Origin of the sequence: Pseudomonas sp. 06C 126 (genome assembly GCF_001855215.1) — a bacterium.
Taxonomy (GTDB): domain Bacteria; phylum Pseudomonadota; class Gammaproteobacteria; order Pseudomonadales; family Pseudomonadaceae; genus Aquipseudomonas; species Aquipseudomonas proteolytica.
On record NZ_MIFU01000077.1, the window covers coordinates 1 to 56297 of the forward strand.

Annotated in this window: 52 protein-coding genes (1 of these 52 running past the window's edge); 15 read left to right on the plus strand and 37 right to left on the minus strand. The window is 61.3% G+C overall.

Translation table 11 applies throughout. The annotated features are described in order from the left end of the window. The first annotated feature begins 307 nt into the window (after nt 1-307). Nucleotides 308-2536, plus strand: a complete 2229-nt coding sequence (locus tag BHC62_RS10660) for a glycoside hydrolase (protein WP_070995007.1) — start codon at nt 308-310, stop codon at nt 2534-2536. An 84-nt stretch (nt 2537-2620) separates the two neighbouring features. Here BHC62_RS10660 and BHC62_RS10665 read toward each other — a convergent pair whose 3' ends face one another. The 14 genes from BHC62_RS10665 to BHC62_RS10725 form a co-directional block, all read right to left on the minus strand. Continuing rightward, the gene (locus BHC62_RS10665; RefSeq protein WP_070995008.1) at nt 2621-2887 is read right to left on the minus strand and encodes an acyl carrier protein; all 267 of its coding nucleotides are present in this window, start codon (nt 2885-2887) and stop codon (nt 2621-2623) included. Next, nucleotides 2877-3443, minus strand: a complete 567-nt coding sequence (locus tag BHC62_RS27360) for a hypothetical protein (protein WP_071610024.1) — start codon at nt 3441-3443, stop codon at nt 2877-2879. Before BHC62_RS27360 ends, BHC62_RS10665 begins: the two co-directional genes overlap by 11 nt. Nucleotides 3444-3609: 166 nt before the next feature. Beyond that, complete coding sequence (locus tag BHC62_RS10670) at nt 3610-4245, minus strand: bifunctional 2-polyprenyl-6-hydroxyphenol methylase/3-demethylubiquinol 3-O-methyltransferase UbiG (RefSeq protein ID WP_070995009.1); 636 nt, start codon at nt 4243-4245, stop codon at nt 3610-3612. 40 nt (nt 4246-4285) lie between these two features. Next, the gene (locus BHC62_RS10675) at nt 4286-4930 is read right to left on the minus strand and encodes a methionine ABC transporter permease (RefSeq protein WP_029299545.1); all 645 of its coding nucleotides are present in this window, start codon (nt 4928-4930) and stop codon (nt 4286-4288) included. Then, the gene (locus BHC62_RS10680; protein WP_070995010.1) at nt 4920-6035 is read right to left on the minus strand and encodes a methionine ABC transporter ATP-binding protein; all 1116 of its coding nucleotides are present in this window, start codon (nt 6033-6035) and stop codon (nt 4920-4922) included. Before BHC62_RS10680 ends, BHC62_RS10675 begins: the two co-directional genes overlap by 11 nt. 2 nt (nt 6036-6037) lie before the next feature. After that, a complete protein-coding gene (locus BHC62_RS10685; RefSeq protein WP_029299550.1) occupies nt 6038-6847 on the minus strand; it encodes a MetQ/NlpA family ABC transporter substrate-binding protein in 810 nt (269 codons plus the stop codon). Nucleotides 6848-6966: 119 nt separating this feature from the next. Next, nucleotides 6967-8319 (minus strand): LLM class flavin-dependent oxidoreductase, encoded by a 1353-nt coding sequence (locus tag BHC62_RS10690; protein ID WP_070995011.1) that lies wholly within the window; start codon nt 8317-8319, stop codon nt 6967-6969. Beyond that, complete coding sequence (locus BHC62_RS10695) at nt 8319-9512, minus strand: SfnB family sulfur acquisition oxidoreductase (RefSeq protein WP_070995012.1); 1194 nt, start codon at nt 9510-9512, stop codon at nt 8319-8321. Before BHC62_RS10695 ends, BHC62_RS10690 begins: the two co-directional genes overlap by 1 nt. A 23-nt stretch (nt 9513-9535) precedes the next feature. Beyond that, on the minus strand, nt 9536-10777 hold the full coding sequence (locus BHC62_RS10700; RefSeq protein WP_070995013.1) for an SfnB family sulfur acquisition oxidoreductase: 1242 nt from the start codon (nt 10775-10777) through the stop codon (nt 9536-9538). Between the two features lie 184 nt (nt 10778-10961). Beyond that, nucleotides 10962-11738, minus strand: a complete 777-nt coding sequence (locus BHC62_RS10705; RefSeq protein WP_029299557.1) for a hypothetical protein — start codon at nt 11736-11738, stop codon at nt 10962-10964. 363 nt (nt 11739-12101) lie between these two features. Continuing rightward, on the minus strand, nt 12102-12848 hold the full coding sequence (tcyN, locus tag BHC62_RS10710) for an L-cystine ABC transporter ATP-binding protein TcyN (protein WP_029299559.1): 747 nt from the start codon (nt 12846-12848) through the stop codon (nt 12102-12104). A gap of 3 nt (nt 12849-12851) precedes the next feature. Then, nucleotides 12852-13517, minus strand: coding sequence for a cystine ABC transporter permease (tcyL, locus tag BHC62_RS10715; protein WP_029299561.1), 666 nt, complete (start codon nt 13515-13517; stop codon nt 12852-12854). Continuing rightward, on the minus strand, nt 13517-14311 hold the full coding sequence (gene tcyJ, locus BHC62_RS10720) for a cystine ABC transporter substrate-binding protein (RefSeq protein WP_070995014.1): 795 nt from the start codon (nt 14309-14311) through the stop codon (nt 13517-13519). The genes tcyL and tcyJ overlap by 1 nt, the downstream gene beginning before the upstream one ends. A 282-nt stretch (nt 14312-14593) precedes the next feature. Beyond that, the gene (locus BHC62_RS10725; protein ID WP_029299760.1) at nt 14594-15586 is read right to left on the minus strand and encodes a D-cysteine desulfhydrase; all 993 of its coding nucleotides are present in this window, start codon (nt 15584-15586) and stop codon (nt 14594-14596) included. Nucleotides 15587-15753: 167 nt separating this feature from the next. Here BHC62_RS10725 and epsC point away from each other — a divergent pair, with 167 nt between their 5' ends. Both epsC and betT read left to right on the plus strand, forming a co-directional pair. Next, a complete protein-coding gene (gene epsC / locus BHC62_RS10730; RefSeq protein ID WP_029299762.1) occupies nt 15754-16680 on the plus strand; it encodes a serine O-acetyltransferase EpsC in 927 nt (308 codons plus the stop codon). Between the two features lie 410 nt (nt 16681-17090). After that, nucleotides 17091-19052, plus strand: a complete 1962-nt coding sequence (gene betT / locus BHC62_RS10735; protein WP_166647830.1) for a choline transporter BetT — start codon at nt 17091-17093, stop codon at nt 19050-19052. Nucleotides 19053-19166: 114 nt separating this feature from the next. Here the strand turns inward: betT and tauD are convergent, their stop codons facing one another. From tauD to BHC62_RS10770, 7 genes are all read right to left on the minus strand, one after another. Continuing rightward, nucleotides 19167-20003 (minus strand): taurine dioxygenase, encoded by an 837-nt coding sequence (tauD, locus tag BHC62_RS10740; protein WP_070995048.1) that lies wholly within the window; start codon nt 20001-20003, stop codon nt 19167-19169. 56 nt (nt 20004-20059) lie between these two features. Further along, a complete protein-coding gene (tauC, locus tag BHC62_RS10745) occupies nt 20060-20887 on the minus strand; it encodes a taurine ABC transporter permease TauC (protein ID WP_029299766.1) in 828 nt (275 codons plus the stop codon). Further along, a complete protein-coding gene (tauB, locus tag BHC62_RS10750; RefSeq protein WP_029299767.1) occupies nt 20884-21663 on the minus strand; it encodes a taurine ABC transporter ATP-binding subunit in 780 nt (259 codons plus the stop codon). Before tauB ends, tauC begins: the two co-directional genes overlap by 4 nt. A 16-nt stretch (nt 21664-21679) precedes the next feature. Beyond that, nucleotides 21680-22657, minus strand: a complete 978-nt coding sequence (gene tauA / locus BHC62_RS10755; protein WP_029299768.1) for a taurine ABC transporter substrate-binding protein — start codon at nt 22655-22657, stop codon at nt 21680-21682. Nucleotides 22658-22860: 203 nt separating this feature from the next. Continuing rightward, nucleotides 22861-24444 carry a glutamate--cysteine ligase gene (gshA, locus tag BHC62_RS10760; protein WP_070995015.1) on the minus strand — a complete coding sequence of 528 codons (1584 nt, stop codon included), beginning with the start codon at nt 24442-24444 and terminating at the stop codon, nt 22861-22863. 215 nt (nt 24445-24659) lie between these two features. Beyond that, a complete protein-coding gene (locus BHC62_RS10765) occupies nt 24660-25043 on the minus strand; it encodes a PaaI family thioesterase (protein ID WP_050493039.1) in 384 nt (127 codons plus the stop codon). Beyond that, nucleotides 25043-27379: a Tex family protein gene (locus BHC62_RS10770; RefSeq protein ID WP_070995016.1), complete on the minus strand. Its 2337-nt coding sequence runs from the start codon at nt 27377-27379 to the stop codon at nt 25043-25045. The genes BHC62_RS10765 and BHC62_RS10770 overlap by 1 nt, the downstream gene beginning before the upstream one ends. A gap of 334 nt (nt 27380-27713) precedes the next feature. Between BHC62_RS10770 and ompR the strand changes: the two genes are divergently transcribed. Together ompR and BHC62_RS10780 are read left to right on the plus strand one after the other, a co-directional pair. After that, nucleotides 27714-28454 (plus strand): two-component system response regulator OmpR, encoded by a 741-nt coding sequence (gene ompR, locus BHC62_RS10775; protein ID WP_029299776.1) that lies wholly within the window; start codon nt 27714-27716, stop codon nt 28452-28454. 116 nt (nt 28455-28570) lie between these two features. Then, nucleotides 28571-29884, plus strand: coding sequence for an ATP-binding protein (locus tag BHC62_RS10780; RefSeq protein ID WP_029299778.1), 1314 nt, complete (start codon nt 28571-28573; stop codon nt 29882-29884). 114 nt (nt 29885-29998) lie between these two features. Here BHC62_RS10780 and rimK read toward each other — a convergent pair whose 3' ends face one another. Beyond that, on the minus strand, nt 29999-30904 hold the full coding sequence (gene rimK / locus BHC62_RS10785; protein ID WP_029299780.1) for a 30S ribosomal protein S6--L-glutamate ligase: 906 nt from the start codon (nt 30902-30904) through the stop codon (nt 29999-30001). Then, complete coding sequence (locus BHC62_RS10790; RefSeq protein ID WP_286675716.1) at nt 30901-31365, minus strand: ATP-dependent zinc protease; 465 nt, start codon at nt 31363-31365, stop codon at nt 30901-30903. Before BHC62_RS10790 ends, rimK begins: the two co-directional genes overlap by 4 nt. Nucleotides 31366-31665: 300 nt before the next feature. Here BHC62_RS10790 and BHC62_RS10795 point away from each other — a divergent pair, with 300 nt between their 5' ends. Continuing rightward, nucleotides 31666-32073 (plus strand): RNA-binding S4 domain-containing protein, encoded by a 408-nt coding sequence (locus tag BHC62_RS10795; RefSeq protein WP_029299784.1) that lies wholly within the window; start codon nt 31666-31668, stop codon nt 32071-32073. Nucleotides 32074-32114: 41 nt separating this feature from the next. Here the strand turns inward: BHC62_RS10795 and BHC62_RS10800 are convergent, their stop codons facing one another. Continuing rightward, entirely contained in the window at nt 32115-32915 is an 801-nt protein-coding gene (locus BHC62_RS10800; protein ID WP_070995017.1) for a phosphatase PAP2 family protein, read from the minus strand. Between the two features lie 125 nt (nt 32916-33040). On the opposite strand from BHC62_RS10800, the gene hslO reads away from it, so the two are divergent. Continuing rightward, nucleotides 33041-33943 (plus strand): Hsp33 family molecular chaperone HslO, encoded by a 903-nt coding sequence (gene hslO / locus BHC62_RS10805; protein WP_029299788.1) that lies wholly within the window; start codon nt 33041-33043, stop codon nt 33941-33943. 179 nt (nt 33944-34122) lie between these two features. Continuing rightward, a complete protein-coding gene (locus tag BHC62_RS10810) occupies nt 34123-35664 on the plus strand; it encodes a phosphoenolpyruvate carboxykinase (protein ID WP_029299789.1) in 1542 nt (513 codons plus the stop codon). Between the two features lie 199 nt (nt 35665-35863). Here the strand turns inward: BHC62_RS10810 and BHC62_RS29315 are convergent, their stop codons facing one another. Beyond that, on the minus strand, nt 35864-36220 hold the full coding sequence (locus BHC62_RS29315) for a DUF1493 family protein (RefSeq protein WP_029299791.1): 357 nt from the start codon (nt 36218-36220) through the stop codon (nt 35864-35866). A gap of 274 nt (nt 36221-36494) precedes the next feature. Further along, nucleotides 36495-36926: a hypothetical protein gene (locus BHC62_RS10820; RefSeq protein ID WP_186351788.1), complete on the minus strand. Its 432-nt coding sequence runs from the start codon at nt 36924-36926 to the stop codon at nt 36495-36497. Nucleotides 36927-37269: 343 nt separating this feature from the next. On the opposite strand from BHC62_RS10820, the gene BHC62_RS10825 reads away from it, so the two are divergent. The 3 genes from BHC62_RS10825 to BHC62_RS10835 all read left to right on the plus strand — a co-directional run bounded on the left by BHC62_RS10825 (nt 37270) and on the right by BHC62_RS10835 (nt 41100). Continuing rightward, nucleotides 37270-38445, plus strand: a complete 1176-nt coding sequence (locus tag BHC62_RS10825) for a tetratricopeptide repeat protein (protein ID WP_029299795.1) — start codon at nt 37270-37272, stop codon at nt 38443-38445. 262 nt (nt 38446-38707) lie between these two features. Further along, a complete protein-coding gene (locus tag BHC62_RS10830) occupies nt 38708-40645 on the plus strand; it encodes an ATP-dependent DNA helicase RecQ (protein ID WP_070995018.1) in 1938 nt (645 codons plus the stop codon). Between the two features lie 23 nt (nt 40646-40668). Next, nucleotides 40669-41100, plus strand: coding sequence for a thioesterase family protein (locus tag BHC62_RS10835; RefSeq protein ID WP_070995019.1), 432 nt, complete (start codon nt 40669-40671; stop codon nt 41098-41100). A gap of 144 nt (nt 41101-41244) precedes the next feature. Here the strand turns inward: BHC62_RS10835 and BHC62_RS10840 are convergent, their stop codons facing one another. The 4 genes from BHC62_RS10840 to BHC62_RS10855 all read right to left on the minus strand — a co-directional run bounded on the left by BHC62_RS10840 (nt 41245) and on the right by BHC62_RS10855 (nt 46117). Next, nucleotides 41245-41724, minus strand: a complete 480-nt coding sequence (locus BHC62_RS10840) for a glycine zipper domain-containing protein (RefSeq protein WP_029299799.1) — start codon at nt 41722-41724, stop codon at nt 41245-41247. Between the two features lie 223 nt (nt 41725-41947). After that, nucleotides 41948-44296 carry an FdhF/YdeP family oxidoreductase gene (locus BHC62_RS10845; RefSeq protein WP_070995020.1) on the minus strand — a complete coding sequence of 783 codons (2349 nt, stop codon included), beginning with the start codon at nt 44294-44296 and terminating at the stop codon, nt 41948-41950. After that, on the minus strand, nt 44293-45132 hold the full coding sequence (fdhD, locus tag BHC62_RS10850) for a formate dehydrogenase accessory sulfurtransferase FdhD (RefSeq protein ID WP_070995021.1): 840 nt from the start codon (nt 45130-45132) through the stop codon (nt 44293-44295). Before fdhD ends, BHC62_RS10845 begins: the two co-directional genes overlap by 4 nt. Before the next feature lie 115 nt (nt 45133-45247). Further along, on the minus strand, nt 45248-46117 hold the full coding sequence (locus tag BHC62_RS10855; RefSeq protein ID WP_029299805.1) for a LysR family transcriptional regulator: 870 nt from the start codon (nt 46115-46117) through the stop codon (nt 45248-45250). Nucleotides 46118-46251: 134 nt separating this feature from the next. Here BHC62_RS10855 and lysM point away from each other — a divergent pair, with 134 nt between their 5' ends. Continuing rightward, nucleotides 46252-46692: a peptidoglycan-binding protein LysM gene (gene lysM, locus BHC62_RS10860; RefSeq protein WP_070995022.1), complete on the plus strand. Its 441-nt coding sequence runs from the start codon at nt 46252-46254 to the stop codon at nt 46690-46692. 106 nt (nt 46693-46798) lie between these two features. On the opposite strand, the gene yrfG is transcribed toward lysM, so the two are convergent. Beyond that, nucleotides 46799-47467, minus strand: a complete 669-nt coding sequence (yrfG, locus tag BHC62_RS10865; protein WP_070995023.1) for a GMP/IMP nucleotidase — start codon at nt 47465-47467, stop codon at nt 46799-46801. Nucleotides 47468-47558: 91 nt separating this feature from the next. Here yrfG and nudE point away from each other — a divergent pair, with 91 nt between their 5' ends. Together nudE and cysQ are read left to right on the plus strand one after the other, a co-directional pair. Then, entirely contained in the window at nt 47559-48125 is a 567-nt protein-coding gene (gene nudE / locus BHC62_RS10870) for an ADP compounds hydrolase NudE (RefSeq protein ID WP_029299809.1), read from the plus strand. After that, a complete protein-coding gene (cysQ, locus tag BHC62_RS10875; protein ID WP_029299811.1) occupies nt 48122-48958 on the plus strand; it encodes a 3'(2'),5'-bisphosphate nucleotidase CysQ in 837 nt (278 codons plus the stop codon). Before nudE ends, cysQ begins: the two co-directional genes overlap by 4 nt. A 150-nt stretch (nt 48959-49108) precedes the next feature. Here the strand turns inward: cysQ and BHC62_RS10880 are convergent, their stop codons facing one another. The 6 genes from BHC62_RS10880 to rfbB are packed head-to-tail and all read right to left on the minus strand — an operon-like array spanning nt 49109 to nt 55655. After that, complete coding sequence (locus tag BHC62_RS10880; protein WP_029299813.1) at nt 49109-49564, minus strand: YiiD C-terminal domain-containing protein; 456 nt, start codon at nt 49562-49564, stop codon at nt 49109-49111. A gap of 26 nt (nt 49565-49590) precedes the next feature. Then, entirely contained in the window at nt 49591-50973 is a 1383-nt protein-coding gene (locus BHC62_RS10885; RefSeq protein WP_070995024.1) for a sigma-54 dependent transcriptional regulator, read from the minus strand. After that, nucleotides 50970-52778: an ATP-binding protein gene (locus BHC62_RS10890; RefSeq protein WP_070995049.1), complete on the minus strand. Its 1809-nt coding sequence runs from the start codon at nt 52776-52778 to the stop codon at nt 50970-50972. The genes BHC62_RS10885 and BHC62_RS10890 overlap by 4 nt, the downstream gene beginning before the upstream one ends. Nucleotides 52779-52813: 35 nt before the next feature. Then, nucleotides 52814-53704 carry a dTDP-4-dehydrorhamnose reductase gene (gene rfbD, locus BHC62_RS10895; protein ID WP_070995025.1) on the minus strand — a complete coding sequence of 297 codons (891 nt, stop codon included), beginning with the start codon at nt 53702-53704 and terminating at the stop codon, nt 52814-52816. Then, nucleotides 53701-54576, minus strand: coding sequence for a glucose-1-phosphate thymidylyltransferase RfbA (gene rfbA / locus BHC62_RS10900; RefSeq protein ID WP_070995026.1), 876 nt, complete (start codon nt 54574-54576; stop codon nt 53701-53703). Before rfbA ends, rfbD begins: the two co-directional genes overlap by 4 nt. Beyond that, the gene (rfbB, locus tag BHC62_RS10905) at nt 54573-55655 is read right to left on the minus strand and encodes a dTDP-glucose 4,6-dehydratase (RefSeq protein ID WP_070995027.1); all 1083 of its coding nucleotides are present in this window, start codon (nt 55653-55655) and stop codon (nt 54573-54575) included. Before rfbB ends, rfbA begins: the two co-directional genes overlap by 4 nt. A gap of 196 nt (nt 55656-55851) precedes the next feature. Here rfbB and BHC62_RS10910 point away from each other — a divergent pair, with 196 nt between their 5' ends. After that, nucleotides 55852-56297, plus strand: partial view of an aminotransferase gene (locus BHC62_RS10910; RefSeq protein ID WP_070995028.1) — the start only. It continues 2458 nt past the right edge of the window; the window shows 446 of its 2904 coding nt (coding positions 1-446); its start codon is at nt 55852-55854; its stop codon lies off the right edge, out of view.

Here is a 56297-nt window from a genome sequence, read left to right on the forward strand (position 1 = left end):
GGCAGACTTGGACGCGGCAAGAGCCGCATCCAAGCTTCAAATGTGTAAACGATGTCCCCGGTTTCAGATGTAAAGGATGTCTACGGTTCTACACCCCCGTTGGGCTGCGAAGCAGCCCCAAAACCTGCTATCTCGGTCTATCTGATAGACCTGGGTGAGGCTTACTGGGGCTGCTTCGCAACCCAGCGGGACAAGCCCCCTCCCCACAGGGGCAGGCAGTGGGAAAAATCTTTAAATGGGCTTTGGAAAAGTTCCGATCCCCGAATTGTTTTACCCTCGGGCTTTCGCTCCTGTGAAGGCCAACGTCATGACCCGTAACCTGCGCCGTGTCCTGTGCATCAGCCTGCTGCTGCTGCTCTCGCCCCTGGCAGTGGCCAGCACCGTTCTGGAAAACCCCCACTGGCGCGTCGAACTCGACGCGGCGACCCTGGCCGTGCGCGTGACCCCGGCGGGCGGCGAACCGGTGCAAGCCGCCAGTGGCGTGGCGGCCCATCAGGTCAGCCGGTTGAAACAGTCCAAGCAACAGGCCAATTGGCAATGGGACAACGGCGCCTATCGCCTGAGCGCGACACTGGATCAGCGCGACCTGATTCTCACCGTCACCGCACGCGAGGCCGCGGAGCTTGAGCTTATCCGCCAGCCCGCCAGTGCCATGGGCAATGGCTTGATCTGGCCGTTGGCCGAGGGGCATTACATCCCTGCTGGCAATCGTCTCTGGCAGGACTTCCTGCTTGAGCAGGGCGACGTGAACAGCACCCAGGACCTGAGCCTGCCGTTATGGGGCGTCGACCATGGCCGCTTTACCCTCAACTGGCTTTTGACCAACCCCTACAACAATCGCTTGCAGTGGCAGGCCGAGGGCTCGCGCCTGGGCTTGTCGCTGCGCCATGAATTCACCGCCCTGGACCCCACCGCGCCCATGACCTTGCGTCTGAACCTGGGCGAGGCCGACTTGCTGGCCGGCGCCAAACGCTATCGCCAATGGCTGATAGAGCAGGGGCGCTACGAGCCTTTGGCAGACAAGCTGCAACAGATCCCCGCCGGCAAAAAACTGTTGGGCGCCAGCCATGTGTACCTGTGGGGCAATGACCTGCTGGGCCTGGGCGATGTGCGCGATTGGGCGCAGTTACGCACATTGCTGCGCGCCCCTGACGGGCTGGGCGCGCAACTCAATGGCCTGCTGGACCCGCAAGCGGCGCAGGTGGTGCAAGTCACCCTGCCGTTTCTGGACCGCTATCAGCAAGGCGTGCTGCTCAGAGGGCTTAACGCGGCGCTGAACAAAAAGGCGCGGCTGAACTGGCAGGCCCAGGTGCAGCCCGATATGCAGGCACTCGTCGCCGGCTACGGCGCAGTCCGTGAGGAACTGGCGTTGGCGTTTGCCAGCGCCTTGAACTCCCCCCCTCAAGCCTGGGGCAGCACGTTGTCGACAGCCACGATAAAGACCCTGCAGGACAGCGGCCTGCAACGCCTGCTGTTGACCCTGGGGGAGGGCTGGGAAGGCGGGCTCTGGCATCCCGAGGCGGTGCGCAAGGGGGTCGAGGCCGGATACTTGATGGCGCCCTATGACTCTTATGAAACCGCGCTGGCGGATAGCGAAAACCCCGATTGGATCACCGCGCACCTGGGCAGCCGCGCCTACCGAGACTGCGCGATCATGCTCAAGAACGGCCAGCTCAAGACGGGTTTCCAGAAATCCGGGCACTACACCGACCCGCGCTGCGTGCGCCCGTTGCTGCAGGCACGGGTGACAGCGGTGCAGGCCGCGGCCGGTTTCAATGCCTGGTTTCTCGATGCCTATGCCACCGGCATGCTGTTTGACAGCTACCGCTCAGTGCTGGGTATGACCCAGGCGCAGAACGCTGAAGGCAATGTCGATGCGGCACGCTGGATCGGCAGCCACCTCCAGGTGCCGGTGGGCTCCGAAGACGGCAACGCCACCACCGCCCGGGGTGTGTTGTTCGCCCATGGCATGCAGACGCCGGTCATGGGCTGGGGCGACCGCGAGATGACCCAGGACAAACAATCGCCTTACTACGTTGGGGCCTGGTACCCACCGGAACAGCCAGCGGTATTCTTCAAGCGTGTGCCACTCAAAGAGCCGCTGCGCACCGTGTACTTCGCCCCGGCGATGCGCCTGCCGTTGTATCAGGCGGTCTTCCATGGCTCGGTCATCACCACCCATCACTGGCTGTTCGACAGCCTGAAACTGAGCAATGTGCAGGCGCAGAACGAGCTGACCCAGCTGCTTTACAACGTGCCGCCGCTCTATCACCTGAGTGCCGCTACGTTGAAGCAGCGCTTGCCAATGATCCAGCGCCAGGATGGGTTCTTTCGCCCATTGCATGAGCGCCTCGCGACCCAGGCACTGACGGATTTCCGCTGGCTGAGCAGCGACCGGCTGGTGCAGCAGACGACCTTTGCCGATGGCACGCGGTTGGTGGCCAATTTTGCGCAGGAGCAAAGGGACGGATATGCGGGGCGCAGTGTGACGGCGTTGGTGGTGGGGGCAGGGCCGGTGGTGTATCAGGTGGATTAGCGGTGTTCTTGAGTCCATCGCGGGCAAGCCCGCTCCTACAGGGGAATGCATTCCAATGTGGGAGCGGGCTTGCCCGCGATGGCGTCAGTTGCCTCCCCGCCGAGATTGAACTATCAAATCGACAACTTGCTGGATAGTCGTGATGTGATCCCAATCATCCTGAGTTGCCTGCAATTTGAATTGCCATTTGATCTGCATGACAAAGCAGGTCAGATCTTCATCAATGATCTTAAAGTCGTGGATGAAGTCCGTTTGTTCTGTCACTTGGCTTAGGTCGATAAAGCCAATGATATCGACGAAAAGCCGGATCACTTTTTCACTGATCTCGGCCCTGGTCAGGTTACTTTCCATTTCTTGCCTCATAGGCACACTTACCAATACTAATAAGATCAAAAACAGCCAAACCTGCAGCAACGAAGGGAATGCCTCGCCCGAGAATGCCAAATACCCGGACGGTACCAAAAGTAGCTTTCGCCATGCTGGCCAATGTCGGCTGCCTGATCAGTGTCCGAGGGGAAAAGCGCATTCCAATAAGGCTAGCCAAGTTTGTTGTTTTGCTGGAGCCAACGTGAACCCAGGTTCCCACAGCAATTTTGCTGATAGGTATGCCCGCCATGCCGGTTATAACCGTTGCTGCTGTCAAACCGTAGTGTTGCTGTGTGCATTTCCAGAGCTCTTCAAAAGTAGTGTTCGGTACAGAAGAGTCGGCATGGGTGGGTGTGAGTAACTTGTACTTGGCGCCATGGGTCCAGCCTGGTGTATTAGGCAAAACCATGACTGCCGGGCAGCTTGTCATCGTATTTCCCAGATGAAATGCCATGCTGGCAGTCGAGCCGAAATCTATGCCATTTCGGTCTAGCTCAAGTTGGCTTCGCATGATTGCCGCATGAAGATCGCTTTCCTGCATGACGTAATCCCTGTTCGTAAATGACAGGCGAGATGTTATGTCGCAGCAAGGGATGAATAGGCGGGAGAGAGGTAAATCCGGAAGTGTCCGACGTGACATTAGGGGCGAGCTTACTGACTATTCAGAAAGTCGGTAACAGCCTCGACTTGCCCGCGATAGCATCCGCTCAGACAACCCCAACCTTACGCCACACACTGGCCAACCAAGGCTGTTGCTCGCGCGGCAGGCCTGCTGGGCGATAGTAGTGCTCCAGCTCCTCAAACCCCGCCGTCGTCAGCAGCCCCTGCCAGGCCGCAAGGTCGTGGTACGAGCCATACCGCGGCCCGTTCCAGCCCTCCTGGTTTTCCCCTCGGGGGTTGGAGCTGAACAAGACGCCACCCGGCTTCAACGCCCCATGCAGCTGCCTGAGAATGCGCGGCAATTCCTGCTTGGGAATATGAAACAGCACCGCATTGGCAAAGATCCCATCGAACCGCCCGGCCGGCAGGTCGAGTTTGAGGAAGTCCTGGTGCAGTACCTCGCAGCCGCTGTCCTGGCGCGCCATCTGTGCAAACCGCTCGGCGCCGTCGAGCCCGACGGCGATATGTCCCAGGCGGGTAAATGTCTGCAAATCGCGCCCCGGCCCACAGCCGAAATCCAGCACGGTAAACGGTGCATCACCCTGGATATGCCGCAGCAACGCGTCGATGTTCTGGCTCACATCATGGTCGCGGGTGCCTTCGCGAAAATCCTCGGCCACCTGGTTGTAGTGGCCCAGGGTGGTGGAAGTAATCTGGTGGAGGTCGTCGGGGGCGAGTTTCATGGCAGTCGGCACCAGGGCAAAGAGAGGTGCCGACTATACCTCAGCGCTTGTTGAGCCCGCGCGCCAGGCGATCGCCGCCCAGTTGGATCACCGCCACCAGAATCACCAGCAGCACAATCACCGTGAGCATGATCTGGCTGTCGAAGCGTTGGTAGCCGTAGCGGTAGGCGATGTCCCCCAGGCCCCCGGCGCCAATCGCCCCGGCCATGGCCGAGGAGTTGATCATGGTCACCAGGGTAATGGTGAACCCGCCGACAATCCCCGGCAGCGCTTCCGGCAACAGCACATGCCAGACGATATGCCAGCGCCGGCAGCCCATGGCCTGCGCCGCTTCGATCAGGCCGTGGTCGACTTCACGCAGGCTGACTTCGGCGATCCGCGCAAAGAACGGCGTGGCGGCGATGGTCAGCGGCACCACGGCTGCCCACACGCCATAGGTGGTGCCGACGATCAGCCGGGTGAAGGGGATCAGCGCCACCATCAGAATCAGGAACGGGATGGAGCGGAACAGATTGACGAACGCCCCCAGCACCCGGTTCAACGCTGGGGCCTGGTAGATGCCGCCCTTGTCGCTGGTCACCAGGAACACCGCCAGCGGGATCCCCACCAGCAACGCGATCAACGATGACACGCCCACCATCAACAAGGTGTCGATGGCGCCCTGCAATAAACGATCAAACCACATAACCCAGCACCTCGACCTGTTGTGCCCAGCGCGTGGCGCGGGTGCGTAATGTGTCGGCGTCCAGGGTTGAGCCCGTCACCGCCAGCAGCAATTGCCCCAGGGCGTGGCCCTGGATGCGTTCGACCCCACCTTGCAGCAGGCGCACGCGCCCACCCAGGGCGCTGAACAGCGCGGCGAGGTCCGGTTCATCGGCACTGGCGCCGGTGAACTGCAGGCGTAGCACCACCGCCGCATGCGCCGACTGCGGCGTGGCCTGCAGGCGTTTTTGCAGCTCATCGGGCAAGCCGTGTTGCAGGGGCGCCAGCAGGGTTTTGCTGACCTCGTGCCGAGGGTTGCCAAACACCTCCCACACCGGGCCTTGCTCGACGATCCGCCCATGTTCGAGCACCACCACGCGGTCGCAGATTTCGCGGATCACGGCCATCTCATGGGTGATCAGCACGATGGTCAGGCCCAGGCGCTGGTTGATCTCGCGCAACAGGCCGAGGATCGACTGGGTGGTTTCCGGGTCCAGGGCCGAGGTGGCTTCGTCGCACAGCAGGATCTGCGGGTCGTGCACCAGCGAGCGGGCGATGCCCACCCGTTGCTTCTGGCCGCCGGACAACTGCGCCGGGTACGCCTTGTGCTTGTCCTGCAAACCGACCAATTCCAGGAGCTCACGCACTTTTTGCTCGCGCTGTGGCTTGGGCACACCGGCCACTTTCAGCGGCAGTTCGACGTTCTGCCACACGGTCTTGGCCGACATCAGGTTGAAGTGCTGGAAGATCATGCCGATGCGCCGCCGCAGGGCCACCAGGCGGTCTTCGTCGAAGTCGCCGATATCCACCTGGTCGATCAACACCCGGCCGCTGCTGGGTTGTTCCAGGCGGTTGATGGTGCGGATCAGCGACGACTTGCCAGCGCCGCTGCGGCCGATGATGCCGAACACTTCGCCGCGCTGGATCGCCAGGTCGATGCCTTGCAGCGCGTGCACCGTGCCGTCATAGGTTTTGCCCAGGTTGATAAAACGCACATGGGCGTGGTTCAAGTCCGGATGCAGCTCTGTCTGCCGGGCGTCCGCGGGCGGTGTGCCGAGGTCGCGCAGTTGGGCGTTGGCGGCGCTCATATTCAGCCTTCCCAGCCGACTTGGTAGAGCTTGCCCAGGGATTTATCCAGGGCTGCGCGGACCACCGGCGAGTGCTGGTAGATCTCGACGAACTTGATCACCCGTGGGTCGCTGGTGCCTTTGGGCTGGGTCACGAACTGGATCACGTATTCCGGGTGGTCGAGGCCGTCGAACAGCAGCGCCGACTCGGCATTGAAGGTCTTGGACAGGCGGATATAGGCCGGGTAGCCCTGCACCAGGTCGGCATCGTCATAGGCGCGCACCAGCTGCACCGCTTCGACTTGCAGGATTTTGATTTTTTTCGGGTTGGCGACGATGTCTTCTTCGGTGGCCTTGTAGCCCACGCCCGGCTTGAGGGTGATCAAGCCTGCCTTGGCCAGCAGTTGCAGGCCGCGCCCGCTGTTGATCGGGTCGTTGGCGATGGCCACGCTGGCGCCTTGGGGCAGTTCATCGAAGCTTTTGTATTTTTTCGAGTACAGGCCCACGTTGTTGATGATCCCGGGCTTGAACGGCACCAAGTCAAAACCGGCAGCGGCCTTGGCGTTTTCCAGGAACGGGATGTGCTGGAAGTAGTTCACGTCGATATCGCCGGCGGCGAGGCTGACGTTGGGCGCGATCCAGTCGGTGAACTCCACCAGCTCGACTTTCAGGCCCTGCTTGCCGGCCTCTTCGACGGCGGCCTCCAGGGGAATGGCGAAGGCGGCCGTGGTGCCGACTTTGAGCGGCGCATCGGCGGCAAAAACCGCCGAGCTGAACAGGCCGAGGGCCAGGGCCAGTGCCTTGACTGGGTGGGAGAGCAGTGTTTTTTTCATCATTGATATTCCAAATGTAGGAGCGAGCTTGCTCGCGAAAAACCTGAGGGCGCCTCGGGGAATCAGATACCCCGCGTTATCGTTAACGATTTTCGCGAGCAAGCTCGCTCCTACAGGGGTTAGTGGCGGTAGGTGGAGCCGGTGTGTTGTTCGGGTAAGCGGGCATCGCGGTGGAACACTTTTTCGCGCAGTGTCCCGGTCTCATAAGCGGTCTTGTACGACCCACGCTTTTGCAGCTCGGGAATCACCAGATCAATGAAGTCCACATAGCTCTCCGGCGTCACAATGCGCGTCAGGTTGAAGCCATCCAGGCCGGTCTCGGCGATCCAGGACTCCAGCTCATCGGCCACCTGCGCAGGCGAACCCACCAGGGTGATATAGCGCCCGCCCAAAGCGTGCTGCTCCAGCAGTTTGCGACGGGTCCAGTCGTTGTTTTGCAAGGCCTTGGTGGCTGACTGGATGGCGTTGCTCTTCACGTATTGGATCGGTTCATCCAGTTCGTATTGCGAAAAGTCGATGGCGGTAGACGCACTGAAGTGCGCCACGCCGGCTTCGGCACTGGCGTAGCTCAGGTACTCGGCATGCTTGGCCCAGGCCAGTGCCTCGGTGGCGCCGACAATCACGTTGAGGCCCATGAACACCTTGATGTCGTGCGGGTTGCGCCCGGCCTCGACCGCGCTGGCGCGCACCTTGTCCACTTGCACCTGGGTCGCGGCCTTGTTCTGCCCGCTGATAAATACACACTCGGCATGGCGCCCGGCGAACAGCAGGCCGCGCTCCGAGCTACCGGCCTGGAACAGCACCGGCGTGCGCTGCGGCGAGGGCTCGCAGAGGTGATAACCCTCCACCTGATAGAACTCGCCATGGTGCTCGACCTTGTGCACCTTGCCCGGCTGGGCATAGATGCGTTGTTGCGGGTCGTTGAGTACCGCGTCGTCTTCCCAACTGCCTTCCCAGAGCTTGTACAGCACCTCCAAGTACTCGTCGGCCTGGTCGTAGCGCCGGTCATGCTCGACCTGTTCGGTGAGGCCCATGGCCTTGGCGGCGCTGTCCAGGTAGCCGGTGACGATGTTCCAGCCCACCCGGCCACGGCTCAGGTGATCCAGGGTGGACATGCGCCGGGCGAACAGATACGGCGGCTCATAGGTCAGGTTGGCGGTCAGGCCGAAACCCAGGTTCCTGGTCACGGCGGCCATGGCCGAGACCAGCAGCAGCGGGTCGTTGACCGGCAGTTGGATGGACTCCTTGAGCGGCACGTCGACCGAGCCTTGATAGACGTCGTACACGCCAACGATATCGGCGATAAACAAACCGTCGAACAGGCCACGCTCCAGCAGTTGCGCCAGTTCAGTCCAGTATTCGAGGGTTTTGTACTGGGTCGAGGTGTCCCGTGGATGGGTCCACAGGCCGTGGTTGATATGCCCGATGCAGTTCATGTTGAAGGCATTGAGCAGGATCTTTTTCTTCGCCATCAGATGGTCCCCCGCAGTGGCGGGTTTTCATCGTTGAGGTAGTAATTGCCCACCGCGTGGTACTTCCAGCGCACCGGGTCGTGCAGGGTATGCACCCGGGCGTTGCGCCAGTGGCGGTCCAGGCCATGTTCGGCGAGGGTCGCCTGGCTGCCGGCGAGTTCGAACAGGGTGCTGCCGGCGGCCAGGGAAATCTCGGTGCTCAGGGCGCGTACTTCGGCCACGGCAATCGAGGCCGCCGCGACGGTTTGCGCGGTGCTGTCGGCCTGGGCGCGGTCGAGGAATTCGCCGGAGCGCTCCAGCAGGGCTTCGGTGGCGTGCAGGCGCACGCTCAGGTGGCCGAAGCTCTTGAGGGTCAGTGGGTCTTCACTGGCCTTGTCGTTGCCCGAGTCGATCCACGGCCGGGTCTTGGTGCGCACAAAATGCAGGGCATCTTCAAAGGCCGCGCGGGCGATGCCGGTGTCGATGGCGGCGTGGAGGATCTGGGCCAAAGGGCCCACGGTGGTCGGGCGCTCGAAGGCGCTTTGGAACGGGATCACGTCTGCGGCCTCGACCCATACGTTGTCGAACACCACCGAGCCGCTACCGGTGGTGCGCTGGCCAAAGCCGCTCCAGTCGTCGATCACCGTCAGGCCCTGGCTGTCGTGCGGGACAAAGGCCAGTTGCTGCACGCCGTGCTCGTCCACCACCGATGTGGGAATGCGCTGGGCGTAGATCGCGCCGGTGGCGTAGAACTTACGGCCACTGATACGAAACCCGTCGCCGTCACGGGTAATCGCGGTCACCCGGTCATGGGCGGTCTTGGTACCCAGTTCCGCCAGGGCATTGCCAAAGCGCTGGCCGGCCAGGACTTCGGCGTACAGGCGCTGTTGCTGCGCCGGGCTGCCATTTACCCGCAGCACTTCCAGGGCATAGAAATGGTTCTGCGGGATCTGCCCCAATGAGGCATCGGCCTGGGCAATCAGGGCGATGACCTTGGCCAGGGTGACGTTGGATACGCCAGCGCCGCCGTAGGCCTTGGGCGCGCTGATGCCCCACAGGCCGGAACGGGAAAAGGCTTCCAGTTCGGCGAGCGGCAGGCGCCGTTCGCGGTCGCGCAGGGCGCTGTCACGGCGAAAGTCTTCGGCCAGGTCGCTGGCGACAATCAGGGCTTGTTCATCGCTGGTGATGACCGCGACGGGATGGGAAAGCGTCATGTTTTTCTCCAGAGGTCTGGTCGTCAGATCCAGGAATGCCGGGCCGGCAATGTTCCATTGAGGTGCCAAGCGCCCACCGCGTGATATTTCCAGCGCACCGGGTCGTGCAGGGTGTGTACCCGGGCATTGCGCCAGTGGCGGTCGAGGTTGAATTCGGCGAGGGTGGCGCGGCTGCCGGCCAGTTCGAAGAGCTTCTCGCTGACCAGCAACGAGACTTCGGTGGTCAGCACCTTGGCTTGGGCCACGGCAATCGAGGCCCGGGCGGCGGAGTGCTCGGTGATGGGCGCGGCGCTGACCTGGTCCAACACTTGGCCGGCCTTGCGCAACAGGGCTTCGGCGGCGTGCAGCTCGATTTTCAGTTTGCCGATATCGGCAATCACGTAGAGGTCATCACTGGCCCGCTCGACCTTGGCGTCGATCCAGGGTCGTGCGCGCTCACGCACGAAGCTGATGGTGTCGTCGAGGGCGCCGCGGGCGATGCCGGCGTCGATGGCCGCCTGGATCAATTGCGAGACCGCGCCCTGGATGCCCGGGGTTTGCCCCAGGCGCCAGGTCGGCACCACCAGGTCGACGTCTACCGGCACATTGTTGAGCAGCACGGTGCCGCTGGCGGTGGTGCGTTGGCCAAAACCCGACCAGTCATCGACGATGCGCAGGCCCGGCGTGCCCCGTCGCACAAACGCCATGACCTGGCGGCCTTCGTCATCCAGGGCCTTGACCGCGACCCAATGGGCGAACAGCGCGCCGGTGGAGTAGAACTTCTGGCCGTTGATGACAAGGCCGTCACCCTCGGCGCTGATCCGCGCCTTCAAATCCAGGGTGTTTTTGGTGCCGCGTTCCGGGCCGCCGTTGCCGATGCGCCAGCCATCCAGCACGCTTTGGAACAGCTGTTTTTTCTGCTCTTGGCTGGCCGCACCTTGCAGCACGTGCAAGATGCCGAAGTGATTCTGCGGGATCTGCCCCAGGGCCGGGTCGGCGGCGCTGATAATGGCGAACACCTCGGCCAGGGTCACGAACGACACTTGTGGGCCACCGTATTCGCGGGGGATGGAAATACTGCCCAGGCCACTGCGGGTGAACTGTTCGAGTTCGGCCCAGGGCAATTTGCGCTGGCGGTCGCGCAACCCGGCTTGCAGGCGGGCAGCCTGGGCAAGCTCGTGGGCGGCGGCGAGGGCTTCACTGTCGTTGCGCAGCACCTTGGCGGGCAATAGCAGCGGGGCGATATCCAGATCGCTCTGGAGGGGCGATTGCGCCAAGTTAGACATCGGTGCGCCCCTGCGTGGCTACACGTAATGCCCTGGCGTTGTGCACCGGGGTAATTTTGACCATACCTACCTCACATCCGTGGAAAGCTTAAAAATCAGGAATGTCCGGTGGTCCGGTGTATATACCCTAAGCGTGTTTATTTTTTAAATAAACTAACTTTTAGGAATATGCATAGAAGGTCTGTCACCCCGGCTCGCAAGGCGAGCCAGGACGCCGTGGCTGGTACACCGATGGATGGCCGGCCGGGCCATGGGCCTGGGCCTGGCCGATGCTCACGGTGCGTGGCGGGGCCCAGCGGGAGTTGTTGCCCACACGGTCGATCACGCAGTAGGTGACCTCCTGGCGTGCATCGTCGCCCGCGTCGAGGATCAGCGCCGAAGGCACCCAGACATGCACCGGCCGGCCCACCTCATGGGCCTGGATGGGCGGCAGGTCAAGGCGCGCGTCGCCCCAGCGCAGGGTGATTGCATCGCCGGTGGCCATGTTCAGGTAGGGTTCGATGATCAACGGCACGCCCCGGCGGATCTGGCTGGGGTTGACGCCATGGCGGCGAATGGTTTCCGGCAGGCCGACCGGGGCCAGGCTCTGGTTTTCTTCACCACACAGCACCGATGGCTGGCCGCCAGGGCACGCGGTCTTGACCTGCACGCGGGTGATCAGGGAGCGCGCCGGGCCGCGCCCCACTTGCATGACCCGGTAATGAATCCGTGCGGCGCCATTTTGCACAAAACTCTCGGGCACCCGCAGGCTGCTGGGCTGGCCGATATCGGCGGCGCCTACGCGCTTGGAGGCGGCAAAGCAGTTGTTCCAGAACAGCTCGATCAGGTCGCCCTTGCCCATGTTTGGGTAGGGGGCGATATCGACCTGCAAATGGGTGGCGGCGTGCGCATTGATACCTTGTTTGAGGGCCTGGGGCACTGTCGGCGCGGCGAACATGGCCAGGGGGGGAAGGTGCTTCATAAATAATCTCCTTGATGCAGCCAGCAGCGATCGTTCCGAGCCCCGGAGGGGGGTTCGAAAGGAACGATTTTTTTGAAAAGCCAGGATAGGATCCAATCCTCTGGGCCTTAGATAAGAGGGTTGGCCAGGGGGCGTCAATGGCGGCAAAAGGCTAAACGGCGGGTTTGGGATTATTCAGATGGGTCTGACTGGGAGGGGGTGTAAAGGCGGGTTTGGGTAGGGTGCTTTTCTATGTGATGAGCGCCGATCCCTGTAGGAGCGAGCTTGCTCGCGAAGAACGTCAACGATAACGCGGAGAATCAAATTAACCGTGTCGTCTGGGCGTTTTTCGCGAGCAAGCTCGCTCCTACAGTGAGTGGGGGGTTAGTGGGTGAGGAATTTGCTGAGGAACTGCCGGGTCCGTTCTTCCCTGGGGTTGGCAAACAGCGCCTTGGCTTCGCCTTGCTCGACGATCACGCCCTTGTCGAAAAAGATCACCCGGTTGGCCACGTCCCGCGCAAAACTCATTTCGTGGGTGACGATGACCATGGTGCGGTTCTCTTCGGCCAGGCTGCGGATGGTCGCCAGTACTTCGCCCACCAACTCTGGGTCGAGGGCCGAGGTCGGTTCATCGAACAGGATGACTTCCGGTTCCATCGCCAAGGCCCGGGCAATAGCCACCCGTTGCTGCTGGCCACCGGACAGGCGCCGGGGGTAGGCGTCCTCTTTGCCCGCCAGGCCAACCTTGGCCAGTAGAGAGCGACCGAGGCGGTCGGCGGCTTCGCGTGGCATCTTCTTGACCACCAGCGGCCCTTCGATGACGTTTTCCAGCGCGGTGCGGTGGGGGAACAGGTTGAAGTTCTGGAACACAAAGCCCACATGCTGGCGCAGGCGCCGCACCAGGCTTTGTTGCTGGTTGAGCGGACGGCTGCCGTCGATCTGGATGTCGCCGACCTTGATCCGGCCGCTGGTGGGTTCTTCAAGGAAGTTCAGGCAGCGCAGGAAGGTCGTCTTGCCAGACCCACTGGGGCCGATGATGGCGACGACTTCGCCTTCCTTGACCTCCAGGTCGATCCCGTTGAGCACCACTTGGCCCTTGAATTGTTTGGTCAGTTTTTCAACCACGATCATGCGTCAAGACTCCAGGTCATGCCGGTTGACCCGGTCTTCCAGGCGATTTTGAAAATGCGCCAGGATGCTTGCCAGGACCCAGTAGATCAGGGCCGCGGACAGGTACATGGTGAAAATTTCAAAGGTGCGCGCAGACACCAGTTGGGCCTGGCGGAACAGTTCGGGCACCTGGATAGTGGCGGCCAGCGCCGTGTCCTTGACCAGCGAAATAAAGCTGTTGCCCAAAGGCGGCAGGGCCGTGCGCATGGCCTGCGGCAGGATGGCCCGGCGCAGGGTTTGCGCGCGGGTCATGCCGATACTGGCGGCAGCTTCCCACTGGCCACGTTCGATGGAGCCGATGGCGGCGCGCAGGATTTCACAGGCGTAGGCGGCCATGTTCAGCGAAAAGCCGATCATCGCCGCCGGGATCGGATCCAGCTCGATCCCCACTTGCGGCAAGCCGTAGTAGATCAAAAACAGCTGTACCAGCAACGGCGTGCCGCGAAAGAACGAGACGTACACCCGGGCGGTCCAGCTCAAGAGCTTGAAGCGCGACAGGCGCATCAAGGCCAGGCCGAAGCCCAGCAGCAAGCCGAAAAACATCCCGCCGAGGCTGAGGATCACCGTGTAGTACGCGCCCTTGAGCAGAAAGGGCGCGGAGTCGAGCGCGAGTTGGAAACCTGCTTCCATTATTGAGTGACGTCAGCGTTGAAGTATTTCTCGGACAGCTTCTTCAAGGTGCCGTCGGCGCGCAGTTTGTCGAGGGCCTGGTTGACCGCTTCAAGCAGCTCAGGCTCGCCTTTGCGCAGGGCAATCCCGGCTTCCTGGCGGGAGAAGGCTTCACCGGCAGCGGCGGTGTCCGTGACTTTCTTCGCATACTCCAGAGCCGCCAGGCGGTCGATCAGAATCGCGTCGATACGGCCGATGCGCAGGTCCTGGAACTTGGTCGGGTCGTCGTTATAGGTCTTGATGATGGCTTTGGGTTGGTTGTCCTTGAGCCATTGTTCGTAGTTGGTGCCCAGGCCTACCCCGACTTTCTTGCCGGCCAGGTCATCGGCGGTCTTGATGGTGTCGACGTTTTTCGCCAGGGTCAGGGCCTGGATCCCGGAGACGGTGTAGGGCTTGGAGAAATCGTACTTTTTCTGGCGCTCTTCGGAGATCGTCACCTGGTTGACCACGGCGTCGAGGCGCTTGGATTCCAGTGCGGCGAGGATGCCGTCCCACGGTGTGGCTTGCAGCTTGACCTTGACGCCCAGCTCCTTGGCCAGGGCTTCGGACAGCTCGACTTCAAAGCCGCTGAGCTTGCCGCTTTCATCAACGAAGCTGAACGGTGGGTAGGTGCCTTCCAGGCCGATCTTGATCTCGCCGGCCTTCTTGATCTTGCCCAGTTGCTCGCCGGCAACCGCCTGGCCCAGCAACCCGGCGCCAAGGGCCAGGCCCAATGTGCCAACCAGCAATGTGCGACGCAATACAGAAATAGTCATGACAAGCCCCTGTGTTTTTTGTGGTGTGCGAAGCAGGTGACGCAGTGGTCGTATCCTGCCCTAAAAACGCGGTGTGTGGGAGCGCGACTATAGGGCGAGGTTTAAAGCGTTAAAAATAATATAAATTAAGTTTTATATTCTATTAAGGAATATGTGAGCGATGAAAATTCAATTGTGGGAGCGGGCTTGCTCGCGAATGCGGTGGGTCATTGATGGATAGTTTGACTGATACACCGCGTTCGCGAGCAAGCCCGCTCCCACATTTAGTAGGCATGCCTCCCGTCAGAACAATGAGTCATAGGCAAACAACGCCGGCGCCCCGCCGGTGTGCAGGAAGATGATCGGCCCGTCTTCGAACGCCCCGCGCCCGATGCCGTCCAGCAACCCGGCCATGGCCTTGCCGGTGTAGACCGGGTCGAGCAGCAGGCCTTCCTGGCTCGCCAGCAGCTTGATTGCCGCCAGGGTGCCAGCGTTGGGTTCGCCGTAGCGCGGGGCGAAGTATTCGTCCCACAGGATCACCTTGAACGCGTCGGGTACCTCCACTCCCAGCAACTGCGCCGTGCGCTCGGCCAGGCCTTGGACCTTGGGCCGTTGCGCTTCGTCGGTGCGCGATACGGTGACGCCAATCACCGGCAAGTCCGGCTGCACCTCGCTCAACGCCAGGGCCAGGCCGCTGTGGGTGCCGGCGCTGCCGGATGCCAGGACCACCGCCGCGAATTGCAGGCCGCTGGCGTCAATCTGTGCGGCCAGTTCCAGCCCGGCGCGCACATAGCCCAGGGCGCCCAGGGCGTTGGAGCCGCCGATCGGCACCAGATAGGGGTTTTTGCCATTGCTGCGCAGGCGCTCGGCCAGGGCATGGAGTTGCTCGTCGGCGTTGTCCAGGTTTTCGACGAGTTCGACCTTGGCGTCGAACAGCTCTACCAACAAGCGGTTGCCATTGCCCAGGTAGTTGGGGTCGTCGGTGCCTGTGGGGTTTTCCAGCAGGGCGACACAGCCCAGACCCAGCTTGGCCGCCAGGGCGGCGGTCTGGCGCACATGGTTGGACTGGATCGCACCGGCGGTGATCAGCGTATCGGCGCCCTGGGCCAGGGCATCGGCGGCGAGGTATTCGAGCTTGCGCAGTTTGTTGCCGCCCATGGCCAGGGGCGTGGTGTCGTCGCGCTTGATGTAGATATCACGGCCCAGCCAGGTCGACAGTCGTTCGAGTTTTTCCAGGGCGGTGGCGCCACCCAGCAGTTCCAGACGATTAAAACGGTCGAGCTGTTGTTTGATCATGGTCACGCACGGGTAAGAGGAGATGGGAAGGACTATAGGCAGGGCTTTTTGCGCGGGCAACTGCCAGTTGCTTATGCTCTGCGGTTATTAGCATTGCACCATTGGTTCTTAAGGGCGGCCCGGTTGCATACCGTAAAGTGATGGCCATTACGTCAGGAGTGAATACCGTGAGCGAGCGTTCCAGTCATTGGCAATTACAGACCATCGTCAGCCAGTTGCGTGGCGCCCGGGACCAGTGGCGCACGCGCAACGGCCGGGTCAGCGGCGAGCAGGGCGGTCGCGAATTACCTTCCCGTGATGCGGTGGCGCAGATTCTCGAGGCGTTGTGTGGCGCACTGTTCCCCATGCGCCTGGGGCCGGTGGATTTGCGCGAGGAGAGCGAGGACTTTTACGTCGGCCATACCCTCGATGTGGCGCTCAATGCCTTGCTCGCCCAAGCCCGCCTGGAGTTGCGCTATGCCGCGCGCCAAGGCGGCCATGCCGATAATGAAGTCGATGCATTGGCCATTCGCCTGATCCAGGACTTTGCCCTGGCCTTGCCGGCGTTGCGCAGCCTGTTGGACACCGATGTGCTGGCCGCCTATCACGGCGACCCGGCCGCGCGCAGTGTGGATGAGGTGTTGCTGTGCTACCCGGGGATCCTGGCGGTGATCCACCATCGCCTGGCCCACCATTTGTATCGCGCCGGGCTGCCTCTGCTGGCGCGGATCAGCGCGGAAATCGCCCACTCGGCCACCGGCATCGATATCCACCCTGGCGCGCAGATCGGCCCGAGCTTCTTTATCGACCACGGTACGGGTGTGGTGATTGGCGAGACGGCGATCATTGGCGAGCGGGTGCGTATCTACCAGGCGGTAACCCTGGGCGCCAAGCGTTTCCCGGCGGATGAGGATGGGCAGTTGCAGAAGGGCCATCCGCGCCACCCGATTGTGGAGGACGATGTCGTGATCTATGCCGGGGCGACGATCCTGGGGCGGATCACCATCGGCAAGGGCTCGACCATTGGCGGCAATGTGTGGCTGACCCGCAGCGTGCCGGCGGGGGCGAACATCACGCAGGCGAATTTGCAGCATGATGATGGGACGCAGAAGTAGTCACTGAACCTGAGCCTGTCGCCGAACCCTGTGGGAGCTGGCTTGCCTGCGATGGCGGTTTGTCGGTTGTATCTCTATCAACAGGCCCGCCGCTATCGCAGGCAAGCCAGCTCCCACAGGGGATAGCATTTCAATTCAGGCAAGTAATCGCTGAACGTTTTGCCTTTCCCGCCCGTCATACCCTTCCTTGAGCTAGTGTAGGAATTACCTACCACTCAGCCTTGCGATTAGTCCCAGACCGCCTATTCATGTTTAACTTGAACGTTCGTTCAAGTTAAACCGGTGGTTCGCTGCCCGCTCACAACAGGAGGCTTACCTTTGCTGAGTCCGTTTTATACAGCCACATCCAACACCCTCGAGGTGCACCGTTCATGAGTGCATCGTCTGCCCCTCCAAGCGGCCTGGTGCGCATGAATGCGCCGGTGTTTTACTTCGCCGCGAGCTTCATCCTGCTGTTTGGCCTCACCGTCATCGCGATCCCCGAACAGGCCGGCGCCTGGTTGCTGGCCGCGCAAAACTGGGCGGCCAATACGGTCGGCTGGTACTACATGCTGGCGATGACCCTGTATCTGGTCTTCGTGGTGGTCACCGCGTTGTCTGGCTACGGCAAGATCAAACTCGGTGCCGACCACGACGAGCCCGAATTCAGTTATTTGTCCTGGGCCGGCATGCTGTTTGCCGCCGGGATCAGCATCACGCTGTTTTTCTTCTGCGTCTCGGAGCCCTTGACCCACCTGGTGCAACCGCCCCAGGGCGAGGCCTTGAATGCCGACGCGGCGCGCCAGGCCATGCAGGTGCTGTTCCTGCATTGGGGCCTGCACGGCTGGGGCGTATTTGCGTTCGTCGGCATGGCCCTGGCGTACTTCGCTTACCGGCATAACCTGCCGCTGGCCTTGCGTTCGGCGCTGTACCCGCTGATCGGCAAGCGCATCAACGGCCCTATTGGCTATGCAGTGGATGGCTTCGGCATTATCGCCACGGTGTTCGGCCTGGGGGCCGATATGGGCTTTGGGGTGCTGCACCTCAACTCGGGCCTGGACTACCTGTTCGGCATCGCCCACACCCAATGGATCCAGGTCGGCCTGATCACCCTGATGATGGGCGCGGCGATCCTGGTCGCGGTGGCCGGCGTCGACAAGGGTGTGCGCGTCATGTCCGACATCAACATGCTGCTGGCCTGTGCGCTGCTGCTGTTTGTGCTGTTCGCCGGGCCCACCCAGCATTTGCTCAACACCCTGATCCAGAACATCGGTGACTACCTCGGCGCATTGCCGAGCAAGAGTTTTGATGTGTACGCCTACGACAAGCCCAGCGACTGGCTCGGCGGTTGGACCGTGTTCTACTGGGCCTGGTGGATCGCGTGGTCGCCGTTCGTGGGCCTGTTCATCGCACGGATTTCCCGTGGCCGCACCATCCGCGAGTTCGTCTTCGGCGTGCTGCTGATCCCGCTGGGCTTCACCCTGGCGTGGATGTCGATCTTCGGCAACAGCGCCATTGACCAGGTGCTCAACCACGGCATGGTCGCCCTGGGTCAGTCGGCCATCGACGACCCCTCGATGAGCCTCTACCTGCTGCTGGAAACCTACCCGTGGAGCAAGACCGTGATCGCGGTCACGGTGTTTATCAGTTTTGTGTTCTTTGTCACTTCGGCCGACTCCGGCACCGTGGTGCTGTCGACCCTGTCGTCCAAGGGTGGCAACGCCGATGAAGACGGGCCCAAGTGGCTGCGGGTGTTCTGGGGCGCGATGACCGCGCTGGTGACCAGCGCCTTGCTGTTTGCCGGCAGCATAGACTCGCTCAAGTCCGCAGTCGTGCTGACCTCGCTGCCGTTCTCGTTGATCCTGCTGTTGATGATGTGGGGGCTGCACAAGGCGTTCTACCTCGAATCCCAGAAGCAGATTGCCCAACTGCACTCCCTGGCCCCGGTATCGGCATCCCGCAAGGGCCGTGGCGGCTGGCGCCAGCGCTTGAGCCAGGCGGTGCACTTCCCTTCACGGGACGAGGTCTACCGCTTCCTCGAAACCACAGTACGCCCGGCCATTGAGGAAGTGACTGCGGTGTTTGTCGAGAAGGGCCTGAACGTCGTCACCCAGCCCGACCCGTCCAACGACAGCGTCAGCCTGGAAATCGGCCACGGCGAAGAGCATCCGTTTGTCTACCAGGTGCAGATGCGCGGCTACTTCACGCCGTCCTTTGCCCGTGGCGGCATGGGCTCCAAAGAGATGAACAACCGTCGCTACTACCGCGCGGAAGTACACCTGAGCGAGGGTAGCCAGGACTACGACTTGGTGGGCTACACCAAGGAGCAGATCATCAACGACATCCTCGACCAGTACGAGCGGCATCTGCAGTTCCTGCATCTGGTGCGCTGAACAAACTGTAGGCGCGAGCTTGCTCGTGAAGATCGCCAACGAAAACGCGGGGCATCTGGTGCCCCGCAGCGTCCTTGGGTTTTTCGCGAGCAAGCTCGCCCCTACAAGGGCCTGTTAGAAGGGCACGTCACCCAGGATTGTTGCCCGATGCATCACCCGTCGTTGTGGCCGGTAGTCGTCCACGGCGTAGTGCTGGGTGACGCGGTTGTCCCAGAAGGCCACGTCGTTGGCTTGCCAGCGCCAGCGGATAGTGAATTCCGGGCGAGTGGCGTGGGCGAACAGCAGTTTGAGGATGACCTCGCTTTCGGCCGCTTCCAGTTCGTTGATCTTGCTGGTGAAGCCGTCGCTGACAAACAGCGATTTGCGCCCGCTGACCGGGTGCGTGCGAATCACCGGGTGCGACAGTGGCGGGTTTTTCCTGCGTGCTTCTTCCCAGCGAGCCAGGTCTTGGGCGGTGTTGCCGTAACGCTCCAGAGGGAACGAGCGAGTGAAGTCGTGGGTCGCCGTCAGGCCGGTCAAAAAGCCCTTCATCGGTTCCGATAACGCCTCAAAGGCCGCGATGCCGCTGGCCCACAAGGTGTCACCGCCAAAGGCCGGCAGCAGCTTGGCGCTGAGCACGGCGCCCATGGCTGGCGTGGGCAGGAAGGTCACGTCGGTGTGCCAGATGGCGTTGTCGCGCACGTCGGTGACGGCGGTGTCGAGGATCAGCACTTCGGGTTGTTCCGGCACGTTGGGGTAGATCGGGTGAATGTGCAGGTCACCGAAATTCGCCGCGAAGCGCGCTTGCTGCTGCGGGGTGATCGGCTGGTCGCGAAAGAACAGCACCGAATGCTGGAGCAGCGCCTGCTCGATGGCGTCGCGCTGTTCGAGGTTCAGCGGCTGGGCAATATCGACGCCACTGATCTGGGCGCCCAGGGCGCTGCTTAAGGGGGTAACGGTCAGGCGGCTCATGCTCTTCTCGCAAATGTCGGGCGCCGAGATGCCGGCGTAGTCAGTGCTGTTGTTATTCAGTGGGCCTGGCCATGCCATGGCACCAGCTTGCGCTGCAGGGCACGCAGGCCCATTTCCATGGCGAAGGCAATCAGGGCGATGACCAGGATGCCCAGCACCACCACATCGGTGACCAAAAACTGCGCCGCTGACTGCACCATGAACCCCAGGCCGCTGGTGGCGGCGATCAGTTCGGCGGCGACCAGGGTCGACCAGCCCACGCCCAGGCCGATGCGCACGCCGGTGAGGATGTCGGGCAGGGCGCTGGGCAGAATCACATGGCGGATCAACTGCGCCCGCGTCGCGCCCAGGGACTGCGCTGCGCGCAATTTGGCCGGGTCTACGGTGCGTACGCCGGTGGCGGTAGCGATGGCAATTGGCGCGAAGATCGCCAGGTAGATCAGCAACACTTTGGACAGCTCGCCAATGCCGCACCAGATCACGATCAGCGGCAGGTAGGCCAGCGGTGGGATCGGGCGGTAGAACTCGATCAGCGGGTCGAGAATGCCACGGGCGATACGGTTGGCGCCGATGGCAATGCCGACCGGCACGGCGGTCAGCACCGCAAAGCCCAGGCCCAGGCCGATGCGACCCAGGCTGGCGCCCAGATGCTGCCAGAGGGTGGAGTCCATGTAGCCGCTGGTTGCCAGCAGCCAGCCTTTTTGCAATACGGCCGCCGGCGGCGGCAGGAACAGCGGCTCGATCAGCCCGCTGGCGGTCACGGCCCACCACAGCGCCAGCAGCGCAACCAGCGTCAGCACACTGATCCAGCGCGTGCTCAACGTGCGACGCAGCGGTGGGCTGGCTTGGCTGACGGCAGTGGCCGGGATTTCATAACTGCTCATGCGTACACCTGCCGTTGCGAGAACACTTTGCCCAGCACGTGCTCGCGGGTTTCGATAAACCGTGGGTCGGACTTGATCGCGCGCGCCGATTCGCCGGCAGCGTAACGCTGGCCGAAATCCAGGCTCAGGCGCTCGACGATTTGCCCGGGGTTGGGGGCCAGCAGAATCAGGTCGGTGGCGAGAAATACCGCTTCTTCGATGTCGTGGGTGATCAGGAACACCGGCTTGGCCGTGCGCCGCCAGACTTGCAGCAGCAGCTCTTGCATCTGTTCACGGGTGAAGGCATCGAGGGCGCCGAAGGGTTCGTCCATCAGCAATACCCGCGGGTCGGCGGCCAGGGCGCGGGCCAGGCCCACGCGTTGTTTCTGCCCACCGGACAGTTGCCAGATGCGCCGGCTGTCAAAACCCGCCAGGTCCACCAGCGCGAGCATTTCACGGGCGCGGACTTGCCGTTGGGCCTTGGGCACGCCGGCCAGTTCCAGGCCGAAGCCGACATTGGCCAGCACATCCTGCCAGGGCAGCAGTGCGTCGTCCTGGAACACCACGCCACGTTCGGCACTCGGGCCTTTGACGGGTACGCCGTCGAGGGTGATGCGCCCGGCGCTGGGTTCGACGAAACCGGCAATCAGGTTCAACAGCGAAGTCTTGCCACTGCCGGAAGGGCCGAGGGCTACCAGCAATTGCTGGGGCCCAAGGGTCAGGGAAATATCCGCCAGCACGGGCGTGGTTGCGCCGGGGTACTGTGCGCTGATGCGCTCCAGCTGTAGCAAGGCCATCGCAGTGAACTCCCGATCAGTTGGTGATGAACTTGGCGCTGACGTAAGGGGCGTAGTCCGGCAGCACGGCCTCGACCTTGCCTTGCTCCTTGAGGAACGCGGCGGTGTCGGTCACAGCCTTGGTGGTGGGGGCGCCAAGCAGCGTCACTTGGTCGGCGGCCAGCGGGTAGACGTTGCCTTGCAGCAGCAACGGAATGTCGCTGGCCTTGGCGCCGGAGAGCTTCACCAGTTTGTCGACGTTGCCCTTGTCGGCCAGCCAGGCTTGTGGGTCTTTGCGGTATTGGGCGTAGGCATCGAGGGTGACTTTGGCGAAGGCGCTGACGATTTCCGGGTGCTTCTCGGCAAAGTCCTTACGCACGATCCAGGCATCGAAGGTCGGCGCGCCAAACTTGGCCAGCTCGCCGGAGGTGATCAGCACTTTGCCGTTTTCCTTGGCCACGCCCAGGGCCGGGTCCCAGACATAAGTAGCGTCGATATCGCCACGCTTCCACGCCGCAATGATGGCCGGCGGGGCGAGGTTGAGCACGGTGACTTTCGCGGGATCGATGTTCCAGTGTTTGAGCGCGGCCAGCAGGCTGTAGTGGCCGGTGGACACGAACGGCACGGCGATTTTCTTGCCGATCAGGTCCTGGGGGCTGTTGATCCCGGAACCGTTGCGCGCCACCAGGGCTTCGGCGCCACCGATCTGGGTCGCGACGAGGAAGGTCTGCACCGGGACTTTGCGGGTGATGGCGGCGGTCAGCGGGCTGGAACCGAGATAGCCGATCTGCACGTCGCCGGACGCTATGGCGGCGATGATATCGGCGCCATTGTCGAATTTGCGCCAGTCGATCTTGGCGTTGGTGGCTTTTTCATAAGCGCCGTCGGCCTGGGCGACTTTGGCCGGGTCAACGGTGGTCTGGTAGGCGATAGTCACGTCGGCCGCCTGGGCAAACAGGCTCGCGCCGGCCAGGGATACAGCCGCCAGGAGGCGCAAAGGGGAAGGCAGTTTCATGGTGTAGCTCCTCATCAGGCGGCCGAGGGTCGGCGTGGGAGGAGACTAAATGATCTAAGAATCCGAAAATAAATAACATTTTCGAATTAGCTTATGTAGGAGCGAGCTTGCTCGCGAAAAACCTTAACGATGACGCGTTCGGCTTGGATAAACGCGGCGTGCTTGAGTTTTTCGCGAGCAAGCTCGCTCCTACAAAGGGCGTGTCAGTTGCTGATCGCCAGGATGCTGGCCTGGTAAGACCCGACAAACACATCGAAATCGCCCACTTCGTTCTGCTCAAGCTCGGCCTGTTGTGCCAGGGAACTGCGGGCCAGCTCTTCAAAGCGTGCTTGTTCGTCCGCCGGCAACGGCTCGCTGCGGAAGTACTCGGCATGCACTTCGCTCTGGCGCAGGGAGAACTGCGCAAAGCTTTCCTTGCGCTCCTGCATCGCCGCCAACACCTGGGCCGACGGGGTCAGGGACGGGTCCTGAATCTTCGCCAATTGGGCATCCAGCGCCTGGCTGTGCTCATTGATGCCATGGCTCTGGTCCAGCAGTGCGGCCAGCGGGGCGATTTTCTCCAGCAGTTCGGCGGCCCATGCCTTCATTTCCACGGGTTGCCCGCGACGCTGCAATTGCAGACCCGGGCGCCGGCCTTCCTTGACCACGCTGAGGAAGTTCGATGTGGCATTCCCGCACTCGTTGTTTTCGAACAACGGGCTGTCATTCAGCGCGCAATACAGCAGGAACGCATCGAGGAAGCGCGACTCTGGCAAATCGATACCCATCGGCAGGAACGGGTTGATGTCCAGGCAGCGCACTTCGATGTACTGGATGCCACGGGCCATCAGCGCCTGGATCGGCCGTTCGCCGGTGTAGGTCACGCGCTTGGGGCGGATGTTGGAGTAGTACTCGTTTTCGATCTGCAGGATGTTGGTGTTGAGTTGCACCCACTCACCATCCTTATGGGTGCCGACTTCGACGTAAGGCGCGTAGGGCGTTGCCACCGCTTCACGCAGGCTGTCGGTGTAGCTGGCCAGATCGTTGTAGCAAGGAGTAAGGCCGGCCTGGGCGTTGCTTTGGTAGCCCAGGTCGCTCATGCGCAGGCTGGTGGCATACGGCAGGTAGAGGGTGTCGGCATCGAACTGTTCAAGCTGATGGGAGCGCCCGCGCAAAAAGCCTGCATCCAGGGCCGGCGAGGCACCGAACAGGTACATCAGCAGCCAGCTGTAGCGGCGGAAGTTACGGATCAGGGCGATATAGGCCGTGGACTGGTAGTCACGGTCGGTGCCCACGAAGCCTTCGGTTTCCTTGAGCAGCGGCCACAGCTCTTCCGGCAGGGAGAAGTTGTAGTGGATCCCGGCGATGCACTGCATGGTCTTGCCGTAGCGCAGGGCCAGGCCCTTGCGATACACGTACTTGAGCTGTCCGATGTTGGAGGTGCCGTAGTAGGCAATCGGAATATCTTCCTCGGCCGGCAACGGGCACGGCATCGATGGACTCCACAGGTACTCGTTGCCGAGCTTGCTGTAGGCAAAACGGTGAATTCGGTCGAGGCTGCGCAGGGTGTCTGCCGGGTTTGGCAGTGCCGGCGTGATGAACTCCAGCAGCGACTCGGAATAGTCGGTGGTGATCGATTCATGGGTCAATGCGGCGCCCAGGGCCTCTGGATGCGGCGTTTGAGCCAGGCGGCCTTCGCCGGTGACACGCAGGCATTCACGCTCGATGCCGTGCAGGCAGTGCTCAAGCAAAGAGAGGTGTTCGCGCTTGCCGAGCAGAGCCAGGCGGCGGTTGAGAAGTTCGCTCAAGTTGGATTCCTTCACGCGTCAGTCGCCCCAATATGGGGGTGGGCAAGACGGTCTACAAGGGTGAAGTTAAAACTGGCGTTATCGCCTGGTTTTCGAGCCGGAATAACCTGCTCTGAAAGTGCCGACTTCATTCCCTGAATTAGGCTATTACGCAGGAAGAAAATTCCGACGCTGTTTTCGCAGCGCCGAAATTAACCCAAATTGATCACAGGGAGCTATAGGACAGCGAAGGTGCCTTGTGCTTTTGCGACGAGTTTTTGCTCCTGATACACCTCGGCCTCGACCACCAGCGTGCGCCGGCCGGGGTGGATGACCCGGGCGGTACACAGCACGTCGCCGTCGGACACGGCGCGGATGTAGTTGATTTTGCACTCGATGGTCGCGCTTTGTTGGTCAAAGCCATGGGCGCTGGAGCAGGCCAGCCCCATGGCAATGTCCACCAGGCTGAAAATCGCCCCGCCATGGAGCTTGCCTGCGCGGTTGCGCAGGTGTGGCTCCAGGCTCAGGGTCACCTCGGCAACGCCCTGGTCCAGGCGTTGCAGGCGGCAGCCGAGCAGTTGGCTGAAGGCGCTGTGGGTCTGGCCGGCGGGCAGATCCATCAGCGTTTCTTCAGTTGCTTGGCGTTGGCGAACAGCGAAGCCATGGCATTGTTTGCCGGGGCTGCGGTGGCGGTTTCCTTGCGTGGTGCGCTGTTTTCCGAGCGGTTTTGCGACTGGCGCGGTGCCGAACCCGGACGTGCGCCACGGGCGCCATCGATTTTCTCGCCGGGGGTATCGCTCATGCGCATCGACAGGCCCACGCGTTTGCGTGGGATATCGACTTCCATGACCTTGACCTTGACCACGTCACCGGCCTTCACTGCCTCGCGCGGGTCCTTGATGAACTTCTCCGAAAGCGCAGAAATGTGCACCAAACCGTCTTGATGCACGCCGATGTCCACAAATGCGCCGAAGTTGGTCACGTTGGTCACCACGCCTTCGAGAATCATCCCCAGTTGCAGGTCCTTGAGGTCTTCGACGCCTTCCTGGAACTCGGCGGTCTTGAACTCGGGGCGCGGGTCGCGGCCTGGTTTTTCAAGCTCTTGCAGGATGTCGGTGATGGTCGGCACGCCGAAGGTTTCGTCGGTGTACTTCTTCGGATCCAGACGCTTGAGGAACGCGGCGTCGCCGATCAGCGAGCGGATATCGCGGTCGGTCTCGGCGGCAATGCGTTGTACCAGCGGATAGGCCTCCGGGTGGACGGCCGAGGAGTCCAGCGGGTTGTCGCCATTCATGACGCGCAGGAAACCGGCGGCTTGTTCGAAGGTTTTTTCGCCAAGGCGTGCGACTTTTTTCAGCGCCGCACGGGTCTTGAACGCGCCGTTTTCGTCACGATGATTGACGATATTCTGCGCCAGGGTGGCGTTGAGGCCGGAAATCCGTGCGAGCAAGGCGACCGAGGCGGTGTTTACGTCGACGCCGACCTTGTTCACACAGTCCTCCACCACCGCATCCAGGCCGCGCGCCAGTTTGAGCTGCGACACATCGTGCTGGTACTGGCCGACGCCGATGGATTTGGGGTCGATCTTCACCAACTCGGCCAGGGGATCCTGCAGGCGGCGGGCGATGGATACGGCACCACGGATCGAGACATCAAGGTCGGGGAATTCCTTGGAGGCCAGTTCCGATGCCGAGTACACCGAAGCGCCGGCTTCGGAGACCATGACCTTGGTCATTTTCATGCCTGGGTATTTTTTGATCAGCTCCAGGGCCAGCTTATCGGTTTCGCGGCTGGCGGTGCCGTTGCCGATGGCAATCAGGTCTACCGCGTGCTTGGCACACAGGGCGGCCAGGATGGCGATGGTCTGGTCCCACTTGTTGTGGGGCACGTGTGGGTACACGGTGGCGTGGTCCAGCAGCTTGCCGGTGGCGTCGACCACGGCGACCTTGCAACCGGTGCGCAGGCCCGGGTCCAGGCCCAGGGTCGCGCGCGGGCCGGCTGGCGCTGCCAGCAGCAGGTCGTGCAGGTTGTGGGCGAACACGTTGATCGCTTCGGTTTCGGCGCCGTCGCGCAATTCGCCCAGCAGGTCGGTTTCCAGGTGGGTGTAGAGCTTGACCTTCCAGGTCCAGCGCACGACTTCACTGAGCCACTTGTCCGCAGGACGATTCTGATTCTGGATGCCGAATTGTTGGCCGATCATGCCTTCGCACGGGTGCATGGTGCCCGGCAGTTCGTCGCCGACTTTCAATGCGGAGCTGAGAATGCCTTCGTTGCGACCACGGAAAATGGCGAGTGCGCGGTGGGACGGCATGCTTTTCAGCGGTTCGTCATGTTCGAAGTAATCGCGGAACTTGGCGCCTTCTTCCTCTTTGCCGGCGATGACGCGGGCGCTGAGCGTGGCTTCCTGTTTCAGGTAGTTACGCAATTTTTCCAGCAGGTTGGCATCCTCGGCGAAACGCTCCATGAGGATGTACTTGGCGCCTTCGAGGGCAGCCTTGACGTCGGTGATGCCTTTTTCAGCATCGACAAAGCGCGCAGCTTCGGCTTCCGGGGCCAGGGACGGGTCGTTGAACAGGCCGTCGGCCAGCTCGCCGAGGCCGGCTTCCAGGGCGATCTGGCCCTTGGTGCGGCGCTTCTGCTTGTACGGCAGGTACAGGTCTTCGAGGCGGGTCTTGGTGTCGGCGAGCTTGATATCGCGTTCAAGTTGCGGGGTCAGCTTGCCCTGCTCCTGGATGCTGGCGAGGATGCTGACACGCCGTTCGTCGAGTTCTCGCAGGTAGCGCAGGCGTTCTTCCAGATGCCGCAGCTGGATGTCATCGAGGCTGCCGGTCACTTCTTTACGGTAACGGGCGATGAAGGGCACCGTGGAGCCTTCATCCAGTAGAGCGACGGCCGCTTCGACCTGTTGTGGGCGTACACCGAGTTCCTCGGCGATGCGGCTGTTGATGCTGTCCATAAAACCACCTGAAATTCTTGAAAGCAGTTCGCAGGCCCGGAAAACAAGGCCGTGCGCGGCTGGTTGAGCGGCCCGACTGGCGCCGCTGCCTGGGTCAAGAGGCAGCCTATTGACCCTCGAAATCGAAAAAGTCACGACAAGCAGATGAAAAAACACCAGGCCGGCCATGGCATGGCCGGGCACTGAGGCGCGGCATTATAACCAGCGTTCCCTTCTTGGGGGGATTGCGCCAAGGGCACGTGCACTGGTGGTTGGAGAAAAATCTGCTAACAATGCGTACCGTGCGTATAACGGCAGCTAAGCCATAATGCGCGCCAGATAAGAGGAGCATCCAATGAGCAGCACTGCACAAACTGCTGAAGGCGAAAAAATTCTCATCGTTGATGACGATCCGGGGCTGAGCAGCCTGCTGGAGCGGTTCTTCACCTCCAAGGGCTACCGTGCCCGCGCGGTGCCGAACACCGAGCAGATGGACCGCCTGCTGGGGCGTGAAGTCTTCAATCTGGTCGTACTCGACCTGATGTTGCCGGGTGAAGACGGCCTGACGGCCTGCAAGCGCCTGCGCAGTAGCAACAACCAGATCCCGATCATCATGCTGACCGCCAAGGGCGACGAGCTGAGTCGTATCAAGGGTCTGGAACTGGGCGCCGACGATTACCTGGCCAAGCCGTTCAACCCCGACGAGCTGATGGCTCGGGTCAAGGCCGTATTGCGTCGCCAGGCGGCTCCCGTCCCGGGCGCTCCAGGCAGCGAAGACGAAAGCGTGACCTTCGGTGACTACGAACTGTCGCTGGCGACCCGTGAGCTCAAGCGTGGCGAAGAAGTCCATATGCTCACCACCGGTGAATTCGCGGTACTCAAGGCGCTGGTGATGAACGCTCGCCAACCGCTGACCCGTGACAAGCTGATGAACCTGGCCCGGGGGCGCGAGTGGGATGCCCTGGAGCGCTCCATCGATGTGCAGATTTCCCGTCTGCGCCGGATGATCGAGCCGGATCCGTCCAAGCCGCGTTATATCCAGACAGTGTGGGGCGTGGGTTACGTGTTTGTGCCGGATGGCACAGCAACCAAGTAACCGATGATTTGCACAGGCGGGTACTCCGGAGTTCGATCCCAATGGGTCGGCCGGATGCCCGGCGTCTGCAATTCTGCGAGCCGTGCTCGCTCTTGCCAGGTGTCTAGCTGTCTTCTATGAAAACCCCGCTGTGGTTCCCCCAGAGTTTCTTCTCCCGCACCCTTTGGCTGGTGCTGATCGTCGTTCTGTTTTCCAAGGCCCTGACCCTCGTTTACCTGCTGATGAACGAAGACGTGCTGGTGGATCGACAGTACAGCCACGGTGTGGCGCTGACATTGCGTGCCTATTGGGCTGCCGACCCGGAGAACCGTGAAAAAATCGCCAAGGCGGCGACCTTGACTCGCGTGGTGGGCGCGGGTGTTCCCGAGGGCGAGCAGCATTGGCCCTATAGCGAGATCTACCAGCGCCAGATGCAGGCCGAACTGGGCGAGGACACTGAGGTGCGGCTACGGATGCATGTTTCGCCCGCCCTGTGGGTTCGAGCCCCTAGCCTGGGAGATGGATGGCTGAAAGTGCCACTGTATCCCCATCCGCTACGGGGGCAGAAAATATGGAACGTACTCGGCTGGTTCCTGGCCATTGGCCTGCTTTCCACCGCGTCGGCCTGGATTTTCGTGCGCCAACTCAACCAGCCGCTCAAGCGCCTGGTGTTTGCTGCCAGGCAACTGGGGCAAGGTCGCAGTGTGCGCCTGCCAATCAGCGACACGCCCAGCGAAATGACCGAGGTGTACAGCGCGTTCAATCAAATGGCCGAAGATGTCGAACAGGCCGGGCGTGAACGCGAGCTGATGCTGGCCGGGGTTTCCCATGACCTGCGCACGCCGCTGACACGTTTGCGCCTGTCCCTGGAGTTGATGGGCAACCACACCGATCTTACCGATGACATGGTCCGCGACATCGAAGATATGGATGCGATTCTCGACCAGTTCCTGGCGTTTATCCGCGATGGTCGCGATGAGGTGGTAGAGGAAGTCGACCTGACCGACCTGGTACGCGAGGTCGTGGCGCCCTATAACCAGAACGGCGAGCAGGTGCGCATGCGCCTGGAGCCTATCCAGCCCTTTGCCTTGCGTCGGGTCTCGATGAAACGCCTGCTGAACAACCTGATCGGTAATGCCCTGCATCACGCGGGGACTGAGGTGGAAGTCGCCGCCTATGTGTCGGGTGATACCAACGCGCCTTATGTGGTGTTGAGTGTCATGGACCGTGGCGCAGGGATCGATCCGGCGGAACTGGAGGGCATCTTCAACCCCTTCACCCGTGGCGACCGGGCCCGTGGTGGCAAGGGGACCGGGCTGGGGTTGGCGATTGTGCGGCGGATTGCTTCGATGCATGGCGGCAATGTCGAACTGCGCAACCGTGCCGATGGCGGGCTGGAGGCGCGGGTGCGTTTGCCGTTGGGGCTGATGTTGCCCCGAGATGCGGTCTAAACCCTTACGAATATCAAATGTGGGAGCTGGCTTGCCTGCGCGAAGATATAACAGTCGACATTGATGTTGAATGTTAGTCAGTCATCGCTGGCAAGCCAGATCCTACAAGGGTTCTCAGCCCTTGCCTTTGGTACGAGTCATGTTCGGCCCGCTGTTCTTCTCCAGATGCTGAATGATGATCCCCGCCACATCCTTGTTGGTGGTGGTTTCGATCCCTTCCAGGCCCGGTGAAGAGTTCACTTCCATCACCAGTGGCCCGTGGTTGGAGCGCAGGATATCCACTCCCGCCACACTCAAGCCCATGACCTTGGCCGCACGCAGGGCGGTCATGCGTTCTTCCGGGGTGATCTTGATCAGGCTGGCGCTGCCGCCCCGGTGCAGGTTGGAGCGAAACTCCCCTGGTTTGGCCTGGCGTTTCATCGCCGCAATCACCTTGTCCCCCACCACGAAGCAACGGATATCCGCGCCGCCGGCTTCCTTGATGTATTCCTGGACCATGATGTTCTGCTTGAGGCCCATGAACGCCTCGATCACCGACTCAGCCGCCGTGGCGGTTTCACACATCACTACGCCAATGCCTTGGGTGCCTTCCAGCACCTTGATCACCAGGGGAGCGCCGTTGACCATCTCGATCAGGTCGGGAATGTCATCGGGGGAGTGGGCAAAGCCGGTCACTGGCAAGCCGATACCGCGGCGCGACAGCAACTGCAGGGAGCGCAGCTTGTCCCGGGAGCGAGCAATGGCCACCGATTCGTTGAGCGGAAACACCCCCATCATTTCAAACTGGCGCAGTACCGCGCAGCCGTAGAAGGTCACCGAGGCGCCGATGCGCGGGATCACCGCGTCGAAGCCTTCCAGTGGTTTGCCCCGATAGTGGATCTGCGGCTTATGACTGGCAATGTTCATATAGGCGCGCAACGTATCGATCACCACCATCTCATGGCCCCGTTCGGTGCCGGCCTCGACCAGACGACGGGTGGAATACAGACGCGGGTTACGCGACAGCACAGCGATCTTCATGCAACACCTGTGGCAGCAATAGTAGAGACCGGGAACACCGGCTTGTCTTGAACGTACTTGAGCCCCGGGTTGACCACCAACTGGCCGTCGATCAGGGCTTTGGAACCTAGCAACAGGCGGTAACGCATGGTTTTGCGGCAAGCCAGGGTGAACTCCACCCGCCATACCCGATCACCCAGGGCCAGGGTGGTGCTGATGACGTAGCGCACCTGCGCCTGGCCGTTGGAGCTTTTAATGGTTTTCATCGCCACCAGCGGCGCTTCGCAACGCCGGTGACGCAGTTGCACCACGCTGCCCAGGTGCGCCGTGAAACGCACCCACTTTTCACCGTCACGCTCAAAAGGCTCGATCTCGGTGGCATGCAGGCTGGAGGTACTGGCCCCGGTGTCGATCTTCGCGCGCAGGCCCGCCACTCCCAGATCGGGAAGCGCCACCCATTCACGCAGACCGACAACGGTCAAATGGTCAAATGTCTTCAATATGAACAACCGGCAATCAGAAATATTTCGACGTCAAACGACACTAGCGTCCAACTGCTCACGGATTATGACAACCCTGGAACGTTGACGGGCGCTTGGAGCCGAATTCGCGGTATTCACGCAGAATATTCACCAAATGGCGACAGATATCTTCACGCCATAAAAAACCATGGCTGAAGGGAAACTGCCTGACACCTGGCGTATCTTAGGTGAGCCTTGGCGTTTGTGCGTCGAAGGGGTTCGACGGTTAAGTTGCGACATTTTTCAGAGCGAGGAATTCAAGTGGCTCAAAAGCAGGAAGATGACGAAAAAGTCCGTTTGGACAAGTGGTTGTGGGCTGCGCGTTTCTACAAGACCCGGGCCTTGGCCAAGGCCGCCATCGAGAGCGGCAAGGTGCATTGCCGTGGCGAACGCTGCAAGCCGGGCAAGGAACCGCACATTGGCGACGAGTTGCAGATTCGTGTTGGCTTTGAAGAGAAGACCGTGGTGGTGCAGGCGCTTTCCATCGTCCGCCGGGGCGCTCCCGAAGCGCAGGCGCTGTATACCGAGACGCCGGCAAGTATCGCCAAGCGCGAGAATGCGGCGGCCATGCGCAAGGCCGGAGCGTTGGGTATGAGCACCGACGGCAAGCCAAGCAAGAAACAGCGCCGCGACCTGTTCAAGTTTCGCGGCAGCGGCAATGATGAGTGAGGCTTTACGTGCAGGAGCCGGCCAGGCTCCTGCACCTGGGCTCAGGCGTTGCGGATCACGCTCAAGCGATTGATCACAGGTACTCGTTGCAACAACCCGAATACCGGTTCGGTCACGCGCAGCAGCCAACCCGAGACCTTCGCAGCAAACGGCGTGTAATAACCCCAGCCCAGTGCCAACAGCGCCAGCAGCACGCCACCGATATAGTCGTCTTGCCCCCAGTGTGCACCGGCCACCAGGCGCGGCATCATGAACAGCAGCGCCAGCCCCCAGACCAGCACGACTTGCCCGATCCGCTTGGCAAATACACTCATGAACATCCCCCAGATCAGCAGCACCGAAGCGTGGTCCCCAGGGAAGCTCTGGCTGGAGCGGTCCTTCAACTCCCAGGTTTTTTCCAGGTCAGGGAAGTAGTCGCTCATGTGGATCGCCCCGCTGATCACCATAGAGGGGCTGTTGTGCTGCCAGCCCATCTGCGCCGCGAGCTTGGAAAACAGCATGCGGATAAACAGCAGTAACAGCAGGATCGCGAGGAAACCAAAAAACGCCTGGCGCACCTCAATCGCCTTGAACACCCATTCGCCGCGAATCAGCAGCATCAGCAGGATTACCCCGACCACCGCATCAAATGGTCGCAGGCTCGCTACCGCCCAGACATGCAGCCAGGTCGGGTTGCTGGCCAGAGGGTCGTTGAGTAGATGAAACAGCCATTCGTCGAATATCACGCAAAGCATCTGGCCTGCGGGCCATAGCCAAAAACACAGCAGCCCCAGAGCGAGTAAATTGCACAGGGCCAATCGCCCGAGGTTCCACTTGGCTTGGAACAAACCCGGATTGTTCATAAACTGTTTCCTCTTCGCTCTAAAACTCTTCATCTATCGGAAGAAAAGCGCACCAAATTGGTGCTAAAGCGCATAATTTTAGAAACATTGTCATCACTTTGTCATCAATTCAGATACCCAGACCTATGACTGATCTACCGGATACCGACTTCACCCAACGTTTCCTCTTTGACGACAACGACGCTCGTGGCGAACTGGTTGCCCTGGAGCGCAGCTATGCCGAAGTCCTTGCCAAGCACCCCTATCCGGAGCCGGTCGCACAGTTGCTCGGCGAACTGATGGCCGCCGCGTCGCTGCTGGTGGGCACCATGAAGTTCGATGGCTTGCTGATTCTGCAGGCCCGTTCCGAAGGCCCGGTTCCCATGCTGATGATCGAGTGCTCCAGCGAGCGCGAAATCCGTGGCCTGGCCCGTTATGAAGAGGACCAGATCCCGGCGGACGCGACCCTCGCCGACCTGATGCCCAACGGCGTACTGGCGTTGACCATCGACCCGACCGTTGGCCAGCGCTACCAGGGCATTGTCGACCTGGACGGTGAAACCCTGTCCGACTGCTTCACCAACTATTTCGTCATGTCCCAGCAAGTGGGCACCCGCTTCTGGCTCAATGCGGATGGCAAGCGCGCCCGTGGCCTGCTGTTGCAACAGCTGCCGGCCGACCGCATCAAGGATGAGGATGAGCGCGAAGAAAGCTGGCGCGGCCTCACTGCCCTGGCCGGTACGCTGACTGCCGAAGAGCTGCTGGGCCTGGACAACGAAACCATCCTGCACCGCCTGTACCACGAAGAAGAGGTGCGTCTGTTCGATGCGCAATCGCTGCGATTCCATTGCAGCTGTTCCCGCGAGCGTTCGGGCAATGCCCTGGTGAGCCTGGGCCTGGAAGATGCGCAAAACCTGGCTGTGGAGCATGGTGGCCGAATCGAAATCGACTGCCAGTTCTGCAATCAACGCTACCTGTTCGACGCTGCCGATATCGCCCAATTGTTCGCTGGCGCTGGCGTTGACACCCCTTCGGGTACCCACCACTAAAACGTTTAAGCACAGGTAAATCACCTGACAAACGCCGGATTAGAGGTGTTCTGACGGGAGGGCCCTACTTTTTTTGGGCTTTTCTGGCATAATCCGGCCCACTTTTTTCGCGGTAGTAGTGCGCAACTTTCTACTACAAAACGTTTGGAGCACTCGGCCATAGGCCGACGGGGAACCTCATGACGCAAGCCAATAACGCCGTATACACCGATCTGAGTGTTGACGATCTGGTCAAAGAAGCCCTGCAGCGCGGTGAAGGCGTGCTTGCCGATACCGGCGCGCTGGTCGTAGAAACCGGTCACCGTACCGGGCGTTCGCCAGTAGACCGTTTCATCGTTGAAGAGCCGTCCACCCAGGCCGCCATTGCCTGGGGCCCGATCAACCGCAAGTTCCCGGCCGACAAGTTCGATGCCCTGTGGGCTCGCGTCGAGGCTTTCAACAACGCGCAAGAGCATTTCGTTTCCCACGTTCACGTTGGTGCTGCCGAAGACCACTACCTGGCCGTGAAAATGACCACCCAGACTGCCTGGCAGAACCTGTTCGGTCGTTGCCTGTTCATCAACCCGGCCCAGTACAACCCGGCCGGTCGGGAAGAATGGCAAGTGCTCAACGTTGCCAACTTCGAATGCGTACCTGAGCGTGACGGCACCAACTCCGATGGTTGCGTGATCCTCAACTTCGCCCAGAAGAAAGTTCTGATCGCAGGCATGCGTTACGCCGGCGAGATGAAGAAAGCCATGTTCTCGGTGCAGAACTTCCTGCTGCCGGCGGCTGACGTGCTGCCAATGCACTGCGCTGCCAACATCGGTGAAGACGGCGACGTGACTCTGTTCTTCGGCCTGTCCGGCACCGGCAAGACCACCCTGTCTGCCGACGAAAGCCGTTACCTGATTGGTGACGACGAACACGGTTGGGGCGAAGGCGTGGTGTTCAACATCGAAGGCGGTTGCTATGCCAAGTGCATCGACCTGTCCGAGAAGAACGAGCCGGTAATCTGGAAAGCCATCAAGCACGGCGCGGTCCTGGAAAACGTCGTGATCAACGATGCCAAGCACGCCGACTACACCGATGTCAGCCTGACCCAGAACAGCCGCGCCGCATACCCACTGGAGCACGTTGCCAAGCGTTCCGAGAAGAACCTGGGTGGCGAGCCGAACGCAGTGATCTTCCTGACCTGCGACCTGACTGGCGTGCTGCCACCGGTGTCGATCCTCAACGAAGAACAAGCGGCCTACCACTTCCTGTCCGGCTACACCGCACTGGTGGGCTCGACTGAAATGGGCTCGGGCAGCGGCATCAAGTCGACTTTCTCTACCTGCTTCGGCGCGCCGTTCTTCCCGCGTCCGGCTGGCGAATACGCAGAGCTGCTGATCAAGCGCATCCGCGGCTTCGGCTCCAAGGTCTACCTGGTCAACACCGGCTGGACCGGCGGCGGCTACGGTGTTGGCAAGCGCTTCAACATCCCGACCACCCGTGCAGTGATCGCAGCGATCCAGAGCGGCGCGTTGATCGGTGCGCAAACCGAGCACCTGGACACCATCAACCTCGACGTGCCATTGGCCGTACCGGGCGTTGAGACTGGCCTGTTGAACCCACGCAACACCTGGGCTGACAAAGCAGCCTACGACGAAGCCGCGAAGGCTCTGGCCGGCCTGTTCGTCGAGAACTTCAAGAAGTTTGAAGTGAGCGACGCAATCAAGGCAGCGGGTCCTAAGTTGTAAGATTCGCCAGCTGTTAAAAAGCCGCCCCTAGTGGGCGGCTTTTTTGTGCGCGTGCAAATCTCTATGAACGTAGAGCAGGACGGCAAAAAGGCGCAGATCCGAATGTGGGCTTGCTCGCGATTGCGGTGTTTCAACCGCTGGATGCATTGACTGACCCACCGCTATCACGAGCCCACAGACATTAATGACGCAGTGTTCTTTAGCTCAGATTTTCCAGCGTCTGCGTATCCCAGCTATGAGTCTTGATGGCCAGGTAAAGCATGCCGATGGTGAGCGGCATCTTCTCGCCCCGGCCCTTGGCGCGATGTTTGAGGAACACGTCAAACACCGGTGGGTTGAAGTAACGGTAGGCATCATAGTCGCCCAGGTCCAGATCAAATGTCTGCTCCAGCGCTTCCATAAACTGCCTGGCCTCCGCGCCGTCGCACCCGAGGTCGAAGTTGAGCGAAGTTTTAAGGCGGATGGTCTTGTGCTTGGGCAGGCCGATTTCTTCATGCAGCAATTGCAGGAGCTGCTGCATGACGGGGTCTTCTGGGAAGTGCGGGGCCAGGTTCATGGTGGGGGCACGCCGGAGTGGGTGAGGGGGGTGGTCATGGCGATAGCGGTACTTGTTGCGGGTGAAGAACAGTGCCAAGCCTATCAAGAACAGAGCGAGGGGGAGCAGTTGAATACTAAGAATGATCGCTACGTAAGGTAGCCAGAATGTCAGGATCAAGCCGCTTGCTATAAACGTGACAGCAAAACGTTTTCTGAGTGTGCAGTCGGTGATCTTGTAATACAGCAACAGATAAAAGGCGAAGAAGATCGCCGCCTGTAGATAGAGCATTTGACTATGGCTCATTTGAGTACACGTGTAGTGAGAGGCTGGAGCGCTGCGGGCCAATTCCCCCGCTGACCTGAGCCTCTAGGCCGATGATGATGTCTGCATGCTGGAAGTTGCGTAGCTGGCGCGATATCAAATCGCTGGTAGCTTTTTCGACCATTGATTCTGCCTTGCTGGACATGAGCCCAATTGGGGCTGCCACCGCTCCCGATATAGTTTCTTTGATGACGTTGTTCCGGTTGTTCAAGCTATCTGCCTGTTTTCTAGTCAGCGGTTTTGAAATGACCACTGTCATGAGGCAAGGGAGGTCTTGGGCGAGCATTCGCTCATACAGATTTTGTAGTTGCAGGCGAACTTCCTGCGCTGAGGTCTTTGCTTCTAGTAAGCAAAGACTGGCAAGTGCTTGCTTGTTGTTGGGTCGTACGGTGAAACGAATCACGCTGAACGTGACCCCGTAATGGCCAATGTATTGAGTCCTTTCAAGGTCCACGGATTTCTTGCCGAGAGGGTTGAGAGGGCGCTAGTTTCGATCAGGCTTGGTTGATTCTGTAGGGGGTTGAGTTTGCACTGGAGGTAGTTTGGGAAGCGTATGGTGCCTTGCTTGGCGATTTCCTACAGGGGCTTCCGATACTTGAAGTTGGGCTAAGAGGCGCCCACCCATAGTTGGGATAAAAACCACGTCACATTTTGTATAAAATCCCGGCAAGCCGCCTGAATTCAGCGTATGTTTCACCGCAAAATCTTGTAGGGCGATTCCGCCCACTACTTAAAGGGAGTTAAGCATGGGTTTGCTTCGTGTCGCTTCGGCGATGTCTTTGTGTGCGCTGGCGTTTGCCGTCCAGGCCGAGCAGTTGCCGATTGAAGTGCTCAGTGCGGTGGTCAAGGACCAGAAAATCGCCGACGCCGAAGTCTTGCTGCAACGCAACGGCGCGCAGAACGTGGTGGGGCGCACCAACGCCCAGGGTCAAGTCACCCTCACCAGCGAAGTGGCCGATGGCGCCGACAACCTGCTGATCATCAAGAAGCCTGGCTACTCCAACCTGGTGGTCAAGTGCCCGTGCAAAGGCATGACCTACGCCATCAGCCCGGTGATGGAAAACCTCGACGGCCTGCGTGTGGTGCTGACCTGGGGGCAATCGCCTTCGGACCTTGACTCCCACATGATCTTCCCTGGCAACAATATCTACTTCAACAGCAAGACCGGCACCGACGCCGAGCTGGATGTGGATGACACCGACAGCTACGGCCCGGAAACCATCACCCTGCAGAAAAAACACTACGGCGAAAGCTATGTGTACGCCGTGCATGACTTCTCCAACCGCACCAACACCGGCTCTACGGCGCTGTCCGAGAGCCAGGCCAAGGTGTTTGTGTACATGGGCCAGTCCCTGGTGCGCACCTACTACGTGCCGACCAATCGTACCGGCAACTTGTGGACGGTGTTCCGCATGACCGGCAGCGGCGACTTCCAGGACATCAATACCTTCACCGGCGTGCTGGTCGAAGCCAAGGACGTGCTCAACGAAGTCAAACCGCTGCTCAACGACAGCGTTGCGGTTGATGCCGTGGTGGTCAGTTCTGCTGTCCAGGGTGATGCGAAAAAACTGAACCTCAAAGGCGAAGCTGCCTACCAGGCCGGTAACCTGGACCAGGCAATTGACTACTTCCGCCAGGCGATCGAACTGGATAACTCGTTCGGCAAAGCCTACGGCAACCTCGGCCTGGCTTATCAGAAAGCCGGCAACACCGCAGAGTCGATCTGGGCCAACCGCAAGGCCATCGCTTTGGCCAGCGGCCCGACCGCCGCTACCGTGCGTGCCGGGTCCTACTACAACATCGCGCGGATCTACGAAGCAGCCGGGCAGTTTGCCGATGCGCTGCGTCACTACCAGTTGGCCAAGGAGCAGAAGGCCAACCCGGTGTATGACAAAGCCATTGAGCGTGTGCAAAACCGCTGATCGAGCTGTAACGACGCTGTAAAAAATGTGGGAGCGGGCTTGCCCGCGAATGCGTAGTGTCAGTCACTGAATGTGTATCTGATACACCGCATTCGCGAGCAAGCCCGTTCCCACATTGGTTTTTGAGTGTTTGCCGGATTGCCGACTGGGCCTCCTGGCCTGTGTATCATCCTGTCTCTCTTTTCCTCGCGACCTTTCTCGAACCGCTGAAAATACCGGGCTATGTTTTAGGTCTGTTCAGCGGTCAATGGAGTGACAGCTTATGCACGACACCCTCCAGCAGGTCTTTGGTTATCCCCAGTTTCGCCCAGGCCAGGAGGCCGCTGTCAGCGCCGTGCTGGCCGGTCGGTCGGCGGCGGCGATCTTTCCCACCGGTTCCGGAAAATCCCTCTGTTATCAGCTCTCAGCCGTATTGCTGCCGCACCTGACGCTGGTGGTGTCGCCGCTATTGGCGTTGATGCAGGACCAATTGGGCTTTTTACAGCGTCATGGTATTTCGGCCGGCAGCATCGATTCGGCGCAAAGTCGCGAGGAGGCCAATGACGTCATGGCCCGTGCCCGCTCCGGTGAGCTGAAAATCCTGATGATTTCCGTGGAGCGCTTGAAGAACGAGCGCTTTCGCAACTTTTTGCACAGCGTTTCGATTTCGTTACTCGTGGTAGACGAGGCGCACTGTATTTCCGAGTGGGGCCACAACTTCCGCCCGGACTACCTGAAGCTCCCCGACTACCAGCGCCAGTTCAAGATTCCCCAGGCGCTGCTGTTGACGGCCACCGCGACGCCCAAGGTGATTGCGGATATGCAGGCCAAGTTCGCCATCGCCCCCGCGGATGTGATCACCACGGGCTTCTACCGGCCCAACCTCAACCTGTGGGTAGAGCCGGTCAGTGGCGTGGACAAGCGCCGGCGCCTGGTGGAGTGGATGGGTGAGCGGGCCAACCAGCCGAGCATCGTCTATGTCACTTTGCAGAAAACCGCCGAGCATATCGCCGAGCACCTGAACCGCCACGGCATCCAGGCCGAGGCCTATCACGCAGGTTTGCCCCATGATCAACGCGAGGGCATTCAGCGCCGGTTTATGGGGGGGCAGTCCAATTGCATCGTCGCCACCATTGCCTTCGGCATGGGCATCGACAAGAGCGATATCCGCAACGTGGTGCACTTCGACCTGCCCAAGTCCATCGAGAACTACAGCCAGGAAATCGGGCGCGCCGGTCGTGATGGCCAGCCTTCCGAGTGCCTGGTGCTGGCCAATCGCGACAGCCTCACAGTGCTGGAGAACTTCGTGTACGGCGATACGCCCGAGCAGGAAGGCATCCGGCTGGTGCTGGAGGAGTTGCTGGCAGCCCGGGATGACGGGCAATGGGAGTTTCTGCTGCGCTCGTTGGCAGAGCTGAGCAATATCCGTGAGCTACCGCTCAAGACCTTGCTGGTGCAACTGGAGCTCAAGGGGGTTATTGCACCGCGCTATGCGTTTTATGCCGAGTATCGCTTCAAGTACCTGGTGGAGCCGGATGTGTTGCTGGCGCGTTTTTCCGGCGAGCGACAGCAGTTTGTCGCCGCGATCATCCAGGTATGCAAAAGGGCCCGTAGCTGGGCCACTGTGGATTTCGACGCACTTTATCAACTGCACCAGGCCGAGCGTGGGCGGGTGGTCAAGGCGCTGGACTATTTCCAGGAGCAGGGGCTGATCGAGCTGGAGAGCAAGCAGATGACCGAGGTCTACAGCCTGCTCGATAGCGGGTTTGATACCCAGGCCATGAGCGCCGAGTTATACACAGGCTTCAAGCAGCACGAAGTCACGGAAGTGGCGCGGATCCATGGGATGCTGGCGCTGTTCGCCAGCGAGCGTTGCCTGGGCTTTCGGCTGGCCGAGTATTTTGGTGATGCGGATGCGCCCCGCCAGTGCGGGCATTGTTCGGTGTGCCGTGGCCAGATCGCCCATCTCCCAGCGCCACCTGGCTTGGCGCCGCTTGTGGATAAAAGCTTCCAGGGATTGTGCGCGGATTTTATCCACAGGCATCATCAGCACACCGGCAGCTTGCCGGGGGCTGAACGGTTGACGCGGTTTTTATGCGGGATCAGCGTGCCATTGTTTATCAAACTCAAGGCCCGCGGGATTCCAGGGTTTGCCGCGCTGGAAGAGTATCCGTATGCCCAGGTGCGGGATTGGGCCGGGGCCCATCTGAACGACCTGTAAATTCACTTTCACGAGACTTGCCCATGCCTGACTCAATGCCGCAGCGTGCCGATTACCGCCACTTCCAGCCGATCATTACGCGCTGGCACGACAATGACGTGTATGGCCATGTGAATAACGTCACCTATTACAGCTTCTTCGATACGGCAGTGAACACCTACCTGATCGAGCAGGGTGGGTTGGATATCCATGACGGCAAGGTGGTGGGGTTTGTGGTGAGTTCGGCGTGCGATTATTTCGCGTCGATAGCCTTTCCCGACCGTATCGATATCGGCCTGCGGGTGGGCAAGTTGGGCAACAGTTCAGTGCAGTACGAGTTGGCGGTGTTCAAGGCTGGCGAAGACGAAGCCTGCGCGGCGGGGCGGTTTGTGCATGTGTTTGTCGACCGGGCGACAAACCAGCCGGTGGCGATTGCGGGGGTGTTGCGCGAGGCTTTGCAGCGGTTAGTGATCTGACCGCGAACGCATAAACGCCACCGAAGCGAATGTGGGAGCGGGCTGGCCCGCGATGGCGGTGGATCAGTCAAGTATCCAATAACTGACCCACCGCAATCGCGGGCAAGCCCGCTCCCACACGGGGTATGCAGTGTTCTTTGGATTTTACCGGTGACGGTAGTGATGCTTGTTCTTGCGATGCCCATAGGCATGCCCACGGCCACGATGATCATCGCGGTCGTAGCGACGGTTATCGCGCCCGCGATAGCGACGGTCGTCGTCGTCGCTCTTGTTGCCCATGTAGTTGCCCAGCGCGCCGCCGGCACCACCGCCTGCTGCCGCACCGATCAGGCTACCGGTGTTGCCGCCGACACTACGACCGACCACGTTGCCGCCGGCTGCGCCCAGCGCGCCGCCAATGGCCGCTTCGCCTCGGCTGCGTTTGTCTGCGCCCACTGCGCTACCGCCGGCGCCGCCCAGGGCCGCACCAATGGCCGAACCGGTATTGCCGCCGATCTGCTGGCCGACGACTGAACCTAGAACCCCGCCCAATGCGCCGCCTACACCGGCTTCGGTGGTGCCACCGGCCATGGCTGCGCCACTGACCAGGCCAAGGGACAACAAGAGAATCGAGGAGAACTTCATAGGTGAACCTCAAGGGGATGACGGCGCGATCCTGAGGTTGTCGGAATATTCTTACAATCGAATTCCGACCAGTGGTGCAGGTTGTATACAATTAGCTAAGTTACTGTTTTAATTCGGGAACTTAAGTCGTTTTTGCCGGTCTTTAGCTACTTCGGAACGGCCGCTTTTATGCAAAAGCGGCCTTTTTTGTGCCCGTAAAGATCGTTCCCCGGCGTGGAGTCGATCAGGCGATCCTGGCCATTATCAACCCAGTCTCGCTGGCCGCTTCCAGGCGGATCGCCACGAACTTGGAGGTAGGCGTATGGCTACCGTCCCCAGTGCTTTCCAGTGGCACCAGCGGGTTGACCTCAGGGTAGTAGGCTGCCGCTTGCCCCGCCGGAATATCGAACGCCAGCAAGGTAAAGCCCTTGACCCGACGCTCGCGGCCGTCATCCCAGATCGACACGATATCGGCCTTCTGCCCTGGCTTGAAGCCCAGGCGGATGATGTCGGCTTCGTTGACGAACAGCACGTCGCGCTGGCCCTTGACCCCGCGATAGCGGTCATCCAGGCCGTAGATAGTGGTGTTGTACTGATCGTGGGAACGCATGGACTGCATGATCAGGTCGGGCAATTGGCCAGTGGCGCGGGTGCGTTCATGCACCAGGTCCTTGGGCAGGATATTGGCGCGGAAATTGGCGCGCCCTGACGGCGTGTTCCAGCGGCGTGCGCCGGCGCTGTTGCCCAGGTAGAAACCGCCTGGGTGTTGCACGCGCTCATTGAAGTCCTTGAAACCGGGAATGGTATCGGCGATCAAGTCGCGGATGCGGCGGTAGTCGGCTACCAACCAGTTCCAGTCCACCGGCTTGCTGCCCAGGGTAGCAGCGGCGATGCCGGCGAGAATCGCCGGCTCAGATTTCATCAGCTTCGACAGTGGCTGCAGCTGGCCGTTGGAGGCGTGCACCATGCTGAACGAGTCTTCTACCGTCACCGCTTGCGGGCCATCGGCCTGAATATCGATGTCGGTACGGCCCAGGCACGGCAGGATCAAGGCCTGTTTGCCGTGGGCCAGGTGGCTGCGATTGAGCTTGGTGCTGATCTGTACTGTCAGGTCGCAGTTGCTCAAGGCCTGGAAGGTGCGCGGGCTGTCGGGCGTGGCTTGGGCGAAGTTGCCGCCCAGGCCGATAAACACCTTGGCGCGGCCTTCGAGCATGGCGTGGATTGCCTCGACCACGTTATGCCCGTTGTCGCGGGGTACCTTGAACTGGAAGCGGCGCTCCAGGGCATCGAGGAAGGCCACGGGCGGCCGTTCGTTGATCCCCATGGTGCGATCGCCCTGCACGTTGCTGTGGCCGCGTACCGGGCACAGGCCGGCGCCGGGGCGGCCGATGTTGCCGCGCAGCAGCATCAGGTTGGCGATTTCCTGGATGGTCGGCACCGAGTGCCGATGTTGGGTGATGCCCATCGCCCAGCACATGATCACGTTCTTGCCTTTGGCGTACATGCGCGCCGCCTGCTCTATCTCCACCAGGCTCAGGCCGGACTGCTCGACGATTTCATCCCAAGAGGTGTCGTCGATCTTCGCCAGGTAATCCAGCACGTTGACCGTGTGTTCATTGAGGAAGTCGTGGTCGAACACCGCCTCCTTGCCTTCGGCCTGGGCCTGGCGTTCCCATAGCAGCAGAAACTTGGCCATGCCGCGCAGGATGGCCATGTCGCCACCCAGTGCTGGCCGGAAGTACGCAGTGTTGGTTGGCTTGTCGCCGTTGGTGAGCATTTCCAGCGGGTGTTGCGGGTGCTGGAAACGTTCCAGGCCACGCTCTTTGAGCGGGTTGATACAGACCACCTGGGCGCCGCGCTTCACCGCTTCGCGCAGCGGTTCGAGCATGCGTGGGTGGTTGGTGCCGGGGTTCTGGCCCCAGACGAAAATCGCGTCGGCGTGTTCAAAGTCGTCAAACGTCACCGTGCCTTTGCCCACACCCACGCTCTGCGCCAGGGCCACACCGCTGGCTTCGTGGCACATGTTCGAGCAATCCGGGAAGTTGTTGGTGCCGTAGGCGCGCACGAACAATTGATAGAGGTATGCGGCCTCATTGCTGGCGCGGCCCGAGGTATAGAACTCGGCCATATCCGGGCTTGGCAGGGCGCGCAAGTGCTGGCCGATCAGGTCGAAGGCTGACTCCCAGCTGATGGGCTTGTAACGGTCGGTCTCGGCGTCGTAGCTCATCGGCTCGGTCAGGCGGCCCTGGTATTCCAGCCAATAGTCGCTTTGTTCCAGCAGCGCGCTGACGCTGTGTTTGGCGAAGAACGCCGCGTCCACCCGGCGCTTGGTGGCTTCCCAGTTGACTGCCTTGGCGCCGTTCTCGCAGAACTTGACCATGCCGCTTTCCGGCGAGTCACCCCAGGCGCAGCCGGGGCAGTCGAAGCCGCCGTTCTGGTTGGTCTTGAGCATCATGCGGATATTTTTCAGCGCGTTGTCGCTGGTCAGCCACGCCTGCGCCACGCTGATCAGCGCACCCCAGCCGCCAGCCGGGCCTTTGTAGGGCTTGTAGCGCGGGGTTGGGGTTTGGTCGGCTTGGTGATGATTGCTCATGGCTGATACTCCATCGCAGGGCTATAGACCCGCGGCGCGCTTTTTTGCGGCAGGTGGATAAGGTTGAGGTTGTGCCGGCGTGCCCACTGCAGGGCCAGGCCGGTGGGCGACGACAGGCTGACCAGGGTCTGGATGCCCGCGCGCAGGACTTTCTGGATTAATTCGAGGCTGCAACGGCTGGTGACAATTGCCACGCCGCCTGCCGTCGGGATGTGCTGACGGACCAAGGCGCCGATCAGTTTGTCGAGGGCGTTATGCCGGCCGATATCTTCGCGGCCCAGCAGCAGCTCACCCTGGTTATTCATGAATACCGCCGCATGCACCGCGCCGCTGTATTGGCCCAATGGCTGAAAGGCGCTGATGCGCTGGCGCAAGCCCTCCAGCCACGCGGCAGGCGGCAATGGTGCGCCCGGCAACACCTTGAGGTGCGGCAGCGCTTGCTCCAGCGCTTCCACCCCGCACAGGCCGCAGCCGCTGGTGCCAGCCAGTTGCCGGCGCTGTTGCTTGAGGTTCCAGAAGGCGCGGCTGGAGATCTGTACCTGAGCGTATTGGGCCGAGCCTGTGCCGCTCAGTTGCAGGTCGTAGATATCGCTGATGTCGCTGATGATGCCGCTGCCCAGGCTGAAGCCGACGATAAAGTCTTCAAGGTCGGTGGGCGTCACCAGCATCACGGCCTGGCTGATGTCGTTATAGGCAATCGCCAACGCGACTTCCTCGGCCAGCGCGGTGCTGTCCGATTGCGTGCGGTCGAGGTTGCAATACTGATAACTCTGGCTGGCGGCGGGCGCGGGCGTTGTCAGGGCGGGCGCCGCGCGTGCTGGGCGCTGGGCGTTCATGAAGTCTAGTCACCGGCGAAGTGTTCAGAGTGAAGACTAGGCGCGACAAAGGGTCGCGTCTAATCGTCAGTACTGATCTGCCGATAGATGACGTCGATCAAGGTTCCAGCAGCGATTACTGATAAAGCGCAAAACACGCCTCGGCCAGCGCCGAACGCGGCGCACTGCGACGCATGATCAGCCCCAGCTTGGCCAGGGTTTGCGCGTTTTCGATGGGTTGCAGCCGCAGGTGCTCGGTCAGGGCATCAAGGCCGCCGTCCAGGGGCATCACCGCACAACACAGCCCGCCGTGCACGGCCTGCAGCAACTGATGGACGGCATCGGTTTGCAGCAAGGGTTGGGGGGTCAGGCCGCGGCTGTGGAAGTTGTGGTCGATGGACTGGCGAAAGTGCATGCCGCTGGTAAGCATGCCCAGAGGCAGTTCGATCAGCGCCTCCCAGCTCAAGGGCTTTTCGCCAAAACTGAAAAACCGTTGGTCGTACAGCAGGCCCATGCGGGTTTCGTCCAGGGCCAGGGAGTCAAAGCGCTCGGCGTCCAGGCGCTCGAGGTAGGACACGCCCAAATCCAGGCGATTGCTCGCCAGTTGTTCGAGGATCTGCTCGGAACTCAGGGCCGATAGCTCAAAGCGCAGGCTGGGGTGCTGCCTGTGCAGTTGTTGCATCAAGGCCAGCGGATCGAAGCTCGACAACGGCACCACCCCCAGGCGCAGTGTCCCCACCAGGTTGCCGCGGCAGGCTGCCGCCTCGGCCTGCAGGCCGTCATAGGCTGCCAGTACCGTACGCGCCCAGGCCAGCACCCGCTCGCCGGGGGCGGTAAAACCCTCGAAACGCTGGCCGCGATTGACCAGCGGTAGCTCCAGTTCTTCTTCCAGGCTGCGCAGGCGCATCGACAGGGTCGGCTGGGTAATGTGGCAGCGCGCGGCCGCCTGGCCGAAGTGACGGGTTTCGTCGAGGGCGATGAGGAATTTCAGCTGTTTGATGTCCATCTTCGCTCCGGGCTCTTATTCCAATGGCGGGGGGATTCTAGCGCGTTTGCGTCATTGGTCGGACTGGAACCAAGGTCTGTAAGACTGGTCTAGTCTTTGGCATCTGGAAACCCAATCCCAAGGAGAGCGCACGTATGAGTATTTTTAGTTTTGTTAAGGAAGCAGGCGAAAAGCTGATTGATCTGTTGACGCCGGGTAATGCGAACGCGAGTGATGAACTGAAGAAGCACATTGAAGCCGTCGGGCTGGGCAATCCGAATGTGACGGCTACTGTTGATGGTGACAAAGTCACGATCACCGGTGAGGTTTCCAGTCAGGAAGAGAAGGAAAAAATTCTGCTGGCTGCAGGTAACATCGCAGGCGTCTCCAGTGTGGATGATCAGATTACCGTCACCGGGCCTGCGGTCACCGCAGCTCGCTTTGTTGTCGTGGAGAAAGGCGACACATTGAGCGCGATCTCTCTGAAGGTCTATGGCAACGCCAATCAGTACAACAAAATCTTCGAGGCCAACAAGCCAATGCTCAAGGATGTGAACAAAATCTACCCAGGGCAGACACTGCGTATTCCTGAGTAAGCTTGTCCCCTTGTAGGAGCGAGCTTGCTCGCGAAGGTCGTTAACGATAACGCGGACATCCTGAATGAAAGCGCTGTCCAGACGTTTTTCGCGAGCAAGCTCGCTCCTACAACGATAATTCTGAAATCAATTCCCGGTAATCCTCGACCGCATCGAACTCCGCCGTATCCTTCGGCCCCTTGCGGCTGTCCGGCTGTTTGACCGCCAGCAAATGCCCCACGCCAAAATCCCGCGCACTGCGCAGAATCGGCAAGGTGTCGTCGATAAACAGGCTACGCGCCGGGTCGAAGTCGATATCCGCCTGCAATGCGTCCCAGAACTGCGGGTTTTCCTTGGCAAACCCATAGTCGTGGGAACTGATCAGTCGCTCGAAATACGGCGCCAGCTCAATGCGTTCCAGCTTCAACGACAGCGAGTCGCGGTGGGCATTGGTGATCAGGATCACGCGTTTGCCGGCTTGTTTGATCGCCGCCAGGAAGGTGTCGGCATCCGGGCGCAGGGCGATCAAGTGGGCGGTTTCCAGCTTGAGTTCGCGCACCGGGATCTTCAGTTCGGCGCTCCAGAAATCCAGGCAATACCATTGCAACTGGCCGGCGTTACGCTCGAACAGCGGTTGCAACTCCATCTCGGCCATGGCCTGGCTCACCCCGTGCAGTTCTGCATAGCGCCGGGGCAGGTGTTCCATCCAGAAGTGGTTGTCGAAATGCAGGTCGAGCAAGGTGCCGTCCATGTCCAGCAGGACGGTGTCGATATCGGACCAGGGCAATGGAGGCATGGTGGGGTCTCAAGCAGGTAAGTAAATATATCCGACACAGACAATCGGAAAAGCCACGGTATAGTAACCCGATCACGCCAAGGAGCCCTTTATGCGCCAGAAACCCACCGTCCTCGCCCGCGAAATTGTCGCCAGTAGTCGTTTGTTCCGCGTGGAGCAAGTGCAGTTGCGCTTCTCCAATGGCGTTGAGCGGACCTACGAGCGCCTGGTGGGCCGTGGCGCAGGGTATGGCGCGGTGATGATCGTGGCGATGATCGACGCTGACCACGCGCTGCTGGTGGAAGAATACTGCGGCGGCACGGATGAGTATGAACTGTCCTTGCCCAAGGGCCTGATCGAACCGGGCGAAGACGTGCTGGCGGCGGCAGACCGTGAACTCAAGGAAGAGGCGGGCTATGGCGCACGGCAGTTGGAACACTTGACCGAACTGTCCCTGTCCCCAGGCTATATGAGCCAGAAAATCCAGGTGGTGCTGGCCACCGAGCTTTACGAAGAGCGCCTGGAGGGTGACGAGCCCGAGCCGATGCGCGTGGACCGGGTCAACCTGCGCGAGCTTGCACAGCTGGCGCAGCACGCGCAGTTCAGCGAAGGCCGTGCCCTGGCCGCGTTGTATCTGGTGCGTGACCTGCTGACCCAGCGCGGAGCCTACCAGCCATGAGTGAATTGTTCCTCGGCCACGCCTACATTGCCCCGGTGATCGAACTGGCCCGCCAGGCCGGCGAGGTGATCCTGCCGTATTGGCGCGCCGATGTGGCCGTGACGGCCAAGGCGGATGATTCGCCGGTCACCGCCGCCGACCTGGCCGCCCATCACCTGATTCTCGCCGGTCTCACCGCGCTGGACCCGAGCATCCCGGTGCTGTCGGAAGAAGACGCCGATATCGACCAGAGCGTGCGTGCCGGTTGGCAGCGCTGGTGGCTGGTAGACCCACTGGATGGCACCAAGGAATTTATCAGTGGCAGTGAGGAATTTACCGTCAACATCGCCTTGATCGAACACGGGCGTGTGGTGTTTGGTGTGGTTTCCATGCCCACCAGTGGCCGCTGCTACTTCGGTGGCGCCGGGCTTGGGGCGTGGCGCTCCGACGTGAATGCCGCGCCCCGGCAGATCCAGGTGCGGCAGAAGCCCGCCGCCGGCGAGGCGTTCACCGTAGTCGCCAGCCGTCGCCATACCAGCCCCGAACAAGAGCGCTTGCTCGACGGCTTGAGCGAAGGGCTGGGGGAGTTGAAGCTGGCCAATATCGGCAGCTCCTTGAAATTCTGCCTGTTGGCCGAAGGCAGCGCCGATTGCTATCCGCGCCTGGCACCGACCTCGCAGTGGGACACCGCCGCTGCCCAGGGCGTGCTGGAGGGCGCTGGCGGCGAAGTGCTGGAGTTGAATGGCCAGCGGTTCAGCTACCCGGCGCGGGCGTCGCTGTTGAACCCGTTCTTCCTGGCCTTGCCGGCCAAGGCCGCCTGGCGCGAGCGCTTGCTGGCGCTGGCCCGATCTTGACTGTGGCTGGGGTTTAGTCTGTTGTGGGAGCCGGGCTTGCCCGCGATGCAGGCGCCTCGGTTTTTCAGATAAGCCGAGGTGATGCTATCGCAGGCAAGCCAGCTCCCACACAAGCCAGCTCCCACACACAATCTGGCTCTCACTTGGGGTTTAGCGGTGCAGGACGTACTGCCCGGTAAACACCACCGCCGGCGCTTCACTGCCTTCATTCACAATCCATGTCTGCAACGCCAGCCGCGCCCGGCCATGACGTTGGTAGGTCGCCAAAAAACGCTTCCATACCTTGTCCTCCGGGGCCTGGCAAATCGCCGTGGCGTCCTGGGTGACAGGCAACGGGTAGCTGATCTGCCCTTCCTGGATCACGATATGCCCGTCTTCAACCCCTTCCTCGCGCAATTGCAGGTGCAGCCAGCCCCAACCCGCGAGTACGGCGCCGCAGTACAGGCTGCCGCCAAACATGGTGCTCTTGTGGTTGATATTGGCTTGCAACGGTAAGTGCAGGCGCAGTTGCCGGTCCTGCCAGTCGAGCACCTTGAGGCCCATCTCCCGGGTCAGGGGGATGTCATGGTGCAGAATCGATTCCAGGTAACGGCTATCGCGGCTCATGGCGGTCTCTTGGCGGGTGGGAAAGGTCATTCGTCATCGGCGTGGGCGTTGCCGCTGTCGGCAAAGCTCAACCCATGTTTGCGCAGCTTGTCATGCAAGGTCTTGCGTGGCACCCCGAGGGCTTCGGCCAGGCTGCGCACGGAGCTGTGGGGGCGGCCGAGTTCGGCGGCGATCAAGGCTTTTTCAAAGTGCTCGACTTGCTCGCTCAAGCCCCCGGTAGACATCGGTACGCCGGGCGCCGGGCCGTCGGGTGTGCTGTCCAGGGCCAGTTCCAGGCCGAGGGCGAAGCGTTCGGCGACGTTTTGCAGCTCCCGCACGTTGCCCGGCCAGTTATGGCGCAACAGCATTGCCCGTTGGCCGGGTTGCAATTCATGCAGCGGCAAGCCATGGCGGCTACTGGCCTCGTCGGCAAAGTGCTGGAACAGCATCAAGGCATCTTCGCCACGCTCACGCAGGGGCGGAATGCGCAACGGCGCGACGTTCAGGCGGTAGTACAAGTCTGCACGGAAGCGCCCCTGGTCGGCGGACTGGCGCAGGTCTTCCTTGGTGGCGGCGATGATGCGGATATCCAGCGGGATCTGCTGATTACCCCCCAGGCGCTCGACCACACGTTCCTGCAACAGGCGCAGCAACTTGACCTGCACATCCAGGCTCATGCTCTCGATTTCATCAAGGAACAACGTGCCGCCGTTGGCAAACTCGAACTTGCCGATCCGCCGCTTCTGCGCCCCGGTAAACGCCCCCGGCTCATGGCCGAACAGTTCGCTTTCCACCACGGATTCGGCCAGCGCCCCGGCGTTGATGGCAACGAAGGGCCCGGTGCGACGGTTCGACAGGTCGTGCAGGGCGCGTGCCACCACTTCCTTGCCGGCGCCGGTTTCACCGAGGATCAGCACATCGGCGCGGGTCGCCGCCAGCGCGCCAATCTGCTCGCGCAGGCGCAGCATCGGCGCCGACTGGCCCACCAAACGGGTGCTCAGTTGCTGGCGATCACTCAGGGCCAGGCGCAGGCTGCGGTTGTCCAGCACCAGCCGGCGCACGGCCAGGGCGCGGCGTACGCTGTCGAGCAGGGCGTCGCTGGCAAAGGGTTTCTCGAGGAAGTCATAGGCGCCGGCGCGCATCGCCTGCACCGCCAGTGGCACATCGCCGTGGCCGGTGATCAGCAGCACCGGCAGCTCCGGGTCCTGGCCGTGAAGTTCGGCGAGCAGCTCCAGGCCATCCATGCCGGGCATGCGAATGTCGCTGACCACCACTCCCGGCCAGTCGCGCGACAGCTGCGCCGTAAGGCCAGTGGCTTCGCCAAGGGGCAGGACCTTCAGCCCGGCCAGGTCCAGGGTCTGGCACAGGGCCTGACGCAGGTGTGGATCATCGTCGATCAACACCACCTGAATCTGGTTATCGATACTCATACACTGCGGTCCTCGGACGGTTGCAGACTGACGCCAGGTGCTCCGGCGCGCAGTTTCAAGGTTATCAGTGCGCCGCCTTCCTTGTGGTTGGCAAACAACAGTTCGCCACCAAAGGCACGCATCAGGGTGTCACAGATGGCCAAGCCCAACCCCAGGCCCTGGGTGCGGGTCTTGGTGGTGTAGAAGGGCTCGCCGGCGCGCCCCAGGGCTTCCATGCAGAACCCCGGCCCGTTGTCGCGGATGTACAGGTTGACGCCTTGATCGGTGGATTCGGCACTCAGCCACAGTTTGCGCGGCGGGCCCTTTTCGGTCAGGGCGTCCAGGGCGTTGGCCAGCAGATTGCCCAGTACCTGGCGCAGGCGCGTTTCCCCGGCTTCTACCCACAGGGATGCCTCTGGCAAATCGCGGATCAGTTCCACTTCCATGGCCCGCCGGCGCTTGGCCAGCAACGCCAGCGCGTCGTCCAGGGCCGGTTGCAGGGCCACGCTTTCCGGGGCATGCCGGTCGCGGCGGGCAAAGGCGCGCAAGTGGGCGATGATCGAGGCCATGCGCCCGGTCAGTTCGCTGATCAACTTGAGGTTGCCCCGGGCGTCATCGGTGCGCTGGTGGTCGAGGAGAATCCCGGCGTTTTCCGCGTAACTGCGGATGGCCGCCAGGGGTTGGTTGAGCTCATGGCTGATGCTCGCCGACATGGTACCCAGCGCCGACAGTTTGCCGGCTTGCACCAGGTCATCCTGGGCGCGTACCAGCTCCTGCTGGGCATTTTCCCGCTCCAGTACTTCCTGGCGTAGGCGGCGGTTGAGGCCTTCGAGGTCGCTGGTCCGCTCAGCCACGCGCATTTCCAGCTCGCGCCGGGCCTTGGCTTCAAAGGCGATGCGTTCCAGGTAATGACGCCGGCGCTGCATCATCAGGCCGAGCAGCAGCATCAGCACCAGCAAGGTCGCGCCGCCGACCGCGACTACCGTGCGCACGGGGCGGTCGATCAGGGTGCGGGGGGCAAGGATTTCCACATTCCAGCCGGTTTCGGCGATTTCGGTGGATTGACGCAGCCAGGCGCTGGAGCTGAAATTCAGGGGCTGCGGATCGCGGGTCGGGTAGGGCTGGATCGCGATGATGGCCTGGCGCTCGGCCTCGGTCAGTGGCCGGGTGGTGCGAAAACGCCATTGTGGGCGCGAGGTCAGGATCACCACGCCGTTGTGGTCAGTCACCAGCAGTTGTTCGGGGGTCTGGCCCCACAGGCTTTCGGTGTGGTCCAGGTCAACCTTGACCACCAGCACGCCGATCACATGTTCGTCTTCTCGCACCGCAGCGGCAAAGAAGTACCCGCGCTTGGCCGACGTGGTCCCCAGGCCGAAGAAGCGGCCCAGGCGCCCGGCCATGGCTTCGCTGAAATAAGGCCGAAAGGAAAAGTTGCGGCCGACGAAGCTGTCCTGTTTGTCCCAGTTCGAGGCGGCCAGGGTCTTGCCGCGGGTGTCCATCAGGTACATCACTTCCACGCCCGCCTGGGCCGCCACCTGCTTGAGCAATTGGTTGGCGGCCACCAGGTTGGTGCTGACCTGGGGCGCTGCCAGGGCGGTGCGCAGGGCCGGCAGGTCGCCGAGGATCTGTGGCAACACTTCGTAGCGGTGCAGGGTGCCCAGCAGGTTGGCGACGTACAGGTCGAGGGTCTGGCGGTTCTGCCCGGCCAGCTCGCTGCGGTAGTAACGCTCGGCCAGATGCTCCAACGGCCACAGCAGTGGCGCCAGGCACAATGCCAGCAAGGCCAGGCTGCGCCAGCGGGGTCTGCGTGGAAGGGGTGGAGTCATGTAAGTCTGCGCCTGTGGGTACAGGCGCATTATGCCTAGTGCTGCTGTGCAAGACACTCGCGCAATGCTTCGCGCCACTGCGGTTGGCTAACTTGCCATTGTTGTTGCAGGCGGCTGCAATCGAGGCGCGAGTTCAACGGGCGCTTGGCGGGCGTTGGGTACTCGCTGGCAGGAATCCCTTCAAGCGCGGCGCAGGCCTTGCCTTCGGCCAGCAATTGCTCGCCGATGGCCTGGGCAAAGCCGAACCACGAGGTCTCGCCCTGGGCCGTCAGGTGATACACGCCCCACTCGCCGGCTTGGCCAGCCTGCCAGCGCTCGATCAGTGCGCGGGTGCTGTCGGCGATGGTCCCGGCCCAGGTCGGTGCGCCGATCTGGTCGGCGACGATGCGCATGTGGGGTTTTTCCTGGAGCAGGCGCTGCATGGTCAGCAGGAAATTCTTGCCATGGCTCGAATACACCCAACTGGTGCGCAGGATCAGGTACTGACCACCCACTGCCGCGATGGCCTGTTCGCCCGCCAGTTTACTCGCGCCGTAGACGCCCAGCGGGTTGGGCACATCGTCTTCGGTGTAGGGCGCAGGCTTGCTGCCGTCGAACACGTAGTCGGTGGAGTAGTGGATCAGCGGGATGCCCAGGGCCTTGGCTTCTTCGGCCAGGACACCGGGCGCGGTGGCATTGATCGCGAAGGCGATGTCGGGCTCGTTCTCGGCCTGGTCGACAGCGGTATGCGCCGCCGCGTTGATGATCAGCCCGGGACGATGGCTACGGACCTGTTGGCGGATCTGTTCGGGGTTGGCCAGGTCGAGCTGGTCGCGACCGAGCACCACCAGTTCGCCCAGGCCCTGCAGCCGCTGTTGCAGTTCGCGGGAAACCTGGCCGTGTTGGCCGGTGATGAGGATTTTCAAGGGTGTACCGTTCACATTCATTTGGTTTCCCCGGCGAGGGTGAACAGGTACTGGCCATAACCAGTTTTGCCGAAGTATTTGGCCCGTTCGAGCAGGTGGTCGCGGTCGATCCAGCCGTTCTCGTAGGCGATTTCTTCCAGGCAAGCCACTTTCAGGCCCTGGCGATGCTCGATGGTCTGAACATAGATCGAGGCTTCCAGGAGGCTGTCATGGGTGCCGGTATCGAGCCAGGCGAACCCACGCCCGAAACGCTCGACATGCAGATCGCCACGCTTGAGGTAGGCATTGTTGACGTCAGTGATCTCCAGTTCGCCGCGTGGCGATGGCTGGACGGCCTTGGCGATCTTGACCACATCGTTGTCATAGAAGTACAGGCCGGTCACAGCATAGCTGGACTTCGGCTTGGCAGGTTTTTCTTCGATACAAAGCGCGCGGCCTTCACCGTCGAAATCAATCACGCCGAAACGCTCCGGATCTTTGACCCAGTAGCCGAATACCGTAGCGCCGGATGGACGCTTGGCAGCGGTGCGCAGTTGTTCGCCGAAGTGCTGGCCGTGGAAGATGTTGTCGCCCAGGATCAGGCATACCGGATCATTCCCGATGAATTCTTCCCCGATCAGGAAGGCTTGCGCCAACCCATCGGGAGAGGGTTGCTCCGCATAGCTGATCTGCACGCCGAACTGGCTGCCATCGCCCAGCAGATTGCGGTACTGCGGCAAGTCCACCGGCGTGGAAATCACGAGGATCTCTTTGATTCCGGCCAACATCAGCACGGAAATCGGGTAGTAGATCATCGGTTTGTCGTACACCGGCAGCAACTGCTTGGAAACCCCCAGGGTAATGGGGTGCAGACGCGTCCCGGAGCCGCCGGCCAGTACGATTCCCTTCATCATGCAATCAAGTCCTTCGCGTCGGTGCTGCCGAGGCGTTCGCCCTGATAACTGCCGTCCTGGACCCGACGGCACCACTCCAGGTTATCCAAGTACCACTGCACGGTCTTGCGCAGGCCGGTTTCGAAGGTTTCTTCAGGAACCCAGCCCAATTCGCGCTCGATCTTGCTGGCATCGATGGCGTAGCGCTGGTCGTGGCCGGGGCGATCCTTGACGAAGGTGATCAGGTCGGTGAACTGGGCAACGCCGGCCGGGCGCTGGGGCGCCAGCTCTTCGAGCAGTGCACAGATGCCACGGACTACGTCGATATTCTTCTGCTCGTTGTGCCCGCCGATATTGTAGGTCTCGCCCACCACACCTTCGGTGACCACTTTGAGCAGCGCCCGGGCGTGGTCTTCGACAAACAACCAATCGCGTACTTGCAGGCCGTCGCCGTACACCGGCAGAGCCTTGCCCGCCAAGGCATTGAGGATCACCAGCGGGATCAGCTTCTCGGGGAAGTGGAACGGCCCGTAGTTGTTCGAACAGTTGGTCAGCAGCACTGGCAAGCCGTAAGTGCGCTGCCAGGCGCGGACCAGGTGGTCGGACGCTGCCTTGCTCGCGGAGTAGGGCGAGCTTGGCGCGTAAGGCGTGGTTTCGGTGAACAGATCATCCACGCCATGCAGGTCGCCATACACTTCGTCGGTGGAGATGTGATGGAAGCGGAAGGCGCTCTTGGCCGGCTCTGCCAACTGTTGCCAGTAGGCGCGAGTGGCTTCCAGCAGGCTGTAGGTGCCGACGATGTTGGTCTGGATAAAGTCCGACGGGCCGTCGATGGAGCGGTCGACATGGGACTCGGCTGCCAGGTGCATGATGGCCTGAGGCTGAAAGCGTGCCAGCACTGCGCTGACGGTGGCCTGGTCGATGATATCGGCCTGGACGAATTCATAGCGGGTATTGCTCGCAATGCTGGTCAGCGACTCAAGATTGCCGGCGTAGGTCAGTTTGTCGAGGTTGAGAACTTCATGTTCAGTGTTTTGAATCAAATGGCGGATCAGTGCTGAACCGATAAAACCGGCACCACCGGTAACAAGAATACGCATGTCGAGAGGCCTTTCCTTAGACGGAAATTGAGCGAATGGGGCATAGCTTGCGGGCTTGCCATGGGCGGTGCAAGAGGCGGTGGTCAGATTGGCCCGGCTTGCGTGCTCAAAGAAGACAATCACAATGGGTTAGGGTTGCATCAAACCTATCAACAATGGCGATATAAGCGCCGGACAAAAAACCAGGGGCCGTCACATGTTGCTCGATACATTGATCCACCGCGCCAGTTTGCCGTGCCCGCAGGTCGGGCCGCAGCAGGCTTTGCAGTTGCTGGAGCAGCATTACGGCCTCAGTGGCACGCTGCAGTCCCTGGGCAGCCAGCAAGACCTCAATTACCGCGTCGACAGTGACCGTGGCCGCTTCGTCCTGAAAATCTGCCGTGGCGAGTATGCCGCCATGGAGCTGCACGCCCAGCATGCGGCCCTGGCGCACTTGCAATCCGAGGTGCGGGTGCCAGAGGTCATCAGGGCCCTCGACGGCGAGCAACTGCTGACCGTGACGGTCGCCGGGCAAACCCTGCATGTGCGTTTGCTGGACTATATCGAAGGCCAGCCGCTGACCCACCTGCCGCACCTGGGCCGTGAGGTGATCGAAGGTTTTGGCCGGCTGTGCGGGCAGATGAGCCAGGCGTTGGCCGGCTT

What these genes read in the sequence shown, in the direction of transcription:
- tauA (WP_029299768.1), bottom strand. Translation starts at nt 22,657, where the DNA reads ATGAAACTGCCTTCCCCTTTGCGCCTCCTGGCGGCTGTATCCCTGGCC.
- BHC62_RS10855 (WP_029299805.1), bottom strand. Translation starts at nt 46,117, where the DNA reads ATGGACATCAAACAGCTGAAATTCCTCATCGCCCTCGACGAAACCCGT.
- BHC62_RS10660 (WP_070995007.1), top strand. Translation starts at nt 308, where the DNA reads ATGACCCGTAACCTGCGCCGTGTCCTGTGCATCAGCCTGCTGCTGCTG.
- BHC62_RS10675 (WP_029299545.1), bottom strand. Translation starts at nt 4,930, where the DNA reads ATGTGGTTTGATCGTTTATTGCAGGGCGCCATCGACACCTTGTTGATG.
- BHC62_RS27360 (WP_071610024.1), bottom strand. Translation starts at nt 3,443, where the DNA reads ATGCAGGAAAGCGATCTTCATGCGGCAATCATGCGAAGCCAACTTGAG.
- fdhD (WP_070995021.1), bottom strand. Translation starts at nt 45,132, where the DNA reads ATGAACGCCCAGCGCCCAGCACGCGCGGCGCCCGCCCTGACAACGCCC.
- BHC62_RS10765 (WP_050493039.1), bottom strand. Translation starts at nt 25,043, where the DNA reads ATGGATCTGCCCGCCGGCCAGACCCACAGCGCCTTCAGCCAACTGCTC.
- BHC62_RS10680 (WP_070995010.1), bottom strand. Translation starts at nt 6,035, where the DNA reads ATGAGCGCCGCCAACGCCCAACTGCGCGACCTCGGCACACCGCCCGCG.
- ompR (WP_029299776.1), top strand. Translation starts at nt 27,714, where the DNA reads ATGAGCAGCACTGCACAAACTGCTGAAGGCGAAAAAATTCTCATCGTT.
- BHC62_RS10830 (WP_070995018.1), top strand. Translation starts at nt 38,708, where the DNA reads ATGCACGACACCCTCCAGCAGGTCTTTGGTTATCCCCAGTTTCGCCCA.
- BHC62_RS10685 (WP_029299550.1), bottom strand. Translation starts at nt 6,847, where the DNA reads ATGAAAAAAACACTGCTCTCCCACCCAGTCAAGGCACTGGCCCTGGCC.
- tauD (WP_070995048.1), bottom strand. Translation starts at nt 20,003, where the DNA reads ATGAGCCGCCTGACCGTTACCCCCTTAAGCAGCGCCCTGGGCGCCCAG.
- BHC62_RS10690 (WP_070995011.1), bottom strand. Translation starts at nt 8,319, where the DNA reads ATGGCGAAGAAAAAGATCCTGCTCAATGCCTTCAACATGAACTGCATC.
- BHC62_RS10880 (WP_029299813.1), bottom strand. Translation starts at nt 49,564, where the DNA reads ATGAGCCGCGATAGCCGTTACCTGGAATCGATTCTGCACCATGACATC.
- BHC62_RS10845 (WP_070995020.1), bottom strand. Translation starts at nt 44,296, where the DNA reads ATGAGCAATCATCACCAAGCCGACCAAACCCCAACCCCGCGCTACAAG.
- tcyL (WP_029299561.1), bottom strand. Translation starts at nt 13,517, where the DNA reads ATGGAAGCAGGTTTCCAACTCGCGCTCGACTCCGCGCCCTTTCTGCTC.
- BHC62_RS10670 (WP_070995009.1), bottom strand. Translation starts at nt 4,245, where the DNA reads ATGAAACTCGCCCCCGACGACCTCCACCAGATTACTTCCACCACCCTG.
- BHC62_RS10665 (WP_070995008.1), bottom strand. Translation starts at nt 2,887, where the DNA reads ATGGAAAGTAACCTGACCAGGGCCGAGATCAGTGAAAAAGTGATCCGG.
- lysM (WP_070995022.1), top strand. Translation starts at nt 46,252, where the DNA reads ATGAGTATTTTTAGTTTTGTTAAGGAAGCAGGCGAAAAGCTGATTGAT.
- BHC62_RS10835 (WP_070995019.1), top strand. Translation starts at nt 40,669, where the DNA reads ATGCCTGACTCAATGCCGCAGCGTGCCGATTACCGCCACTTCCAGCCG.
- BHC62_RS10840 (WP_029299799.1), bottom strand. Translation starts at nt 41,724, where the DNA reads ATGAAGTTCTCCTCGATTCTCTTGTTGTCCCTTGGCCTGGTCAGTGGC.
- BHC62_RS10825 (WP_029299795.1), top strand. Translation starts at nt 37,270, where the DNA reads ATGGGTTTGCTTCGTGTCGCTTCGGCGATGTCTTTGTGTGCGCTGGCG.
- rimK (WP_029299780.1), bottom strand. Translation starts at nt 30,904, where the DNA reads ATGAAGATCGCTGTGCTGTCGCGTAACCCGCGTCTGTATTCCACCCGT.
- BHC62_RS10770 (WP_070995016.1), bottom strand. Translation starts at nt 27,379, where the DNA reads ATGGACAGCATCAACAGCCGCATCGCCGAGGAACTCGGTGTACGCCCA.
- BHC62_RS10890 (WP_070995049.1), bottom strand. Translation starts at nt 52,778, where the DNA reads ATGACTCCACCCCTTCCACGCAGACCCCGCTGGCGCAGCCTGGCCTTG.
- BHC62_RS10705 (WP_029299557.1), bottom strand. Translation starts at nt 11,738, where the DNA reads ATGAAGCACCTTCCCCCCCTGGCCATGTTCGCCGCGCCGACAGTGCCC.
- BHC62_RS10780 (WP_029299778.1), top strand. Translation starts at nt 28,571, where the DNA reads ATGAAAACCCCGCTGTGGTTCCCCCAGAGTTTCTTCTCCCGCACCCTT.
- hslO (WP_029299788.1), top strand. Translation starts at nt 33,041, where the DNA reads ATGACTGATCTACCGGATACCGACTTCACCCAACGTTTCCTCTTTGAC.
- rfbA (WP_070995026.1), bottom strand. Translation starts at nt 54,576, where the DNA reads ATGATGAAGGGAATCGTACTGGCCGGCGGCTCCGGGACGCGTCTGCAC.
- tauC (WP_029299766.1), bottom strand. Translation starts at nt 20,887, where the DNA reads ATGAGCAGTTATGAAATCCCGGCCACTGCCGTCAGCCAAGCCAGCCCA.
- rfbD (WP_070995025.1), bottom strand. Translation starts at nt 53,704, where the DNA reads ATGAATGTGAACGGTACACCCTTGAAAATCCTCATCACCGGCCAACAC.
- tauB (WP_029299767.1), bottom strand. Translation starts at nt 21,663, where the DNA reads ATGGCCTTGCTACAGCTGGAGCGCATCAGCGCACAGTACCCCGGCGCA.
- yrfG (WP_070995023.1), bottom strand. Translation starts at nt 47,467, where the DNA reads ATGCCTCCATTGCCCTGGTCCGATATCGACACCGTCCTGCTGGACATG.
- tcyN (WP_029299559.1), bottom strand. Translation starts at nt 12,848, where the DNA reads ATGATCGTGGTTGAAAAACTGACCAAACAATTCAAGGGCCAAGTGGTG.
- BHC62_RS10695 (WP_070995012.1), bottom strand. Translation starts at nt 9,512, where the DNA reads ATGACGCTTTCCCATCCCGTCGCGGTCATCACCAGCGATGAACAAGCC.
- BHC62_RS29315 (WP_029299791.1), bottom strand. Translation starts at nt 36,220, where the DNA reads ATGAACCTGGCCCCGCACTTCCCAGAAGACCCCGTCATGCAGCAGCTC.
- nudE (WP_029299809.1), top strand. Translation starts at nt 47,559, where the DNA reads ATGCGCCAGAAACCCACCGTCCTCGCCCGCGAAATTGTCGCCAGTAGT.
- rfbB (WP_070995027.1), bottom strand. Translation starts at nt 55,655, where the DNA reads ATGCGTATTCTTGTTACCGGTGGTGCCGGTTTTATCGGTTCAGCACTG.
- BHC62_RS10725 (WP_029299760.1), bottom strand. Translation starts at nt 15,586, where the DNA reads ATGATCAAACAACAGCTCGACCGTTTTAATCGTCTGGAACTGCTGGGT.
- BHC62_RS10885 (WP_070995024.1), bottom strand. Translation starts at nt 50,973, where the DNA reads ATGAGTATCGATAACCAGATTCAGGTGGTGTTGATCGACGATGATCCA.
- tcyJ (WP_070995014.1), bottom strand. Translation starts at nt 14,311, where the DNA reads ATGACTATTTCTGTATTGCGTCGCACATTGCTGGTTGGCACATTGGGC.
- BHC62_RS10810 (WP_029299789.1), top strand. Translation starts at nt 34,123, where the DNA reads ATGACGCAAGCCAATAACGCCGTATACACCGATCTGAGTGTTGACGAT.
- BHC62_RS10800 (WP_070995017.1), bottom strand. Translation starts at nt 32,915, where the DNA reads ATGAACAATCCGGGTTTGTTCCAAGCCAAGTGGAACCTCGGGCGATTG.
- betT (WP_166647830.1), top strand. Translation starts at nt 17,091, where the DNA reads ATGAATGCGCCGGTGTTTTACTTCGCCGCGAGCTTCATCCTGCTGTTT.
- cysQ (WP_029299811.1), top strand. Translation starts at nt 48,122, where the DNA reads ATGAGTGAATTGTTCCTCGGCCACGCCTACATTGCCCCGGTGATCGAA.
- BHC62_RS10700 (WP_070995013.1), bottom strand. Translation starts at nt 10,777, where the DNA reads ATGTCTAACTTGGCGCAATCGCCCCTCCAGAGCGATCTGGATATCGCC.